This is a genomic window from Roseateles puraquae, from assembly GCF_002205845.1.
GTDB lineage: Bacteria > Pseudomonadota > Gammaproteobacteria > Burkholderiales > Burkholderiaceae_C > Pelomonas > Pelomonas puraquae.
The window spans coordinates 57,672-115,342 of the sequence record NZ_NISI01000013.1; the positions used below are offsets into that span (position 1 = coordinate 57,672).

At 70.5% G+C, this 57,671-nt stretch carries 45 protein-coding genes and 1 riboswitch (2 of these 46 cut by a window edge); of the genes, 28 read left to right on the top strand and 17 right to left on the bottom strand.

Going from position 1 to position 57,671, the window contains the following annotated elements; all coding sequences use genetic code 11:
• On the bottom strand, positions 1 to 3,054 hold the 5' portion of the coding sequence (gene uvrA / locus CDO81_RS23265; RefSeq protein ID WP_088485646.1) for an excinuclease ABC subunit UvrA. 2,574 nt of this gene lie to the left of the window's left edge; only the first 3,054 of its 5,628 coding nucleotides appear in the window; it begins with the start codon at positions 3,052 to 3,054; its stop codon lies off the left edge, out of view.
• A 223-nt stretch (positions 3,055 to 3,277) separates the two neighbouring features.
• On the opposite strand from uvrA, the gene CDO81_RS23270 reads away from it, so the two are divergent.
• From CDO81_RS23270 to CDO81_RS23310, 9 genes are all read left to right on the top strand, one after another.
• Entirely contained in the window at positions 3,278 to 3,790 is a 513-nt protein-coding gene (locus CDO81_RS23270; protein WP_158218399.1) for a response regulator, read from the top strand.
• Between the two features lie 85 nt (positions 3,791 to 3,875).
• On the top strand, positions 3,876 to 4,826 hold the full coding sequence (locus CDO81_RS23275) for a Bug family tripartite tricarboxylate transporter substrate binding protein (RefSeq protein ID WP_088485648.1): 951 nt from the start codon (positions 3,876 to 3,878) through the stop codon (positions 4,824 to 4,826).
• Between the two features lie 110 nt (positions 4,827 to 4,936).
• Positions 4,937 to 6,448 carry a malonate--CoA ligase gene (locus tag CDO81_RS23280; RefSeq protein ID WP_088485649.1) on the top strand — a complete coding sequence of 504 codons (1,512 nt, stop codon included), beginning with the start codon at positions 4,937 to 4,939 and terminating at the stop codon, positions 6,446 to 6,448.
• A gap of 140 nt (positions 6,449 to 6,588) precedes the next feature.
• On the top strand, positions 6,589 to 9,132 hold the full coding sequence (locus CDO81_RS23285) for a diguanylate cyclase domain-containing protein (protein WP_088485650.1): 2,544 nt from the start codon (positions 6,589 to 6,591) through the stop codon (positions 9,130 to 9,132).
• A 99-nt stretch (positions 9,133 to 9,231) separates the two neighbouring features.
• Entirely contained in the window at positions 9,232 to 11,427 is a 2,196-nt protein-coding gene (locus CDO81_RS23290; protein WP_088485651.1) for a TonB-dependent receptor, read from the top strand.
• Between the two features lie 27 nt (positions 11,428 to 11,454).
• Complete coding sequence (locus tag CDO81_RS23295) at positions 11,455 to 12,825, top strand: tetratricopeptide repeat protein (RefSeq protein WP_088485716.1); 1,371 nt, start codon at positions 11,455 to 11,457, stop codon at positions 12,823 to 12,825.
• A complete protein-coding gene (locus CDO81_RS23300) occupies positions 12,822 to 15,338 on the top strand; it encodes an ABC transporter substrate-binding protein (protein WP_088485652.1) in 2,517 nt (838 codons plus the stop codon). The genes CDO81_RS23295 and CDO81_RS23300 overlap by 4 nt, the downstream gene beginning before the upstream one ends.
• Positions 15,335 to 16,141 carry an ABC transporter permease gene (locus CDO81_RS23305; RefSeq protein ID WP_088485653.1) on the top strand — a complete coding sequence of 269 codons (807 nt, stop codon included), beginning with the start codon at positions 15,335 to 15,337 and terminating at the stop codon, positions 16,139 to 16,141. The genes CDO81_RS23300 and CDO81_RS23305 overlap by 4 nt, the downstream gene beginning before the upstream one ends.
• Positions 16,138 to 17,715 carry a dipeptide ABC transporter ATP-binding protein gene (locus CDO81_RS23310; RefSeq protein ID WP_088485654.1) on the top strand — a complete coding sequence of 526 codons (1,578 nt, stop codon included), beginning with the start codon at positions 16,138 to 16,140 and terminating at the stop codon, positions 17,713 to 17,715. Before CDO81_RS23305 ends, CDO81_RS23310 begins: the two co-directional genes overlap by 4 nt.
• Here CDO81_RS23310 and CDO81_RS23315 read toward each other — a convergent pair whose 3' ends face one another.
• From CDO81_RS23315 to CDO81_RS23330, 4 genes are all read right to left on the bottom strand, one after another.
• Complete coding sequence (locus CDO81_RS23315; protein ID WP_206602160.1) at positions 17,716 to 18,723, bottom strand: P1 family peptidase; 1,008 nt, start codon at positions 18,721 to 18,723, stop codon at positions 17,716 to 17,718.
• Positions 18,720 to 19,688, bottom strand: coding sequence for an alpha/beta fold hydrolase (locus CDO81_RS23320; protein WP_206602161.1), 969 nt, complete (start codon positions 19,686 to 19,688; stop codon positions 18,720 to 18,722). Before CDO81_RS23320 ends, CDO81_RS23315 begins: the two co-directional genes overlap by 4 nt.
• A 96-nt stretch (positions 19,689 to 19,784) precedes the next feature.
• The gene (locus CDO81_RS23325) at positions 19,785 to 20,279 is read right to left on the bottom strand and encodes a 3'-5' exonuclease (protein WP_088485655.1); all 495 of its coding nucleotides are present in this window, start codon (positions 20,277 to 20,279) and stop codon (positions 19,785 to 19,787) included.
• Between the two features lie 32 nt (positions 20,280 to 20,311).
• Complete coding sequence (locus tag CDO81_RS23330; protein ID WP_088485656.1) at positions 20,312 to 20,887, bottom strand: hypothetical protein; 576 nt, start codon at positions 20,885 to 20,887, stop codon at positions 20,312 to 20,314.
• A 125-nt stretch (positions 20,888 to 21,012) separates the two neighbouring features.
• Between CDO81_RS23330 and CDO81_RS23335 the strand changes: the two genes are divergently transcribed.
• The 3 genes from CDO81_RS23335 (at position 21,013) to cfa (ending at position 24,142) form a co-directional block, all read left to right on the top strand.
• Positions 21,013 to 21,927: a dihydrodipicolinate synthase family protein gene (locus CDO81_RS23335; protein ID WP_088485657.1), complete on the top strand. Its 915-nt coding sequence runs from the start codon at positions 21,013 to 21,015 to the stop codon at positions 21,925 to 21,927.
• A 7-nt stretch (positions 21,928 to 21,934) separates the two neighbouring features.
• Entirely contained in the window at positions 21,935 to 22,879 is a 945-nt protein-coding gene (locus CDO81_RS23340) for a 4-hydroxyproline epimerase (protein ID WP_088485658.1), read from the top strand.
• Between the two features lie 105 nt (positions 22,880 to 22,984).
• Positions 22,985 to 24,142, top strand: coding sequence for a cyclopropane fatty acyl phospholipid synthase (cfa, locus tag CDO81_RS23345; RefSeq protein ID WP_088485659.1), 1,158 nt, complete (start codon positions 22,985 to 22,987; stop codon positions 24,140 to 24,142).
• Here cfa and CDO81_RS23350 read toward each other — a convergent pair whose 3' ends face one another.
• The 3 genes from CDO81_RS23350 to CDO81_RS23360 are packed head-to-tail and all read right to left on the bottom strand — an operon-like array spanning position 24,143 to position 26,014.
• A complete protein-coding gene (locus tag CDO81_RS23350; protein ID WP_088485660.1) occupies positions 24,143 to 24,865 on the bottom strand; it encodes an anti-sigma factor in 723 nt (240 codons plus the stop codon).
• Complete coding sequence (locus CDO81_RS23355) at positions 24,862 to 25,416, bottom strand: sigma-70 family RNA polymerase sigma factor (protein ID WP_088485661.1); 555 nt, start codon at positions 25,414 to 25,416, stop codon at positions 24,862 to 24,864. Before CDO81_RS23355 ends, CDO81_RS23350 begins: the two co-directional genes overlap by 4 nt.
• 40 nt (positions 25,417 to 25,456) lie before the next feature.
• Positions 25,457 to 26,014, bottom strand: coding sequence for a DUF3455 domain-containing protein (locus CDO81_RS23360; protein WP_088485662.1), 558 nt, complete (start codon positions 26,012 to 26,014; stop codon positions 25,457 to 25,459).
• Between the two features lie 183 nt (positions 26,015 to 26,197).
• Here CDO81_RS23360 and CDO81_RS23365 point away from each other — a divergent pair, with 183 nt between their 5' ends.
• From CDO81_RS23365 to CDO81_RS23380, 4 genes are all read left to right on the top strand, one after another.
• Positions 26,198 to 27,649 carry a peptide MFS transporter gene (locus CDO81_RS23365; protein WP_088485663.1) on the top strand — a complete coding sequence of 484 codons (1,452 nt, stop codon included), beginning with the start codon at positions 26,198 to 26,200 and terminating at the stop codon, positions 27,647 to 27,649.
• 66 nt (positions 27,650 to 27,715) lie between these two features.
• Positions 27,716 to 30,358: a glycoside hydrolase family 3 C-terminal domain-containing protein gene (locus CDO81_RS23370; RefSeq protein WP_206602162.1), complete on the top strand. Its 2,643-nt coding sequence runs from the start codon at positions 27,716 to 27,718 to the stop codon at positions 30,356 to 30,358.
• A gap of 45 nt (positions 30,359 to 30,403) precedes the next feature.
• Entirely contained in the window at positions 30,404 to 31,351 is a 948-nt protein-coding gene (locus tag CDO81_RS23375; RefSeq protein ID WP_144397377.1) for an alpha/beta hydrolase, read from the top strand.
• Between the two features lie 112 nt (positions 31,352 to 31,463).
• Positions 31,464 to 32,054, top strand: a complete 591-nt coding sequence (locus CDO81_RS23380; RefSeq protein ID WP_144397378.1) for an exopolysaccharide biosynthesis protein — start codon at positions 31,464 to 31,466, stop codon at positions 32,052 to 32,054.
• A 688-nt stretch (positions 32,055 to 32,742) separates the two neighbouring features.
• On the opposite strand, the gene CDO81_RS29325 is transcribed toward CDO81_RS23380, so the two are convergent.
• The 6 genes from CDO81_RS29325 to CDO81_RS23415 form a co-directional block, all read right to left on the bottom strand.
• Positions 32,743 to 33,054: a DUF6980 family protein gene (locus CDO81_RS29325; protein ID WP_088485667.1), complete on the bottom strand. Its 312-nt coding sequence runs from the start codon at positions 33,052 to 33,054 to the stop codon at positions 32,743 to 32,745.
• 199 nt (positions 33,055 to 33,253) lie between these two features.
• Positions 33,254 to 33,871 carry a hypothetical protein gene (locus tag CDO81_RS23395; protein WP_088485668.1) on the bottom strand — a complete coding sequence of 206 codons (618 nt, stop codon included), beginning with the start codon at positions 33,869 to 33,871 and terminating at the stop codon, positions 33,254 to 33,256.
• Between the two features lie 117 nt (positions 33,872 to 33,988).
• Positions 33,989 to 34,432 carry a hypothetical protein gene (locus CDO81_RS23400; protein WP_088485669.1) on the bottom strand — a complete coding sequence of 148 codons (444 nt, stop codon included), beginning with the start codon at positions 34,430 to 34,432 and terminating at the stop codon, positions 33,989 to 33,991.
• 249 nt (positions 34,433 to 34,681) lie between these two features.
• Positions 34,682 to 35,167 carry a hypothetical protein gene (locus CDO81_RS23405; RefSeq protein WP_144397380.1) on the bottom strand — a complete coding sequence of 162 codons (486 nt, stop codon included), beginning with the start codon at positions 35,165 to 35,167 and terminating at the stop codon, positions 34,682 to 34,684.
• A gap of 237 nt (positions 35,168 to 35,404) precedes the next feature.
• Positions 35,405 to 39,445 (bottom strand): LAGLIDADG family homing endonuclease, encoded by a 4,041-nt coding sequence (locus CDO81_RS23410; protein ID WP_088485671.1) that lies wholly within the window; start codon positions 39,443 to 39,445, stop codon positions 35,405 to 35,407.
• A 185-nt stretch (positions 39,446 to 39,630) separates the two neighbouring features.
• A complete protein-coding gene (locus tag CDO81_RS23415; RefSeq protein WP_088485672.1) occupies positions 39,631 to 40,206 on the bottom strand; it encodes a DUF1134 domain-containing protein in 576 nt (191 codons plus the stop codon).
• A 108-nt stretch (positions 40,207 to 40,314) separates the two neighbouring features.
• Between CDO81_RS23415 and CDO81_RS23420 the strand changes: the two genes are divergently transcribed.
• The 9 genes from CDO81_RS23420 to CDO81_RS23460 all read left to right on the top strand — a co-directional run bounded on the left by CDO81_RS23420 (position 40,315) and on the right by CDO81_RS23460 (position 50,026).
• Positions 40,315 to 40,746: a hypothetical protein gene (locus CDO81_RS23420; RefSeq protein WP_088485673.1), complete on the top strand. Its 432-nt coding sequence runs from the start codon at positions 40,315 to 40,317 to the stop codon at positions 40,744 to 40,746.
• 31 nt (positions 40,747 to 40,777) lie between these two features.
• On the top strand, positions 40,778 to 41,152 hold the full coding sequence (locus CDO81_RS28450) for a PilZ domain-containing protein (RefSeq protein ID WP_193466534.1): 375 nt from the start codon (positions 40,778 to 40,780) through the stop codon (positions 41,150 to 41,152).
• Between the two features lie 57 nt (positions 41,153 to 41,209).
• Entirely contained in the window at positions 41,210 to 42,307 is a 1,098-nt protein-coding gene (locus tag CDO81_RS28455; RefSeq protein ID WP_088485674.1) for a sensor histidine kinase, read from the top strand.
• 47 nt (positions 42,308 to 42,354) lie between these two features.
• Positions 42,355 to 43,350 carry a histidine kinase gene (locus CDO81_RS23435; RefSeq protein WP_144397381.1) on the top strand — a complete coding sequence of 332 codons (996 nt, stop codon included), beginning with the start codon at positions 42,355 to 42,357 and terminating at the stop codon, positions 43,348 to 43,350.
• Positions 43,347 to 44,117 carry a LytR/AlgR family response regulator transcription factor gene (locus CDO81_RS23440; protein WP_241517113.1) on the top strand — a complete coding sequence of 257 codons (771 nt, stop codon included), beginning with the start codon at positions 43,347 to 43,349 and terminating at the stop codon, positions 44,115 to 44,117. The genes CDO81_RS23435 and CDO81_RS23440 overlap by 4 nt, the downstream gene beginning before the upstream one ends.
• A 677-nt stretch (positions 44,118 to 44,794) precedes the next feature.
• The gene (locus CDO81_RS23445) at positions 44,795 to 45,877 is read left to right on the top strand and encodes an alpha/beta hydrolase (RefSeq protein ID WP_241517114.1); all 1,083 of its coding nucleotides are present in this window, start codon (positions 44,795 to 44,797) and stop codon (positions 45,875 to 45,877) included.
• A 40-nt stretch (positions 45,878 to 45,917) separates the two neighbouring features.
• Positions 45,918 to 46,979 (top strand): cupin-like domain-containing protein, encoded by a 1,062-nt coding sequence (locus CDO81_RS23450; RefSeq protein WP_088485677.1) that lies wholly within the window; start codon positions 45,918 to 45,920, stop codon positions 46,977 to 46,979.
• An 82-nt stretch (positions 46,980 to 47,061) separates the two neighbouring features.
• Positions 47,062 to 47,649: an NAD(P)H-dependent oxidoreductase gene (locus tag CDO81_RS23455; RefSeq protein WP_088485721.1), complete on the top strand. Its 588-nt coding sequence runs from the start codon at positions 47,062 to 47,064 to the stop codon at positions 47,647 to 47,649.
• Positions 47,650 to 47,821: 172 nt separating this feature from the next.
• Positions 47,822 to 50,026, top strand: a complete 2,205-nt coding sequence (locus tag CDO81_RS23460; RefSeq protein WP_088485678.1) for a molybdopterin-dependent oxidoreductase — start codon at positions 47,822 to 47,824, stop codon at positions 50,024 to 50,026.
• On the opposite strand, the gene CDO81_RS23465 is transcribed toward CDO81_RS23460, so the two are convergent.
• The gene (locus CDO81_RS23465) at positions 50,027 to 50,794 is read right to left on the bottom strand and encodes a LytR/AlgR family response regulator transcription factor (RefSeq protein WP_088485679.1); all 768 of its coding nucleotides are present in this window, start codon (positions 50,792 to 50,794) and stop codon (positions 50,027 to 50,029) included.
• Positions 50,791 to 51,951, bottom strand: coding sequence for a sensor histidine kinase (locus tag CDO81_RS23470; RefSeq protein ID WP_088485680.1), 1,161 nt, complete (start codon positions 51,949 to 51,951; stop codon positions 50,791 to 50,793). The genes CDO81_RS23465 and CDO81_RS23470 overlap by 4 nt, the downstream gene beginning before the upstream one ends.
• A 277-nt stretch (positions 51,952 to 52,228) precedes the next feature.
• Positions 52,229 to 52,325, top strand: a riboswitch (cyclic di-GMP riboswitch).
• Between the two features lie 54 nt (positions 52,326 to 52,379).
• On the opposite strand from CDO81_RS23470, the gene CDO81_RS28255 reads away from it, so the two are divergent.
• Genes CDO81_RS28255 through CDO81_RS23480 form a run of 3 tightly spaced genes read left to right on the top strand, consistent with a single transcriptional unit; the run spans position 52,380 to position 57,570 of the window.
• Positions 52,380 to 54,191 (top strand): S53 family peptidase, encoded by a 1,812-nt coding sequence (locus tag CDO81_RS28255; RefSeq protein ID WP_158218400.1) that lies wholly within the window; start codon positions 52,380 to 52,382, stop codon positions 54,189 to 54,191.
• Between the two features lie 37 nt (positions 54,192 to 54,228).
• A complete protein-coding gene (locus CDO81_RS23475) occupies positions 54,229 to 56,169 on the top strand; it encodes a serine hydrolase domain-containing protein (protein WP_158218401.1) in 1,941 nt (646 codons plus the stop codon).
• A gap of 57 nt (positions 56,170 to 56,226) precedes the next feature.
• Positions 56,227 to 57,570, top strand: coding sequence for a hypothetical protein (locus tag CDO81_RS23480; protein ID WP_144397382.1), 1,344 nt, complete (start codon positions 56,227 to 56,229; stop codon positions 57,568 to 57,570).
• Between the two features lie 3 nt (positions 57,571 to 57,573).
• On the opposite strand, the gene CDO81_RS23485 is transcribed toward CDO81_RS23480, so the two are convergent.
• On the bottom strand, positions 57,574 to 57,671 hold the 3' end of the coding sequence (locus tag CDO81_RS23485; RefSeq protein WP_088485683.1) for an ATP-binding protein. 1,189 nt of this gene lie beyond the right edge of the window; 98 of the gene's 1,287 nt are visible here — the last part of the coding sequence; its start codon lies off the right edge, out of view; its stop codon occupies positions 57,574 to 57,576.

Consider the following 57,671-nt stretch of genomic DNA (forward strand, 5'->3'; position numbering starts at 1 on the left):
CACCACATTGAACTTGCCGCGCGGGATCTCGACGTTCAGGCCCTTGAGGTTGTGCTCGCGGGCGTTGACGATCTTGATGGCTTCGTCGGCCGCGCGCCGTGCCTGGATGAGCTGCTGCAGCGGGCGACCCTCCTCCACGGCCACGGCCGGGCGGTCCATGTGCAGCGCATAGTCACGCAGCGCGGCGGCGGTGTGCGAGCTGCGGTGCTTCGCGACCTCCTCCGGCGTGCCGACGCAAACGATCTCGCCGCCCGCGTCACCGCCCTCAGGGCCGAGGTCGATCAGCCAGTCGGCCGCGCGGATGACATCGAGGTTGTGCTCGATCAGGATGAGCGAGTGGCCGGCCGTCAGCAGTTTGCGCATCGCGCGCATCAGCTTGGCGATGTCGTCGAAGTGCAGGCCCGTGGTGGGCTCGTCGAACAGGAAGAGCGTGCCCTTCTTGGCCACGCCGAAACGCGGGCTGCTGGCGGCCTCGGCCAGGAAGCCGGCGAGCTTCAGGCGCTGGGCCTCGCCGCCGGAGAGCGTGGGCACCGGCTGGCCCAGGCGCACGTACTCCAGGCCCACGTCGACGATGGGCTGCAGCTTCAGCACCACGGCGCGGTGCTCGCTGAACAGGTGCACCGCCTCGGCCACGGTCAGCTCCAGCACGTCGGACACGCTCAGGTCACGCCCCTTGAGGCTGAGCTTCACGTCCAGCATCTCGGCACGGAAGCGCTTGCCGTCGCAGTCCGGGCAGCGCAGGTAGACGTCGCTGAGGAACTGCATCTCCACATGCTCGAAGCCCGAGCCGCCACAGGTCGGGCAGCGGCCGTCACCGGCATTGAAGCTGAACATGCCGGCGCTGTAGCTGCGCTCGACGGCCAGCGGCGCCTCGGCAAACAGCTTGCGGATCTCGTCGAAGGCGCCGACGTAGCTGGCCGGATTCGAGCGCGCTGTCTTGCCGATGGGGCTCTGGTCGACGAAGACCGCGTCGGCCAGGTGGTCAGCACCCAGCAGGCGCTCATGCGCGCCGGGCGACTCGGTCGCCTTGCCGAACTGGCGCGCCAGCGCGGGGTAAAGCACGTCCTGCATCAGCGTGCTCTTGCCGGAGCCCGACACGCCGGTCACCACCACCAGCCGTTGCAGCGGGAACTCGACCGACACGTCCTTCAGGTTGTGCTCGCGCACGCCTTCGAGGATGAGGCGGGGCGTGTTCTCCTCCACCAGGCGCTTCAGCCCCATGCCGACGTGCTTGCGGGCACCCAGGTACGCCCCGGTCAAGGTGTCGGCGGCGCGGATGGTCTCGGGCGTGCCGTCGAACACGATCTGGCCGCCGCGCTCACCCGGGCCGGGGCCCATGTCGATGAGGCGGTCTGCCGCGAGCATCACGGCCGGGTCGTGCTCCACCACCACCAGGGTGTTGCCGGCATCCCGCAGCCGCTGCATGGCCTGCACGATGCGGCCCATGTCGCGCGGATGCAGGCCGATGCTGGGCTCGTCGAGCACGAAGAGGGTGTTGACCAGCGAGGTGCCCAGGGCCGTGGTGAGGTTGATGCGCTGCACCTCGCCGCCGGAGAGCGTGCGGCTCTGGCGGTCCAGCGTCAGATAGCCCAGACCCACGTCGCAGAGGTAGCGGCTGCGGTGGCGGATCTCGTCGAGCAACAGCTTGAGCGCCTCGTCGAGCATCGTGCTGGGCAACTGCAGCCCGTCGACGAAATCGCGCAGGCGCTGGATGGGCAGCTGCATCAGGTCATGCAGCGACAGGCCCGGCAGCGCCTCCAGCTGCTCGCGCGTCCAGTCCACGCCCACCGGCAGGAAGCGCTGGGCCGGCGGCAGCGCAGCATCCGCCAGGGCCTTGCTGCCCACGCGCCACAGCAGCGCCTCGGTCTTGAGGCGCGCGCCGCGGCAGCTCGGGCATTCGGTATAGCTGCGGTACTTGGACAAGAGCACCCGGATGTGCATCTTGTAGGCCTTGCTCTCCAGGTAGTCGAAGAAGCGCTTGACCCCGTACCACTGCTTGTTCCAGTTGCCGTTCCAGTTCGGCGTGCCGTTGATGACCCAGTCGCGCTGCGCCGGGCTCAGCTCCTTCCAGGGCGTGTCGCGGGGGATGCCGGCCTCGCCGGCGTACTTGAGCAGGTCGTCCTGGCTGTCTTTCCAGGCCGGCGTCTGCATCGGCTTGATGGCGCCGTTGCGCAGCGTCTTGCGCTCGTCCGGGATGACCAGGCCCAGGTCCACGCCGATGACGCGACCAAAGCCGCGGCAAGCCTCGCAGGCCCCGAAGGCGGAGTTGAACGAGAACAGTGCCGGCTGCGGGTCGGCGTAGCGCAGATCGCTTTCCGGGCAATGAAGGCCGGTGGAGAAGCGCCAGAGTGTGGCGCCGTCGTCACCCACGTGAACATTCACGCGGCCACTGCCGCGCTTCAGGCAGAGCTCGATGGCTTCCATGGCGCGCTGCTTGTCGGCACCCTGGATGCGGAAGCGGTCGGCCACCACGTCGAGCACCTTCTTGCCGTCCACGTCGCGCTCGCCCTGCACCCGCGTGAAACCGCTGGCCGACAGCCACTGCTGCACCTGCTCCGGGCTGGTGTTGGCCGGCAGCTCGACCGGGAAGCTCAGCACCAGGCGAGGGTCGTCGGCCTGGGTGCGGGCCATCAGCTCCGCATAAATGCTCTGGGCGGTGTCATGCCTGACGGGCAAGGCCGTCTTGCGGTCGAAAAGTTCCGCGGCGCGGGCATAGAGGAGCTTCAGGTGGTCATTCAGCTCCGTCATCGTGCCCACCGTGGACCGGCTGGTGCGCACCGGGTTGGTCTGGTCGATGGCGATCGCGGGTGGGACGCCGTCGACCTTGTCGACCGCCGGGCGGTCCATGCGGTCCAGGAATTGCCGGGCATAGGCGGAGAACGTCTCCACGTAGCGACGCTGGCCCTCGGCGTACAGGGTGTCGAAGACGAGACTGGACTTGCCCGAGCCGCTGGGCCCGGTGACGACGGTGAGTTCCGCCGTGCGCAGATCGAGGTCGAGGTTCTTGAGGTTGTGCTGCCGAGCGCCTCGGATGCGGATCAGACCGTCAGTCATTGCAGGGGGGTGCCAAAACGACAAAGGCGGGCAGTGTAGGGACGCCCACTGACGGAAACTGTCAGCACTCGCGAACGGTGTAGGGGGATTGCACCCGACATCCGCCCGTCATGCCTCACCTCGAACGTGGGGCATCGGGTTGCACCGCGCCCGCGGCTGCGGCAACAATCGGGCGCGGCTTGACACAGGCCACAATAACAACAAACGCATCAAGGACATGGGGATGGAAGAGTCGAGGTTGCCCGAGCCAGTGCCTGCGCTGGTTCCCTACTGGCTGAATGCCGCCACCGAGGGTGACCGCGGCGGGCAGCCGCAGCCCGGCGATGAAGGCACGTCCCCCTGCGCCCGCCTGGCCCAGGTGCTGCTCGTGGAAGACAACCACATCAACCAGGTCGTAGCCCTGGAGTTCCTGTCCTTGATGGGCGTGCAGGCGCGACTGGCCCGCAACGGCCTGGAAGCCCTCACCGCCTGCGCTGAAGCCGCGCCCGACCTGGTGCTGATGGACATCCAGATGCCCGGCATGGATGGCCTGGAATGCGCCCGCCGCCTGCGCGCCCAGCAGCGCGACGGCAGCCTGCCCAACTTCCCCATCCTCGCCCTGACCGCCCATGCGCTGGACGCCGACGTGGCCGCCAGCCTGGAAGCCGGCATGGACGAGCACCTGACCAAGCCGCTGGACTTCATCGCGCTGCGCAGCCGCCTGCAGCGCTGGCTCAAGCTGCCGGACCCGAGCTGACGGCCAAGTCGCGCTGGTCAACCCCAGGTTGTGCCGGGCCGGGCCCTGCCCATAATCGCCCGCCACATCTGACGGAGACAAGCCGATGAAGCGACGCACGCTGCTGCCTGCCCTGCTCACGCCCTGGCTGGCCCAGGCCCAGGGCAGCAAACCCGCCACCTGGATCGTGCCCTTTCCCGCCGGCGGCGGCACCGACGCCTTCGCCCGGCCGCTGACGGCCCAGCTCACGAAGCAGATGGGCCGCCAAGTCATCATCGACAACAAAGGGGGCGCGGGCGGCACGGTGGGCGCCAGCATTGCGGCCAAGCTGCCGGCGGACGGCAGCAACTTCTTCATGGGCGCCGTGCACCACGCCATTGCGCCGGCCATGTACCCGAAGCTGGACTACCGGCTGGAAGACGACTTCACCCCGGTGGCCCTGTTGGCCAGCGTGCCGCAGGTCGTCGTCGTGAACCCCACGCAGGTGCCGGTCGCCGACCTGAAAGGGCTGCTCGCCGCGCTCCGGGCCAAGCCGGGCAAGCTCAACTACGGCTCGGCCGGCAATGGCACCTCCCACCACCTGGCGGGCGAGCTGTTCAAGCTGCAGACCAAGACCTTCATCACCCACATCCCCTACCGCGGCTCGGGCCCGGCCTTGCAGGACCTCATCGCCGGTCAGGTCGACCTGATGTTCGACGGCCTGGGCTCCTCGGCCACCCATATCAAGAGCGGCCGCATCAAGGCCCTGGCTGTGGCGGGCAGCAAGCGCGCCGTCGGTTTCCCCGACGTGCCGACCGCCGCGGAAGCCGGCGTGCCGGGCTACGAAGTGTCGACCTGGTACGGCCTCTGGGCGCCCAAGGGCACGGCCAAGGAGGCCATCGCGGCCATGCAGGCCGAACTGCGCAAGGCGTTCGCCACCGACGAGATCCGCAACATCTGGCACGGCCTGGGCGCCGAGACACCCAACCTCTACGGCGACGCCTTCGGCCAGTTCGTCAGCGGCGAGGTCAAGCGCTGGGCAGAGGTCGTCAAGCGCTCTGGAGCGAAATTGGACTAACCCCCTACCGGCTGCGCCGGCCCCCTTGGGAAGGGGGCACTGCCGATGGACCGGCAAAGCCGGATCCATGGCAGTCGCTGGATCAAGACCCAACTGAGTTCGACGCACCCATGAATCTCTATTCCGCCCTGCGGGCCGGCTTCCCTGCCGACCTGGACACGACCGCCATCGACGCCGATGGCGCCCTCTACACCTGGCGCGACCTCGAACGGGGCAGCGCCATGCTGGCCAACTGGCTGCAGCGCCTGGACCTGCCGGCCGGCAGCCGCGTGGCGGTGCACACCGACAAGAGCGTCGAGGGCTTGCTGCTCTACCTCGCGGTGCTGCGCGCCGGCCTCGTCTACCTGCCGCTGAACCCGGCCTACCAAGCCAGCGAACTCGAGCACTTCATCACCGATGCCGCGCCCGGCGTGGTGGTCTGCGCCAGCCGCAACTTCGGATGGATCAGCAAGCTGGCCTTCCAGCGGGGCGTGCGCTGGGTGTTCACGCTGGACGACGACCGCAGCGGCACCCTGCTGGAGCGCGCCGTGCAGATGAGCGACGTGCACGAGCACGTGGCGCGGGCGCCCGGCGACCTGGCCGCCATCCTCTACACCAGCGGCACCACCGGGCGCAGCAAGGGTGCCATGCTCAGCCACGCCAACCTGCTGAGCAACGCCCAGACGCTCAAGGCGTACTGGGACTGGCAACCTGACGACGTGCTGCTGCACGCGCTGCCCATCTTCCATGTGCACGGCCTGTTCGTCGCCTCGCATGGCGCGCTGCTCAACGGCAGCAAGATGCTGTGGTTCAACAAGTTCGATGCCGCAGCGGTCGCCCGTCGGCTGCCCGAGGCGACCGTCTTCATGGGCGTGCCCACGCTCTACGTGCGGCTGCTCCAGGAGACGACGCTCGACACCCGCGCCATGCGCCTCTTCATCAGTGGCTCGGCGCCGCTGCTCATCGAGACCTGGCGCGAATGGCAGGCCCGTACCGGCCACCTCATCCTGGAACGCTACGGCATGAGCGAGACGCTGATGCTGACCTCCAACCCCTGCCGGCCGCAAGACGGCGAGCGCATCGGCGGCACCGTGGGCCCGGCGCTGCCGGGTGTGGGCCTGCGCGTCGTGAGTGACGCCGGCCAGGCCTGCGCGGTCGACGAGATCGGCCATGTGCAGGTGCGCGGCCCCAATGTCTTCAGCGGCTACTGGCAGATGCCCGAGAAGACGGCCGAGGAATTCACCGCCGACGGCTGGTTCAAGACCGGCGACGTCGGGCGCCTGGGCGCCAACGGCTACCTCACCCTGATCGGCCGCAGCAAGGATCTCGTCATCAGCGGCGGCTTCAACGTCTACCCGGCGGAGATCGAGGGCTTCCTGAACGAACTGCCCGGCGTGGATGAATCCGCGGTGATCGGCGTACCCCACCCCGACTTCGGCGAGGCCGTGGTGGCGGTGGTCACGCCCGCCAAGGGCAGCGTGCCCGACCCCGACGGCCTGATCCAGGCGCTCAAGGGCCGCATCGCCGGCTTCAAGGTGCCCAAACGGGTGATCGTGGCGCCGGAGCTGCCGCGCAACGCGATGGGCAAGGTGCAGAAAAAGCTGCTGCGCGAACAACACGCCGGATTGTTCGGCAGCGCCTAAAAATCACGCGGTGCGCCGAGGCCGGCGGCGCACAATGAATTGCACCAGTTGCCACGGAGGGTGCCATTCCGACCGCCGAAGTCTCGTCCGATGCCGAGCGCCAGCGGCTCGCCCGGCGCCGCCGCTGGCGCGACCGCGCCTTGCTGCTGGCGCCGGCCGGCGCCTTCGGCCTGGTGCTCGTGGTGATGTGGGCGCTGCTCGCCTGGTACGTCGTCGAGACACCGCGCGAGTTGCTGGCCCGACAGCGCCAGGAGCAGGCCACCGCCGTGCGCGCCGTGGCGATGCAGACTGAACCCGTGCTGCGCCAGGCCGAAAGCGCACTGCGCGCCATCGACATCTGGTTGACCCACAGCCACGAAGGACATGTGCTGGACGAGCCAGCCCTGACGCAACTGGCAGACAGCCTGCGCAGCGGCACCCGGCAGTTCGTCGACATCGCGCTGGTCACCTCCACCGGCCGGGTGCGACGGCTGCAGGCGGGCGCCGCGGATGACTTCGCCAGCGTTGCTGGTACCGCGGCGTTTGATCAAGCCATGGCGACGTCGCCCGACGGCCTGCTTGTCGGCTTGCCGCTGCGCCTGTCGGGCCGGCTGGACGACAACCGCGTGCGCCTGCCGCTGTTCCTGCGCCTGTCCCGGCCGCTGGGCGACCACGTCCTGGCCCTGGCCCTGGTGGACCTGCAACGCCTGCAGGAAGCCCAGGCCCTGTTCCTGCCGAACAGCGAGACCGCCTTGGTGGTGATGCGCAGCGACGGCGTCGCGCTGTCGCGCCGGCCGGAGGTGGCCGGTTTCGTAGGCCGCAACCTGTTCGAGCAGTTTCCTGCCGCGCGGCGTGACTTCAGCGGCCAGGAAGGCTTCTACACCACCACCGGCGCCGCCACGGACGGGCGCCCCCGCGTGGGCGCCTTCGTCACGCTGGACGACTTCGGCCTGAAGCTGCTGCTCTCCGACACCGAGCACGCCGCCCTGACCCGGCACCTGCGCCAGCGCACCCTGCTGCTGGTCACGGCGGCGGCCGCCACGCTCGGCCTGTTGCTGCTGGCGCGCTGGCTGGGCCAGTTGCAGCGCGATGCCCGCTTGCGCGAGGCGATGCTGCAGGCCACCAGCAACGCCATGCCGCTGGGCCTGTTCCGCACCGATGCCAGCGGCCGCATCGTCTACGTGAACGACGCCTACCTGCGCGTGCACGGCCTCAAGCGCGAGGACGCGGCCTGGGGCTGGACGACGCTTGTGCAAGCCGAGCAGCGCGACATGCTCATCCAGCGCTGGAAGCACCTGATGAGCACCGGCGAGCCCATCGACATGGTGCGCAAGATGAAGCGTGGCGACGATGGCCGCATCCGCTGGATCGCGCTGCGCACCGCACCGCTGTTCATCAACGGCCAGGTCGCTGGCCAGGTCGGCACGGTGGAGGACGTGACCGAACGCGGCGAGCAGGCGAAGGCGCACCAGACCCTGGCGGCCATCTTCGACATGACACCCGACCTCGTCTGCCAGGCCAGCGAACATGGTCAGGTCACCTACCTGAACCCCGCCGCGCGCCAGCGGCTGGGCATGGACGCGGCGGCGGCGCTGACGGACGTGCACATCGTCGACTTCTTCACCCCGCAGCAGCTCGAAGCCTACGAACAGCAGGTGCTGCCCCAGGCCCTGCGCGACGGCCACTGGCGCGGGCGCGTCGAGCTGCAACTGGCTGACACCCAGGTGCCGATGGACTGCCTCGTCACCGCCCATGTGGATGTGCGCGGACGCATCGAGACCGTATCGGTCATCCTGCGCGACGTGTCGGAGCAGCAGCGCGCCCAGCGCCAGCTCGAACGCAGCGAGGCCATGCTGCTGGCCGTTGCCCACACCGCACGGGCCGAGTTCCTGGTGGCCGACACCGACGCGCGGGTGTTGTTCTTCAATGCCGCCTTTGCGGAGCACCGCCGCATCGAACTGCAGGACTGGGTGGGCCGGTCGCTGGCAGAACTCTTCGGCGAGCGCGCCTATGCCAGTCGCTCAGCACTGGTGACAGCCGCCCTGGCCGGCGAGACGATGCGTCTGGAGCTGCCCGACAGTGCCGAGCGCGATGGTCGGCGCTTCGAGGCGCACTACGCCCCGCTGCGCGTGCAGAGCGGCCAGATCGAAGGCCTCATCGCCATCGAGCTCGACGTGACCGAGGCCCGGCGCGAGGAAGAGCGCCTGCGCCGCGCCTCGCAAACCGACCCGCTGACCCAGCTGCTCAATCGCAGCGGCTTCGAGAACGGCGCGCGCGACCTGCTGAGCGGCACCACCGGCCAGCGCCTGGCGCTGCTCTACCTCGACCTGGACCGCTTCAAGCCCGTCAACGACGCGCACGGCCACCCGACCGGCGACGCGCTGCTCAAGGCCGTGGCCCTGCGCATGCGCCATGCACTGCGGCCCAGCGACCTCGTCGCGCGACTGGGTGGCGACGAGTTCGCCGTGCTGCTGCCACAGCTGCAGCATCCGAGCGATGCAGCCACCGTCTCGGCCAAGCTGCTGGCCGCGGTGAGCGCGCCGTATCACATCGGCGAGCTGGAGCTGAGCATCGGCCTGAGCATCGGCTATGCCGTGGCCACGACCGGCAGCATGACCCTCGAAGCCCTCGTGGCCGAAGCCGATGCCCGCCTGTACGACGCCAAGCGCGCCGGCCGGGGGCGGGCCAGCGGCAGCGTGATGTAGCAGAAGATTTGCGCATATCGATGCGTCCATCGCTTCGTGGCGCGGTGGCCGGTGGCTTCCTAGAGTGCGGCGCTTCCCTTCACGCCACCACGCTGCCCCATGCCGTACCGTTCCTTCGCGCCGTCCACCCTTGCTGCCGCTCTCGCCGCCGCACTCGCCAGCCAGGTGCAGGCGGCTGACGCGCCCGCCACGCTCGACCGGGTCGAAGTGACGGCCCAGCGCCGGGCCGAGTCCGCACAAGACGTCGGCATTGCGCTCAGCGTGCTGTCGGGTGACGAGCTCAAGGCGCGCGGCGTGCGCGGCGTCAACCAGCTGCAAGACCAGGTGCCCAGCCTGGAAGTGGAACCCGCCTTCGGCAGCGGCCAGGCGCAGTTCCGCATCCGCGGCATCGGCTTCCAGGATTACGGGGCCAACAACGCCTCGCCGGTGGGGGTCTATGTCGACGAGGTCGGCTTCGCCTTCCCGGTGCAGACGCAGGGTCTGCTGTTCGACCTGGCGCGGGTGGAGGTGCTGCGCGGGCCGCAGGGCACGCTGTACGGCAAGAACACCACCGCCGGTGCCATCAACCTGCTCACACGGCGGCCCACGCGCCAAGCCGAGGCGGGCTTCAGCGTCGGCGTCGGCTCGAACAGCGCGGTGCAGGCGCAAGGCTATCTGTCCGGCCCGCTGGCCGACGGCGTGCGCGGCCGGCTGTCGCTGGCCAGTGAACGGGGCGGCGCCTGGCAGCACAACCGCCTCACCGGCGAGAAGCTCGGCGACCAGCGCGTGGACGCGGTGCGCGGCCAGCTGGAGGTCGACCTCACGCCGACGTTGCAGGCACGCCTGAGCCTGAGCCACAACCAGGATCGCTCCGACGTGCCGGGCCTGTACGTGCCCACGCCCCGCGCCCGCACCCAGCAGCCCGCCGACACCGACACCACCGCCACCGGCTGGGGCCTGAAGCCCGACTTCGCCCAGGCCATCGGCGTCAGCCCCGACGCCAAGCCCTCGCGCGACAACCGCGCCACCAACATCTCGCTGCAGCTCGACTGGCAGCTCGGCGCCACCCGCCTGACCAGCATCACCGCGCGTCAACGCTTCACGCGGCACGAGCTGGCGGACTGGGACGGCACCGCCGTCAACCATTCCGATGTCGACTGGCGCGACAACGCCCGCGTCACCACCCAGGAGCTGCGCCTGGCCTCCGCGCCGCAGGCGGCCCTGCCCTGGGTCGTGGGCGCCTACTACGCCAAGGACCGGCTGAGTGAAGACTGGCAGACCGACTTCCGCAGCGACTACGGCCTCATCACCCGCACGCGCTACCAGCAGGACGGCCGCGCCACCGCCGTCTTCGGCCAGGCGGATGTGCCGCTGGCCGCCCAGTGGACGCTGGTGGCTGGCCTGCGCCAGGAACGCGAGACCCGCAGCCTGCACGACTTCAGCACCGGCACCACGCCCGTCGTGCCCGGCCTGGGGGTGAGCGGCACCGCGTCCTCGCTGACCACGAACCAGACCTCAGGCAAGCTCGCCCTTCAATTCAAGCCCGACGCCGGCACCCTGCTCTATGCCTCGCTCAGCCGCGGCCTCAAGTCGGGCGGCATCACGGCCCACAACACCTTCAACACGTTGGCACTGACCGCCTTCCAGCCCGAGAAGCTGGTGGCGCTGGAACTGGGTGCCAAGGCCGACCTCAGCCGCGCACTGCGGCTGAATGCCGCGGTCTTCCACTACGACTACCGCGACCAGCAGTTCCAGGACGTGACGACCTCGCCCACCGGCGCGCTGATCGGCAAGATCATCAACATCCCGCGCTCGCGCATCGACGGCGGCGAGGTGGAGCTGCAATGGCGGCCGCTGCAAGGCCTGACGGTCGCGCAGTCGCTCGGCTACAAGCACGGCACGTTCAAGGCCTTCAACTCGCCGCTGCTGGGCAACCTCTCGGGGCACAGCCAGTTCTTCCCCAAGCTCAGCTACGGCGGCTCGGTCGCCTATGCCTGGACGGCGCAGGGCTTCGATTGGAAGGCCGCCGCCGACTACAGCTACCGCAGCAACTCGCCCTCCTGGCTGAACCGCCTGAACGTGGACGGCGGCACGGTCTACGACATCCCGGCCTACTGGCTGGCCAATGCGCGCCTGGAAGTGGCGCCGTCCAACTCGCCCTGGCTCGCCACCCTGGGCGTGCGCAACCTCTTCGACCGCCACTACGACCTGACGCGCAACTTCTTCGGCAACCGCCCGAGCACGGCTGACGACCTCAACGTCGCCGCCGCCGGCCAGCCGCGCACCTGGACGCTGACGGTCAGCTACGCCTATTGAGGCGCCGTGGCTGGCTATGCTGCCGCCATGGCACACGACCCCCTGGGCAATCCCATCGTCGACGACGACCCCGCGCTGATCGCGGGGCTGGACGATTTCGTCAGCGGCTTCCTGGCCTACGAGACCCGCGCCGAGACCATCCTCGCCACGGCCGCCGCCCATCCGCAGGCGGTCATGGCCCAGGTCTACGCCGGCTGGCTGTGGATGTTCCTGGAGGCCCCCGAGGCCGCCGACCGCGCCCGCCCCTTCCTGGACGCGGCCCGCGCCGCGCTGCGGCCCGGCGCCACGCTGGCCCACGAGCGCGAGCGCGAGCAGGTCGCGCTGCTGGCCGACTGGGTGGCCGGGGACACCGCCGCGGTGGAGGCACGCGCCCTGCGCCTGGCCACACGCTGGCCGCACGACCTCGCCGTGGTCAAGCTGGCGCAGTACCTGGCCTTCAACCGCGGCGATGCACCGGCCATGCTGCGCGTCATCCTGGCCGTGCTGCCGGCCAACGCGCACAACGCCCATGCGCAGGGCATGGCCGCCTTCGCCTACGAACAGGCCCACCGGCTGGACGAGGCCGAGGCCACCGCGCGCCTGGCGCTCACCCTGCAGCGCCGTGAGCCCTGGGCCCAGCATGCGCTGGCCCATGTGCTGCTCACGCGCGGCCGGGTGGACGAAGGCCTGCGCTTCCTGGAGGCGGTCAGCGACACCTGGACCAACCTGAATTCCTTCATGGTGACCCACCTGTGGTGGCACCTGGCCCTCTTCTACCTGGCGCGCGGCCGCCACGACGACGCGCTGGCGCTGTACGACCACCGCGTCTGGGGCGTGTCACCCGGCTATTCGCAAGACCAGGTAGGTGCGGTGCAGTTGCTGGCGCGGCTGGAGTGGGTGGGCGTGGACGTCGGCAGTCGCTGGGCTGCGCTGGCCGAGCACCTCGCCACCCGCGCCGAAGACACCACCGAGCCCTTCCTGAGCCTGCTCTACCTCTACGGCCTGGCCCGCGCGGCCCGCCCCGAGGCCGACCGCCTGCTGGCGGCCATCACCACGCGGGCGCAGGCGGCCACGGGTGAGGCACGCATCGCCTGGCACGACGCCGCCCTGCCCACCGCCCACGGCCTGGTGGCCCTGGCCCGCGGCGATGCGGCCACGGCTGACCACGCCCTGGCTCAGGGCCTGCCGCGCCTCGTCCGCGTGGGCGGCAGCCATGCACAGCGCGACCTTTTCGCGCTGCTGCACATCGATGCCGCCACCCGCGCTGGCCAGTGGCGCGACGCGCAGCAGGCGCTCGAACTGCGCCGCCTGACCGACCCGCAGGACGTCCCGGTCAATGCCCGGCTGGCCGACCTGTACGGGCAACTCGGCCTGCCCGCGCTGGCCGCCGAGGCCCGCGCGGCGAGCCGCCGGTCATGACGCGCTGGCTCGTCCTGCTGCTGCTCGCCTGCTGGCTGCCCGGCCACGCGGCCACGCTGCGCATCGCGCTGCAGCTGGAGCCGCCGCTGCTGGACCCGACCGTGGGTGCGGCCGCACCCATCGGCGAGGTGGTCTACGGCAATGTGTTCGAAGGCCTGGTGAGCCTGGCCGAGGACGGCAGCGCCCAACCACGCCTGGCCGAACGCTGGGACATCGCGCCCGACGGCCTCAGCCTGCGCTTCACGCTGCGCGCGGGCGTGCGCTTTCACGACGGCACGCCCTTCGACGCGGCGGTCGCCCGTTTCGCGCTGGAGCGTGCCCGCGCCGAGGGTTCCAGCAACCCGCAGCGCAGCCTGCTCGCGGCCATCAGCAGCATCGACGCGCCGGATGCGCACACCCTCGTGCTGCGCCTGAAGCGCCGCGATGGGGGCCTGCTGCAGAGCCTGGGCAGCGCTGCCTTCGTCATGGTCGCGCCCGGCAGCGTGGGCACCAACCCCACCGCGCCCAACGGCACCGGCCCCTGGCGCTTCGTCGACTGGCAGCGTGGCAACCGCATCGAGCTCGCGCGCTTTGACGGCTACTGGGGCGACAAGGCCCGGCTGGACGGCCTGCGCTACCGCTTCATCGCCGACCCCTCGGCCGCCTATGCCGCCGTGATGGCCGGTGATGTGGACCTGTTCGCCAACTTCCCCGCACCCGAGCATCTGGCGCAGATCCGCGCCGACCGGCGCTTCACGCTACAGGTGGGCCTGAGCGAAGGCGAGACCCTGCTGTCCATCAACCACCGCCGCGCGCCGCTGGACCAGCTCGCGGTGCGCCGCGCCATCGCCGCCGCCATCGACCGCCAGGCCCTGATCGACGGCGCCATGTTCGGCTACGGCCAGCCCATCGGCAGCCACTTTTCGCCGCGGCATGCGGCCTATGTCGACCTGACCGGCCAGAGCCCGCACGACCCCGCCCGCGCCCGCGCGCTGCTGGCCGAGGCCCGCTGGCCGGCCGACCGCGTGCTCAGCCTCAAGCTGCCGCCCACGGCCTATGCGCGGCGCGGTGGCGAGATCCTCGCGGCGCAGCTCGCCGCGGTGGGCATCCGCACCCGCATCGAAAACCTGGAGTGGGCCCAGTGGCTGGACCAGGTCTTCGTGCGGCACGACTTCGACCTCACCGTCATCGTGCATGCCGAGCCGCTGGACTACGGCATCTACGGCCGCGACGACTACTACTTCGGCTACCGCAGCGAGCGCGTGAAAGCCCTGCTGCGCCAGCTCGACGACCAGACCGACGACACCGAGCGCCGCGCCACGCTGCAGGCCCTGCAGCGCCAGTTGAGCGACGACGCGGTCAACGGCTTCCTGTTCCAGTACCCACGGCTGCTCGTCACCCGCGCCGGGCTCAGCGGTGTGCGGGCCAACGCCGTGGGCAGCCTGGAACTCGCCGGGGCGACGCTGCCCGACGCGCAGGCGGGCGCGGCGGGCGACCAGGGGGCAGCGCCACGCGCGCTGGCCTGGGCCGCAGCGGGCCTGCTCGGCCTGGGGCTGGCCTGGCTGCTGCGCCGCGCCGACCCGCGCTGGCTGCTGGCGCGCGCCGCCTCACTCGCCTTGACGCTGGTGGCAGCCAGCGTGCTCGTCTTCGCCCTGGTGCAGGTCGCGCCCGGCGACCCCGCGCGTCACGTACTTGGCATCCAGGCCGACGAGCAGGCGGTCGCCGCCCTGCGCGCCCAGTTGGGGCTCGACGACCCGGCCCCCACCCGTTACGTCCGTTGGGTGGCCGCGCTGCTGCAGGGCGACCTGGGGCAAAGCCTGACCTACCGCCTGCCGGTGCGCGAGCTGCTGGCCGAGCGGCTGCCGGTCACGCTGCCGCTGGCCGCCCTCGCGCTGCTCACCGCGATCGCCCTGGCCGTGCCCGCCGCGCTGTGGGCCGCGCGCCGGCCCGGCGGTGCGGCGGACCGCGCCGTCAGCGCCGCCAGCCAGCTCGGCGTGTCGGTGCCGGACTTCTGGCTCGGCGTGATGGGCGCCTGGCTCTTTGCGGTGGTACTGCGCTGGGTGCCGGCGGGCGGATTCCCGGGCTGGGACGCAGGCCTGGCGGCGGGCCTGCAGTCGCTGGCCCTGCCGGCGCTGGCGCTGGCGCTGCCGCAGGCCGCCATCCTGACGCGGGTGCTGAGCAGCGCCTTGGCGGAGCTGGCGCCTGCCGAGTTCCTGCGCACCGCACGCGCCAAGGGCGCGAGCCGCTGGCGCACGTTGTGGCGCCACGCGCTGCCCAACGTCGCCACGCCGGTGCTCACGCTGCTGGGCCTGCAAACGGCCTACCTGCTCGCCGGCTCGGTCATCGTGGAGAACGTGTTCTTCCTGCCCGGTGTGGGGCGGCTGCTCTTCCAGGGCGTGACCGCGCACGACATCGTGCTGGTGCAAAGCCTGGTGCTGGTGCTGGTGGCGCTCGGCGTGGCGATTTCTGCTTCGGTCGAGCTGGCGGCGCGCGCAGCCGACCCGCGGCTGCGCCGGCGCGGAGGTGGCGCATGAATCGCCGCCTTCTCGCTGGAGCCCTGCTGGCCGGAGCCTTCGCCACGCTGGCCCTGCTGTCGCTGGTGTGGACGCCCGCGCCGCTGGAGCAGCTCGACATCGCCGCGCGGCTGCAGGCCCCGAGTGCGGCGCACTGGCTGGGCACCGACCACCTCGGCCGCGATGTGCTCTCGCTGCTGATGCGCGGCGCAGCCACCTCGCTCGGCGTGGCATCGCTGGCGGTGGCCCTCGGGGCGCTGGTTGGCGTGCCGCTGGGGCTGTGGGCCGCCGCGCGGGCCGGCTGGCTGGACGAACTGCTGATGCGCGGCAACGACATCGTGTTCGCCTTCCCGCCGCTGCTGCTGGCCGTGCTGCTGACCACCGCGCTGGGCCCCGGCGCCGTGAGCGCCATCCTGGCGGTGGGCGTGTTCAACATCCCGGTGTTCGCGCGGGTGGCGCGGGGCCTGGCCCTGCCGTTGTGGCAGCGCGAGTTCGTGCTCGCCGCGCGCATGGCGGGCAAGGGGCGCGGCCGCATCTCGCGCGAGCACGTGCTGCCCAACGTGGCGGGCGGGCTGGTCGTGCAGCTGAGCCTGCAGCTGTCGCTGGCGCTGCTGGCCGAGACCGGTTTGTCCTACATCGGCCTGGGCACGCAGCCACCGCAACCCAGCTGGGGGCGCATGCTGGCCGACGCCCAGACCCTCACGGCCCTGTCGCCCACGCTGGCCCTGTTCCCCGGCCTGGCGGTGGCGCTGGCCGTGCTGGCCTTTCACCTGCTGGCCGACGGCCTGCGCGAGCGGTTCGACCCGCACGGGGAGGTGCGATGAGCGCCCGGCTGCAACTGCAGGACCTGCGGGTCACGCTGGCCGGCGAGCCCCGGCTGCACGGGCTGGACATGAGCCTGGCGCCCGGCGAAGTGCTCGGCCTCGTCGGCGAATCGGGCTCGGGCAAGTCGCTCACGGCACTGGCCATCGCCGGCCTGCTGCCGGGCCAGGCCACCACGACGGGCCGGGTGCTGCTGGACGGCGAAGACCTGCTGGCCCTGCCCGAAGCGGCGATGGACGCCCGCCGGGGTGCCGCCATCGGGCTGGTCTTCCAGGAGCCGATGCAGGCGCTCAACCCCTTGATGACCCTGGGTGCGCAGGTGGCCGAGGCGCTGCGCCTGCATCGGCCGCTGTCACGCCATGAAGCGGCGCGGGAGGCCGAGGCCGCGCTGACGCGCGTGGGGCTGGCCGGGCTGGGCGGCCGCCACCCGCACGAACTCTCGGGCGGCCAGCGCCAGCGCGGGGTCATCGCCATCGCGATGGCCCTGCGGCCACGCCTGCTGATCGCCGACGAGCCCACCACCGCGCTCGACGCCGCCGCCCAGGCCCAGGTGCTGGCGCTGCTGCGCGAGTTGGTGCGCGAACAGGGCAGCGCCCTGCTGCTGATCAGCCACGACCTGCCCCTGGTGGCCAGCGTGGCCGACCGCATCGCGGTGCTGCGGCACGGCCGCCTGGTGGAACAGGGCCCGGCGCGCGCACTGCTGCAGTCGCCCCAGCAGCCCGAGACGGCCGCGCTGATCGCCGACTCGGCCCTGCCGGCCCGGCCGCCGGTGCCGGCCCCCGACCTCTCGGCGCCGCTGCTGGCCGCCACGGGGCTGGTGCGCGAGGTGCGCCATGGCGGCGGCCTGCTGGTGCGGCCGGTGGTGAAGCGGCTTCTGGATGGCGTGTCGCTGCAGGTGGCGCCCGGCGAGCGGGTCGGCCTGGTGGGCGCCTCGGGCAGCGGCAAGAGCACGCTGCTGCGCGCCTTGCTGGCGCTGGAGCCGCTGCAGGCGGGCGAGGTGCAGCTGCAGGGCCGGCGCTTCACCGGCGCCGAGCGTGAGTTGCGCCGCCAGATGCAGATCGTCTTCCAGGACCCGGCCGCGAGCCTGGACCCGCGCTGGCGTGCCTGGGAACTGGTGGCCGAGCCCCTCGCGCTGCGCGACCCCGTGCCCGACCGCGCGCTGCAGCGGCGCCTGGCCTGCGACTGGCTCGACCGGGTCGGCCTCGGCGCGGCCGTGGCCGACCGTTTCCCGCATCAGTTCAGCGGCGGCCAGCGCCAACGCCTGGCGATCGCACGGGCGCTGATCCTGGAGCCCGCGCTGCTGGTGCTGGACGAGGCCGTCTCTGCCCTGGACGTCAGCGTACGCGGCCAGGTGCTGGCCTTGATCGACACGCTGTGCCGCGAGCATGGCACGGCGCTGCTCTTCGTCACCCACGACCTGGGCGTGGTGCGCGCAGCGACCGACCGGCTCTACGTGCTGGACGCGGGCCGCATCATCGAGAGCGGCCCCACGGCCGAGGTGTTCGCCCAGCCACGGCAAGCGGCCACCCGGGCGCTGCTGGCCGCCACGCCCGACCTGGCCACGCTGCTGGGCTGATCAGCCGCCGCGCGCGGCCTCGTGCACTGCGCGGGCCAGTGCGCGAGCCAGGCAATCGGCAGCGGCTGAGCCGAGGCGGCCGAGCTGCACCGCCCGCGCCCGGCCGTCGCCCAGGCCCTGCGCGCCCGAGGCCAGCGCGAAGACGGTGTCGCCGTCGAATGGCGTGTGGGCGGGCCGCACTGCGCGGGCGATGCCGTCCTGGGCCATCATGGCCAGGCGTTTGCACTCGGCGGTGCTGAGGTCGGCATTGCAGGCGACCACCGCCAACGTCGTGTTCACACCCGGCTGCAGCCGGCCCAGGTCGGCCAGGCGCGAGGCCTCGGGCAGCGGGTCGACCACCGGCGCGTGCCCCTGCGGCCGGTGCCCTCCGAACTCGCCGTCGATCTCGAAGGGCCAGGCCCAGAAGGTGTGGCCGTCGGGCATGTAGACCGAGCCGATGGGGTTGGCGGCCACCAGGGCGCCCACCACCAGGCCGTCGCCCAGGTCCAGTGACGCCGAGCCCAGGCCCCCGGGCAGGTGGCCGGCCATCGCGCCGCGCCCGGCGCCCACGCGCCCGAGCGCGAACTCGCGGGCCGCCGCAGCCACCGCCTCAATGCCCCAGCGGCGGTAGGGCGGCTCCAGGCCCCAGGCCCTGTCGCCCCCATTGCCCAGGTCATGCAGCACCGCCGCCGGCACCACGGGGATCGCCGGCGAACCGGGCTTGAGCGCCAGGCCCTGGCCCTGCGCCGACAAAGCCGCCACCACGCCATCGGCGACCGCCAGGCCGAACACCGAGCCTCCCGCCAGCGCGATGGCATGCACGCGGCCGACCAGGTTCTCGGGCGCCAGGGCTTCGGTCTCGCGCGTGCCGGGGCCGCCGCCACGCACGTCCACCGCGGCGGCCCAGAAGCCATCGGTGCGCAGCACGGTGGCGCCGGAGCGCACGGTGTCGTCGGTCACGTGGCCGACCAAGAGGCCGGGCACGTCGGTGATCAGGTTCAGCAGGCCGGGTCGGGGCAAGGGCGTCATGGAACAGCAGTCAGGCGCGCCACGAAGGCCGCGACATCGGCCGCCGAGCGCGCCGGAATCTCGCGCTGCGGCAGGTGGCCAATGCCGGGGTAGACGATCAGCTCGGCCCCCGCGATCGCCGCGGCGAAGCGGCGCGAATGCTCCAGCGGCAGGATGGGGTCGAGTTCCCCGTGCAGCACCAGCGTGGGCAACTGCAGGCCGGCGAGGCGTTCAGCGGTGACCGGGGCTTGCGCGCCCGGGGCGACGGACATCAGGATGGGACGGTGGCCAGGATAGCGCTGGTACAGCGCCCAGCGGTCAACGACCTCGTCGGTGATGAGGGCCGGGTCGCCCACCTGCGCGCGCAAGGCCTGGCGGATGAGCGGCCGGTTGTCGATGCGCTCCAGCAGCACGCGGCCCCAGGGGTGGGCGAGGATGCGAAACGCCAGGGACGGCGTGGTGGCCGGCATCGGCCAGCCGGCGGCGTCCACCAGCACCAGGCCGCGCAGGGCCTGCGGCGCCAGCAGGGCCGCCTGCCAGGCCACGCCGCCGCCCATCGAGTTGCCGGCCAGCACGAAGCGCGGCAGCTTCAGGGCCTCGGCCAGGCGCAACACGAGCCGGGCCTGCGCCTCACGGTCAATCTGCGTGCCGGCCGGCGCGGCGGTCAGGCCATGGCCCGGCAGGTCCAGGCTGATGACGCGGTGGCCCGCACGCAAGGCGGCGGCCCAGCCTTCCCACGTCGAGTAGGCATCGCCATAGCCGTGCAGCAGCACCAGCACCGGCGCGTCGGCCGGGCCTTCGTCACGGTAGTGCACCCGCAGGCCATCGCCGAGGTCCAGCCAGTGGTCTTGCGGGCTCTGGAAGCGGGCCTCCAGTTCGGCGGCGGGCAGATCAGGCGCGCGCAGCCACAGGAAGGCCGCCAAGGCCGTGGCGGCGATGAGCAGCAGCAGGATGACGATGGGCATGACGACGAACTTCAACAGCACGGGGTTCTCCAGGCAAGGGCCGGGAGCCTAGGCGGCACCGACCGCCGTGCCAAGCGCGCAAAACGAGTTTGCTTGCTCGCGCCGGCCGCGGCCGGCTCAGGCCGACACGCCCTGCTTGATCTCCCCCAGTGCCAGCTGCAGCACGCGGGCATCGCTGCTGGCGCGGTGACGGGTCAGGCGCTGGCGCTGGCGCACGGTGTCGACCACGCCGCGCCAGCGGGGCGCCTCCGCCTCGGTCAGGAGCTTGCGCAGGTCATCGAGCTTGAAGCGCTGCGGCAGCCCGGCGGCGTCGAACAGGCGTGCCAGCCACGGATAGTCCTGGCCCCAACCGTCGCAATAGACCGTCTGGCCACCGAGGCGGGCGTTGAGTTGCTCGGCCATCCAGCGCGCCGGCCGGCCGTGGCGCCGCAGCAGCTCGCGGGTGATGCCGTGCAGCGCCTCCGCACTGGCGTCCCAGTGCTGCCAGTCAGGCTCGGGCAGCACGAGGCCGCAGAACAGCGCGCCATTGGCACCGCAGTAGCCCACTTCGATGGGATAGCTGCCCCGGCCGAAGCCCGAGGCCTCGATGTCCAGGATGGCGGGCAGTTGCATGCTGCGCAGTATGTCGCGCCCGGATGCGCCTGTTACACAGGGTTGTCGATCACCTGCTCACGCTCGAACAACAGCAGCGCCGCGCGGCCGACCTGCCGGGTGTCCCACCAGGCATAGGCGCCCACGCCGGCCGCGCCCACCACGGGCACCCAACGAGACAGCATGCGGCTGGCCGCCTGCTGGCCCAGGTGCAGGCCCACCGCCCCGGCCACGCGCTGCAGCAGGGCCTGCGCCGCCGGACGCACGATGACGCGCTCGCCCACCCGCACCGACAGATCGCGCAGCGCCTGCGCCGCGGTGTGGCGGAACAGGCACCACAGCATCTGCGCCGGGCCGAGATCGGCGCTGCGGCCGTAGAGCGCGGCGATGTCGGCCACCAACTGCCGCTGGATGTGCCACACCGCCAGCATCTCGGGCGCGATGGTGGCCCAGCCCAGGGGGCCCGGCGGCAAGGCCAGCGTGCCGGCCGCGAGCGCCGCCTTGGTGGCGGCGGCGTCGATGGCGCGCGCGGCTGCATCCGCCGGCCGTGCGCTGGGCACGCAGCCCGGCTCCGGCGGCTGGCTCACCAACGCCAGCACCCGCTCTCCCATGCCCGTCTCGGCCTTCATGAACTGCTCCAGGTCAACGAACCGGATTTGACTGTCGCACAGCCGGTGCGATGCCGCGCAAGCGCGGGTTTCAAGCCGCCACTGGCATGAGCGAACATCGGGCCCTTGCCCCAGGAGCCCTACCGATGCAGACCCTCCCCTGGCGCGGCGTCTTTCCCGCCGTCACCACCAAGTTCCATGCCGACGAAAGCCTCGACCTCGATGGCACGGCGCGCCACATTGATTTCCAGATCCGCAACGGCATCCACGGCGTGGTGTGCTGTGGCTCCCTGGGCGAAGCCAGCACGCTGACGCTGGAAGAAAAGCTCGCCGTCGCCCGCTGCGCGCTGGACGCCTCGGCCAGCCGGGTGCCGGTGCTGGCCACCGTGTCGGAGACGAGCACGCGCGAGGCGCTGCGCTTCATCGACGGCGCCAATGCGCTGGGCGTGGCGGGCTACATGGTCATGCCCTCGGTCATCTACGTGGCCGATGCCCGCGAGGCCATGGCCAATGTGCGAGCCTTCGCGGGCGCGGCACAGCGACCGCTGATGGTCTACAACAACCCGGTGGCCTACCGGGTGGACCTCAAGCCCGAACACTTCGCCGAACTGGCCGACTGCGAATTTGTTGCCGCCATCAAGGAAAGCAGCGGCGACGTGACCCGCATCACCGACCTGCGCAACCTGCTGGCCGACCGCTACCGACTCTTCATGGGCGTGGACGACCTGGCTTTCGAAGGCCTCGCCCTGGGCTGCGACGGGCTGCTGGCCGGCGTGGGCTGCGCCTTCCCGCGCGAGACGGTGACGATGTTCGATCTCATGCAGGCGGGCCGCTGGGAAGAGGCCCGGGCCTTGTACCGCTGGATGACCCCGCTGCTGCACCTGGATGTGTCGACCAAGCTGGTGCAGAACCTCAAGCTCATCGACCTCCTCGTGGGTGTGGGCAGCGAGCACATGCGCCGCCCGCGGCTGCCGCTGGTGGGCGCCGAGCGCGAGCGCGTGACCGCCCTGGTGCAGGCCGCGCTGGCCACGCGCCCCGCGTACTGCCAGTCGCAGCCCTGAGCCGGCCATGACGCACCGCATCGCCCTCATCGACTCCCATACCGGCGGCGAGCCCACGCGCGTCGTCATCGGCGGCTTCCCCGACCTGGGCGACGGCTCCATGGCCGAGCGCCGTGACCGGCTGGCCCGCGAGCATGACCGCTGGCGCCGCGCCACGCTGCTGGAGCCCCGCGGCAGCGAAGTGCTGGTGGGCGCGCTGCTGTGCGCGCCGCAGAACCCCGCGCACACGGCCGGCGTGATCTTCTTCAACAACACCGGCTACCTCGGCATGTGCGGCCACGGCACCATCGGCCTGATCGCCACCCTCGCCCACCTCGGCCGCATCGAGCCGGGCGCGCACATCATCGAGACGCCGGTGGGCGACGTGACGGCCACGCTGCACGAAGACGGCCGGGTCAGCGTGCGCAACGTGCCCGCCTACCGGCTGGCCCACGGCGTGCGGGTGACGATGCCGACGGGCCAGGTCGTCACGGGCGACATCGCCTGGGGTGGCAACTGGTTCTTCCTGTGCGCCGACCATGGCCAGGCCGTGACGCCTGACCGCGTCAATGAGCTGACCACCTATGCCGACCAGCTCGGCCAGGCCCTGCACGCCCAGGGGTTCCGCGGTGCGGAGGGCGCCGTCATCGACCACATCGAGCTGTTCGCCGACGCCGATGCGGCGCTGGCCGATTCGCGCAGCTTCGTGCTGTGCCCCGGCGGCCAGTACGACCGCTCCCCCTGCGGCACCGGCACCAGCGCCAAGCTGGCCTGCCTGGCCGCTGCGGGCAAGTTGGCGCCCGGCCAGGTGTGGCGCCAGGCCAGCGTCATCGGCAGCGTGTTCGAGGGCTGGTACGAGCCGGGCCAAGACGCCATCGTGCCGACCATCCGCGGCCAGGCCTTCATCAGCGCGGAGGCCACGCTGCTGATCACGCCAGATGACCCGTTCGGCTGGGGCCTGCCGACCCTGTGAGCCTGCGTCATGCATCGCGCCTATCGGTCTCATTGACAACTTGAGACGCCTGCCCGCGGCCAGCGGCGGCACACTCGGCGGCAGGCCCGCTCTCTTGCTGTGTGCATGCCGTCCGCGTCTGCCTTCACCTTCGAGCCGCCCGCGGTCTTGCGGGACCTGCTGGCGCGTGCCGACGTGGGTTTCGACGGCGAACGGCCCTGGGACATGCGGGTGCGCAACAGCCGCCTGTACCGGCGGCTGCTGACGCAATGGTCGCTCGGCGCCGGCGAGGCCTATGTGGAAGGTGACTGGGACTGCGAACGGCTGGACATGCTCTTCGAGCGCCTGCTGCGCGCCGAGCTCGACCGGACCGCCCCCGCCATCGCCCGGCTGCAGTTGCTGGCAGAGAGCCTGCGCCAGCGTCTGTTCAACCGGCAGAGCGTGGCGCGGGCCCACCAGGTGGGTGAGCGGCACTACGACGTGGGCAACGACGTGTTCGAGGCCATGCTGGACTCGCGCATGATCTATTCCTGTGCCTATTGGGCCCAGGCGCAAGACCTGGAGCAGGCCCAGGCCCACAAGCTCGACATGATCTGCCGCAAGCTCGAACTGCAGTCCGGCGAGACGCTGCTGGACATCGGCTGCGGCTGGGGCGGTCTCGCGCGCTTTGCGGCCGAACGGTTCGGCGTGACCGTGACCGGCGTGACCATCAGCCAAGAGCAGCTTGCGCTGGCGCGCGAGCGATGCGCCGGGCTGCCTGTCACGCTGCTGCTGCAGGACTACCGGTCCCTCACCGGGCGCTTCGACAAGATCGTGTCGGTGGGCATGTTCGAGCACGTCGGGCTGAAGAACTATGGCGTGTACTTCGACACGGCTCGCCGGCTGCTCGCGCCCGACGGGCTCTTCCTGCTGCACAGCATCGGCGTGGACCGCCGCGCGCCGCACACCGACCCGTGGATCGAGCGCTACATCTTCCCCAACGGCAAGCTGCCGTCGCCCGGCGAGCTCAGCGATGCGCTGGAGGGCCGCTTCATCATTGAAGACTGGCACAACTTCGGCCCTGACTACGACCGCACGCTGATGTGCTGGGCAGAGCGCTTCGAGGCTGCCTGGCCGCGACTGGCAGTGCGCTACGACGAAGCCTTCCGGCGCATGTTCCACTACTACCTGCTGAGCTGCGCGGGTTTCTTCCGCTCTCGCCAGGGACAGCTCTGGCAACTGGTGCTGAGCCTGCCGCAGCGCCGCAGCATCTATCGCTCGGTGCGGCCCGGCGCCCCGGCCTGATCAGAGCGCGACCGTGCGGCCCACGAAGAGGATGGGCCCGGTCGGGCGACCCAGCGGCGAGCCGGCCTCAGGCTCCAGCGTGATCTCGAACAGCTGCTGCGCACCGACGCCCGGCAGACGCGCCACCGGCATCTGCACCACCTCGCCCGGCTTGACCAGGCCCAGCGAGGTCGGGCCGGCGGCGCCTTGCGGCTTGGTCCAGAACTGCAGCGAGCGGCCCGGCGGCACGGGCGGCGTGTCGCCGACCGGCACGAGGCGCAACGCGCCGCCGGCCTGCAACTCCACCACCCAGCCGGCGGCGCGTTTCTCGTCGGGGCTCTCCAGCACGGCCACATAGCGTGCGCCTTCGGTCGGCGCCGGCGGTGCAGGCGCCACCAGGCGCAACGCGAGGACCAGCGACGCCGCCACGCCCACGGCGCTCAGCCCTTGCCAGAAGCGCAGGCCCTGCCACCACGGCGTGCGCGCGACAGGCGCACGGCCCGGCAAGGTCTGCCAGTCGAGCCCGGCGGCGATGCGCGACCACAGGGCCGGCGCGGGGTCGGCCGCCGGGGTGCGGGCGGTCAGCGCGAGCAGTCGGTCCTGCCAGGCGTAGATAGCTGCGCGCAACGCGGCGTCGCCCGGCAAAGCCGCGGCCACCGCCGCGTGGTCGTCCGGCGGCAAGGTGCCCAGGACGTATTCGCCCGCGGCGGCATCACGTTCGGCAGGGTCGCGCAGGTCGATCATGCGAGGCAGTCCTTCAGGCTGGCCAGGCTGCGCCGGATCCAGGACTTGACGGTGCCCAACGGCGTGGCCAGGCGCTCGGCGATCTGCTCGTGGGTGTAGCCGTCGACAAAGGCATGCACGACGCAGGCGCGCCGGGCTTCATCCAGGCGCTGCAGGCAGCGTTCCAGGCTGTCCGTGTCGAGGTCGCGGTCGGCGTCGGTCGCCTCGCTGGCCTGCTGGGCATCCGACAAGGCCGCCAGCTCGGGGGTGTCAACCAGCTGCAGCCGCCCGGGGTCGCGCACTGCCTTGAGCGCGGCATGGCGTACGACGGTGTAGATCCAGCCCCGCGCCGAGCCCAGCGAGGGCTCGAAGCTGTCGGCGCGCGACCAGATCTGCAAAAAGGCGTCATGCAGCACATCCTCGGCGACGGCCCGGTCTCGCACGATGCGCAGCGCCACGCCCAGCAACCAGCGCCCCTCGTGCTCGTAGAGCGCACGCAGGGCGAAGCGCTCGCCCCGCGCGCAAGCGAGCAGGGCGGCTTCATGGTCGAAGGGTGGGCGGGAGCTGGGCAAGGCGGGCGGCTGAAGTCCGCGCCGAGTCTAGGTGCAATGCTCAGGCCGGCTTCCAGAAGATGTAGTCGGCCTGGTACTTGACCACTTCCTTGCGGCCGGCACCGGCGGCGTCGCACGGCAGTGCGGGTGCCACGCCGCCCACAGTGGCCACGCGCTGCACGAAGCTCACGCCAGTCATCGCGCCGTTGCCGGTGGCGGGGTTGGCCCGCACCAGTTGCAGCGGGATGCTGCCCGGCTTGGCCGGGGCCACCGCCACCTGGGTGCCGGTGATGCGCGAGCCGTCGTTGGACGCCCAGGTGGCCGGCGGGCCGAAGTAGGTGCCGAGCTTCTTGCCGTCGCGGCCGTTCAGGTCGGCACGCGGGCCGACGAAGGCCCATTCGAAGGCCATGGCATCGCCGGCCTTGGCGCGGCACTCGTAGGTGATCTCACCCACGCCCACGGTCTCCAGCACCACGCGGTGGCCGGCGGGCACCTTGACGGTGTCGGGCAGGCTGTCCTGGCTGAACACCGGGGCGGGGGCCATGCCGGCGCAGGCGCCCAGCAGGGTCACGGCCGCAACGGCAGCCAGTCGGGTCGCTACGGAAAGGGTCTTGTGCATCAGATATCTCCGGTTGAAGTGGGGTTGGAGCCTCGGCGACGCCGCAGCTCTCCCTTGCACTAGCCACCAGGCCGGGGTTTGGATGCAGAGGGATGCAAAAAAAGTTGTCGGACGGCTCGGCGCAAGGCCTGGGGGATGTCACGCACAAGGCGGGCCCGAGGCTGCCGGGACAATCGCCGCCCCATGAACCGACCTCAACAACGACTCGCCGGCATCCCCGAAGGCTCTGCCGTGCTGTTCACCATCCAGGTGTTTGCGACCCTGGGTTTCGCGGTGCTTCAGTCCACGCTGGTGCTGTACGCCACGCGCCGGCTGGGGTTTGCCAGCGAGCAGGCCGCGCTGATGATGGGCCTCTTTGGCGCCTTCAACTACGGGCTGCACCTGTTCGGCGGCTACCTGGGCGGGCGCTTCCTGAGCAACCGCAATCTCTTCGTGGGCGGCATGGTGCTGCAGGTGCTGGGCTGCGGCGCGATTGCCGGCGGCTCGCTCGCCGGGCTGTATTGGGGGTTGGCCCTGTTCCTGACCGGCAGCGGCCTGAACGTGACGTGCGTCAACATGATGCTCACCCAGCGCTTCGCGCCCGAAGACGACCGGCGCGAGGCGGCCTTCCTGTGGAACTACGCGGGCATGAACGTCGGCTTCTTCGTGGGCTTTACGGTCGCCGGCCACTACCAGCTGGGTGAGGCCTACAGCACCATCTTCTGGTTCGCGACCCTGGGCAATGCCGGCGCCATCGTGGTGGCGCTGCTGTTCTGGCGGACGCTGGCCGACCGGGACACGCCACTGTCGCAGCGCCAGGGGCGCGACTTCTGGGCCCGCTTCGCCGTCGGCGTGGCGGTGCTGGTGGGCCTGGTGCCGCTGCTGGCCTGGCTGTTGCAGCACCCGGGTGACACCGCCATCGGCCTGAAGGCCCTGTGCTACGCGGTGGGTGTGGCGCTGCTGGTGCTGACGCTGCGCCACCCGGTGCTGGCGGAGAAGCGCCGCATGCAGGCCTATCTGGTGCTGGCGCTGGGCTCGCTGGTGTTCTGGTCGCTCTACCAGATGGCACCCAACGGGCTGCAGATGTACGCGGTGGGCAATGTCTGGATGAACGTCTGGGGCGTGCCGGTCGCGCCGCAGTGGGTGCAGAACATCAACACGGTGGTCATCGTCATCGGCGGGCCGCTGCTGGCGGCGCTGTTTGCACGCTGGCGCCGCCGTGGCTGGCCGGTGGACATCCCGATGCAGTTCTCGGGCGCGCTGCTGCTGATGGGCCTCGGGTTTCTCGCGCTGCCGCTGGGCATTCACCTGGCCGACCCGGCCACCGGCCGCGCCGACTTCGCCTGGCTCTTCCTGAGCTACGTGCTGCAGGGCGTGGGCGAGCTGCTGATCTCGCCGGTGGGCTACGCCATGATCGGCCGGCTCGCGCCGCGGCAGTACCAGGGCGTGATGATGGGCAGCTGGATGCTCGTCACCGGACTGGCGTCGCTTTACGCGGGCGACTTCTCCGGCATGGTCACCCAGCCGGTGGATGGCGCAGCCCTGTCCACCAACCCCCTGTACGCGACGCTCTTCACCCAGCTGGCAGTGGGCTGCCTGCTGACGGGCGCGGTGATGTGGGGCCTGCGCCCCTGGCTGCGCCGACTGATCGGCTGATGCCCCGGCTTCCCGAAATGTTTGCGCTACCACACAATGGTAGCCACAACAATTTCGGAGACGCCGTTGAACATCCTCTTCCTGCCCAGGCGCTGGGCTGCGCTCGCGGCCGCCCTGGCCTTGCTGCCGGGCGCCCACGCGGCGCCTCCGGCCCCCGCCGCTGACGCCGAGGTCCAGGCCCGCGCCCTGGTCTCGCAGCTGACACTCGACGAGAAGCTCGAACAGCTGCTCAACGGCGCTCCGGCCATCCCGCGCCTGGGCGTGCCGGCCTACAACTGGTGGACGGAGTCCCTGCACGGCGCCTTTGGGCCCGGGCCCACGACCAACTTCCCCCAACCCATCGGTCTGGCGGCCACCTTCCATCCCGGCCTGCTGCAGGAGGTGGCCGCCGCCATCAGCACCGAGGTGCGTGCGGTCCATGCGCTGGGCCGCGGCAAGCCCAACGCCAGCCGCATCGGCGGCGCGCTGAACACCTGGTCGCCCAACATCAACATCTTTCGCGACCCGCGCTGGGGCCGCGGCCAGGAGACCTACGGCGAAGACCCCTTCCTGACCGCCGCCCTGGCCAAGGCCTACGTCCGCGGCATGCAAGGCCCCGATGCCGCCCGCCCGGACGTGATCGCCACGCCCAAGCACTTCGCGGTGCACAGCGGGCCCGAGTCCACACGCCATTCGGTGAACGTCTGGGTCTCGGCGCAGGACCTGGAGGACACCTACCTGCCCGCCTTCCGCGCCGCCCTGGTGGACGCGCGAGCCGGCTCGGTGATGTGCGCCTACAACCGCCTCAATGGCGAACCGGCCTGCGCGAGCCACAGCCTGCTGGTGAAGACGCTGCGCCAGGACTGGGGCTTCTCGGGCTATGTCGTGTCGGACTGCGATGCCGTCGTCGACATCAGCCGCCATCACCGCTACGCCATCGACGACGCCGCCGGCGCCGCAGCTGCACTCAAGGCCGGCATGGACAACGAATGCAACGGCGCCACCCTCTCCCACACACCGGGCCTGGGTGAGCGCTACAGGCAGGCACTGGCGCGCGGCTTGATCCGCCAGGCCGACATCGACACCGCCCTGGTGCGCCTGTTCTCGGCCCGCCTGCGCAACGGCGACCTGCCCGGCCTGGGCGAGCGGCGCTTTCCGTCGCCCGACACGATCAACGCCGCCGGACAGCGTGCGCTGGCCCTGCGCGCGGCGGTGGAGAGCCTCGTGCTGCTGAAGAACGACGGCACGCTGCCGCTGCGCGCGGACCGCCGCATCGCGGTGGTCGGGCCACTGGCGGATGCCCGCCGCGTGATGCGCGGCAACTACTCGTCGGGGCAGACGGGGCCGACGCTCACCGTCGCTGAGGCCTTGCGTGCGCAGTTCTCGCCGGCGCAGGTGGTGCTGGTGCCTTTCGGCCCGTCCATCACGGATGGCGACCCGGTGCCCGCCAGCGCCTTCACGACGCCTGACGGCCGGCCCGGCCTGCGCGCCCGCTACTTCAATCTCGACACCGGTTCACCCCGGCAGGCCGGGCAGCGCCGCTACCAGGCCCGGCCCTTCGGCGAGCACGATGTGGCGCCCATGGCGTCGCAGCCGCAAGCCTTCGCGCAGGCTGGCGACCTGCCTCGCACGGTCTGGACCGGCTTCTTCACCGCGCCCGAGACCGGCCACTATCGCCTCGGCCTGGCGGGCCTGGCGGGCGAGCTGACGGTCGATGGCCGCAGGGTCACGCTCGCCAGCCGCGCCACCCGATGGGCCGAGCCGGTCACGCTGGTGACGGTCGATCTGAAGCGCGGCCAACGCCACGCGCTGCGCCTGGTGGCTGACGCCGGTGTGGGCGCACCGCCGGCCATGCTCTGGCATCGCGTGTCGCGCCAGCCCCTGGACGAATTGCGCCGGGCCGCGGCGGAGGTGGACGTCGTCGTGGCCGTGGTGGGGTTGACCTCCGACCTGGAGGGCGAAGAAATGCCCGTGAAGATCGACGGCTTTGAGGGCGGGGACCGCACGCGGCTGGACCTGCCGGCCGACCAGCGTCGCTATCTGCAGGCGGTGGCGGCGCTGGGCAAGCCGGTGGTCGTCGTCAACCTCAGCGGCAGCGCCGTCGACCTGCGCTGGGCGCGGGACCACGCTGCGGCCATCCTGCAAGCCTGGTACCCCGGCGAGGGGGGTGGCACGGCCATCGCCCAGGTGCTGGCCGGTGCGGCCAATCCCGCGGGCCGCCTGCCGGTGACCTTCTACCGCAGCACCGACGACCTGCCGCCGTTCGACGACTACCGCATGGCGGGCCGCACCTACCGCTTCTTCTCCGGCGAGGTGGTCTACCCCTTCGGCCACGGTCTGAGCTACTCGACCTTCCGCTATGAGCCCGTGACGGTCGACGTGCAGGAAGGCTCCCAGACCACCGGCGTGACGGTGCGCACGGCCATCACCAACACCAGCGCGCGCGATGGTGACGAGGTGGCGCAGCTCTACCTCACGCCCCCGGCCTTCGAGGGCGCCCCGCGCCTGGCGCTGCGCGGGGTGCAGCGCGTGCACCTGCGGGCCGGCGAGCGGCGTGAGATCAGCTACCACCTGGACGCGCGCGACCTGAGCTTTGTCGACCGTGACGGCATTCGCCAGGTCATGCCGGGAGCCTACCGGCTGCATGTCGGCGGCGGGCAACCCGCCACCGGCGCCGCGGGCGCGCAGGCCGACTTCTCGCTAGGCCGCCGCCTCGACCTGCCCCGTTGAAGCCGCGCGCCCCTTCTTTCATCCCGACCTCACCCGGATCTCACCATGTGGCCTCTGTCATCTCATCTCCGCGCCGCCAGCATCGTGCTGGCCCTGACCCTGCTGCAGCCGGCCTTCGCGCAGGACGGCAGCATCCATCCGATCCCCGCCCCACCCGAGCCGGGTGCGCTGCCCCTCGACACGGGCCCCGTGCCAGGCCAGACCGCGGCTGAGGGCTGGTTCCGCCAATGGGGCGAGCCCATGGTGCGCAACGTCAGCACGGCCACCCTGACGCCCGTCCTGCCACCGCCCGGCCGTGCGACCGGTGCCGCCGTCATCGTGGCGCCGGGCGGCGCGTTCCGCTGGCTGTCCATGAACAACGAAGGCTGGAAGGTCGCGCGAGCCCTGGCTGACCAAGGTGTCGCCGCCTTCGTCCTCAAGTACCGGCTTCAGCCCACGCCGGCAGACGTGGCCGGCTTTCGCGACGCCATGGCGCGCAGCTTCGCAGCCGCCGGCAGCACGCCCGGCGACGGCCAACCGCCGCCGCCGCTGCCCGCCATGGACCTGCCGTTGGCCGACGCCCAGGCGGCACATGCGCTCATCCTGGCCCGCGCCAAGGAATGGGGCATCGACCCCGACCGCCTCGGCATGATCGGCTTCTCTGCCGGCGCCGCCCTCACGCTGCAGTCCGTGCTTCGCCCCCAGCCGCTCAAGCTGGCCTTCATCGCCCCCATCTACGGCGGCATGGGCCCGGTGCAGGTGCCCGCCAACGCGCCGCCGATGTTCAACGTGATCGCGACCGACGACTTTCTCTTCCGCGGCCAGTTCGGCGTCGTCAAGTCGTGGTTCGAGGCGGGGCGGCCGGTCGAGTTCCACCTCTACCAGAACGGTGGGCATGGCTTCGGCCTCGGCTACCCCGGCAACACCGCCAACGGCTGGTTCCCGGTCTTCATGCGGTGGCTGGACGTGAACGGCTGGCTCAAGCCGCGTGCACCGGCACCGGCCATCCGGTGACCCCGCCGCGGATGTTCGAGAAAGCCTGATCGACGCTCACCTGCAGGCTGCTGGTTGCCGCCCGGCGGCGCCGCTACGGTCGGGCCTTTTGCCGGACCTCGCCGCCGTTGCCATGATCCGACCTGAACCCTTCCGTGATGCCGCCGAGCGAGGCGACGGCATCTGTGTCGCCGAACTGCTGGCCCTGCACGGCCGCGCCACCTTGCCAGCCCTGTTGCTGGTCGTGGCCGTGCTCAGCAGCCTGCCTCTGGTGGGCCTGGGCACGGTGCTCAGCTTTGCCATGTTGGCCATCGCCTGGCAATGGCCGGCAAGGTCGGGCGCCACCTCACCGCACCGCTCGATGGCCCGGGTGCATGAACTGCGCCTGAACGCCCAGGGCGCACGCCGCTGCCTGCTGCTGCTGGCACGCCTGTACGACCTGGCGGGCAACCTGCTGCGCCGCCGCTGGCTGGCCTGGCGCCACCCCCGCACCGCACCGGCCTGGCGGCTGTGGATCGCCGCCATGGCCTTCCTCATCCTGCTGCCCATGCCCCTGGGCAACCTGCTGCCCTGCCTGAGCCTGGTGCTGCTCGCGCTGGGCTGGATCTACCGCGACGGCCTGGCCCTGGCCATGTCCCTGGTGATGGGCACCGCGGCGGTGGCCTTCTTCGCCTTCTCGGCGCATCTGCTGGTGGACCTCGTCGGCCAGTGGTGGCCGGCTTGACGTGCGTCGCGCTGCATCGCGCGATGGCGTTCCGAACAGATCCAGCGCTTCGACGTACTCACCCTGCAAAGCCCGCAAGCTGACCTTTGGGCACTGCGGCTCGAAGGGTCACGATCGACCCTGAGCGGTCATCCGACTACCGTGATGGGCTTGCCGGAAAGCTATCCATCAACGTTCGAGTTGACCGGCAAGCACCGGGAGCGCGCCGGGAGGTGCACGATCACCCGCACGCTTTGCAGCGTGCGCCCGGTGCAGGTTTGTGTCAACGGACCTGTTAGGACTCACTCGCGTTCAGCTCCACGCGTGCGACCTGCCACTGGTTCCATGCGTCTCCGGGATCGATGTCGGGATATCCGCGCTTCTCTTCCAACGCGCGCTTCATATCTAGTGTCATCGTCATACAAACGGCATCGTCTCGGATACGCGAAACCTCGCTCTCTGTGAGCGGAGAGCCCTTCAGTTGCTCCGCACGCAGAAGAAGAGCGACAAGGGCAGGGATAGGAACGGGCACCACGGCCTCTTCATCCTTCGCCGGATCAGGTGGGTCGGATCGCTTTGCGCCGAACAGGTTCCTCAGGATGCCTATGTGGAGCTCCGTCTAGTTGTAAGCACTTCTTTAGCGATCACCTTATCACTGGTCCCCGGCGGCGGTCACTGGCAAGGGGTCGCTCCTCGCCGCAACCAGCCCTCAGCCTGCAGCGCGCCACCAAGCACCAGACAGAAACGCTTCAGGCACAGGCTGAGCCAGCGGGTCCTCGATGCCGAGAGCCGCCAGTTCGTCAAACCATCGCGTACGAAGTGAGGCTGGCAACTCGGAGCCGCACCACGGGCAATAGGCGATATCCACGGAGCCTGAACCGCCGTCGTGAACGCGTAGCCCGTACTCCCGAAACTTGTCCGAGTAGCAGATGATGGAATCCGGGCATGAATCCAGGTCGGGATGGTCAGAGCATATGAACTCGACCTGATCTTGCATCCTGGTGCAGCAGTGTTGGGCCATTCGGTTTACCGGCAGCGTGCAGCGGGCGCCTAGGCTACTCGAAAGCGGCCTTTTGGCGACCGCCGCTCCTGGCCGGTCCCGGCCATCCTGGTGCCGGCCGGCTCAGGATGACGGGCAAGGCTCCTGGACACTGCCACTGTGACGATCGGGCAGGGGCCGCGCTGTAGGTTCGCTGCCCTCAGGCCAACTGGGCGACTAGTCACCAGGGCCCGCGGTAGCAACGCTTTGCTACCGCGGGCCTGAGCGTGATTGGCGGAAAAGCTGTGGTCACCGAGTTCACTGCCATCTGCGGCAAGCGCAGCTCCACAGGCCCTGCCTCGTACGGTTCGTCGAACACCACGAAAGGCAGCCTGCTGCCAGGCAGCCTGTAAGGACGGTTGACGAGCCAGGAAGCCTGCCCCGGTTCAGAAGAGCCGACTTCGGTGACGCCTACCTTGAACGCCTTGGGCCGGAGGGCGATGGAACGGAGAGTTGCCCCCGCGCCGTCGCGGACCTGCACCAGCGCATCGAGGAATGCGAAGCGGGTTCCCGGTGACACGATGACCGTGCCGCACAAGGTGCCCGGAAGCAAGCGACGTGTGTCGCTGCCTAGGCAGGGTTCAAGCCAGAGCGCGATCGCCCCGCCTTCAAGGAACAGCGCGTCGTACTCCGATTGCCTATCCACGGAGAACACGGCCGTGGGCGACGCGCTGGGCTGCAGCAACTGCTGGTCGCTACAGGTACCCGATGCACACCCCGCCAAGCCGATCAACAGCGCAGACCAGACCAGCAGCCGTTCGCCAGAGGCAAGCGCAGGAGGGAGTTTTTGCTTGAGCATGTTCTAGCGGCGCGGAAGTCGGGCCTGCCTCGTGAAGTGATGCAGGAACAGCCTACCCGAGACCGGCCATTGGTCATCAGCCGCTCCTGGCCGACAGCAGTAGTGGCGGGCAAGACCTCATTGCGGGGAGGGCCGCTCCAGGACTACGAGTCCCTGCCGGGACAGATACACAAGCTTGCCGTCTTTCACAGTGACATCCGCAATGTCAGCCCCATCCGAGAGAACGAAATCATCAACGAGGTTGAATGAATCGCCGCTCTTCCTAAAAAGCAAGAAACGCGTACGTCCCGCCTGGGGTACCTCGACACCAAACAACGACAGCGCTGAGCCACCCGGCAGGATGCGTTCGCCGTAAGCCTGAAGGCCGTAACCCGGAAACTTCAGCCTGAGCAATGCTGCGACCATGAGGCGGCGGTCAGGAAACCCCGTCGGCAACGGCGTCGACTCAACCAGCTTCGCCACTCTGGCAGCTTCACCGGGAGCGAGATTGTTCAAGTCGTTGCTGAACTCGTCGTAGTCTTGGTAAGACTTGCGAAGCTTGACCGTATGCCCCTGGTACACGAGGGAGTCTCCGAACCCAACCGTGCCATCAGCGGCATAGCAAAGCGATACCGGAATCGCGATACAACAAGTTAGTGCAAAGCGACGACCCAATGCCTGCCTAGAGTCTCTCGTCATGATGTGATAGGCGGTAGTTCAACCGCAGGCCGATGCTATGCGAGCCGCCGGAAAACAGCCGTTCGCCGCCGACCACTCCTGGCCGCAAGCCGCCGCCAGGCGTCCGCCCCCCGTGCAAAGCGCTCCGCCCTGCTAACGCTGCGCGCGCACGCACGAGACCTTGCCCACCCAGCCCTTCTGAATCTGGGGCACCATCTCGCACAGCAGGTCACTCTCCTCCACCGTGACGCCCCAGTAGAGCATCCGTGTCTCGCGCTCTTCAGGTTTGCCGCGCCCCAGCACCATGTAGGTGACGAAGGTCGGCTGGTTGGCGAACAAGCGCGCCATGCGCGAGTCAAGCTCTGTCTTGCACTCAATGGATTTCACTGTGCCAGTGACTCCTTTGCGAGCGCTGGCGTCAATCACGGTCTGCACCATCTTGGCGGCGGCAGCGTCGCACTCCGTCTGGCTCGCGGTGGCCACCAACACCACCGAATTGATGACGCGGCCGCTGTCGCCCTTGAGGTCGACCTTGGTCTCGGCGTACACCGGCCGCTCGATGACGGCGGGGTTGGCCTGCTGCTGGCGTTGCTGCCGCGTCTTGTAGGCGAAAAAGGCCGCCGCGGCGACGATCAGCACGAGGATGATTTTCTTCATGGGCTTTGCGGGTGGAAGGCGGCGCGAAGTATCCCGGCTGCGCCGGACCTTCTCCGACGACTTTGAAGAATGCCGCCACGTGCAGGCAGAGCGAGTCCGGCCTGCGAGACCCACAGGGGCTGCAACGGCCGCTCAGCCACATGAAGCCGGCGCTTGATCAAGGCCCGGCACGAAAAGCTCTCAGGCCAGAGCACTCACAAGACCCGGCCTCCCCAGGCCTCAGCCGCACTGCCCCACATAGCCGCAGGCGGTGCAGAAGTCGCAACCGTCCTTGTGGATCATGGTGGCGTTGCCGCACTCCGGGCAGGGCTTGCCGGCCTGCACCTGCAAGCTGCCGGCGGGTGCGCCGAGCTTGGGCGCGGGGGTCTGCAGCAGGCCCATGTCGTTGAGCGGCTGGCCGGCTTCGTCGAGGATGCCCAGCATGGCGTAGCGGTGGATGATGAGCCGGGCCACATAGGCCACGGTGGACGGCCACACCTGCTGGCGGCGCTCGCCACTGAGCGAAGGCACCGGCGCCATGAAGTGGCCCAGCGGCTCGCCCACGTTGAGCAGCTTGCGCAGCTTCATCGCGATCCAGCCCGGGTCCATGACCCGCATGTCCAGGCTCAGCAGGCGTGCCAGCCCATCCAGCGCCTTGGGGTAGTTGCCCGAGAAGCCCATCGCGCAGGGCCGCGTGACCGAGCCGCCTTCCGGCGTGGGCAGCACGACTTCCTTCAAGGTCAGCGTGAACTGCTCGTTCGTGGCCGGGTTGTCCACGTCGACCGCCCAGGCCAGCGTGCCGCTCACGCTGGTGCGCGGCTCGTTGCGGCTGAACATGGCGTCGACCACCGGCGTCGGGCCGCCTTCCGCCAGCGCGCCGAGCTGCTCGCAGCGCCAGCGGATGACGGCCGCCGTGGCCGCTACGACACCCGGGAAGAGGCGCTTCTCGCCGCCCGGCGGCATGGGCATCTCGAAGGCCCGCTCCTCGGCCACGGTGGCCAGCGCGTCGAGCTTGAGGCGCAGCCAGGCAGCGTCGTTCGTGCGCAGGTCGGTGGACAGCGTCTTGGCCAGCGCCGACAGGCCCCGCGGCTGCTCGGCGCCGTTGACCCACACCTCGAACGGCAGGTTGCGGCCGAACAGGCCGCCATCCGGCCCGTCCAGCGGCAGCTCGCCAATGAAGAGGGCGAAGTCGCCGTGCGGATGCTGGATGAGGTAGCTCCAGGCCGGGTTGCCGCCAGGCATCTCGGGGCGGCTGGGCCAGCGCAGCGAGGCGACCACGGCCTGCGGCAGCCGCTCGACCTTCAAGCGCTGGTTGGTGCCATCAACGTCGGCCTTCAGCGGCTCCGGCTGCTTGACCTCCGGCGTGACCGACAGCACCGACCCCAGCACGCTGTTGGGCCGGTAAGTGGCCAGGCCCTTGAGCTTGGACTGCCAGGCCTGAACGTAGAGGTCCTGGAAGTCTTCGTACGGGTAGTCGGCCGGCACGTTGACCGTCTTGCTGATGGAGGTGTCAATGTAGGGCGCCACCGCCGCGACCATGGCGGCATGGTCCGCCGCGCTCAACTCCAGCGCCGTGACGAAGGCTTCGCTCAAGGGCGCGTCGGCGCCGAACAGGTGGCGGTACAGGCGCCAGGCGTGGTCTTCGACCTGGTACTCCTTGAATCCGCCGCCTTCGCTTTGCGGCAGGCGCTTCTTGCGGGTGTAGGCCCACGAGAAGGCAGGCTCGATGCCGTTGGAGGCGTTGTCCGCGAAGGCCAGGCTGATGGTGCCCGTGGGCGCGATGGACAGCAGATGGCTGTTGCGCAGACCCTGGCTGCGGATCTTGTCCTTCAGGGCCTGCGGCAGGCGCGAGGCAAAGCCGCCGCCCGAGAGATAGAGGTCGGCATTGAACAGCGGGAAGCTGCCGCGCTCCACGGCGAGGTCGCTGGACGCGGCATAGGCGGCGTCGCGCATCAGCTCGGAGATGCGGCTGGCCATGTCGCGCGCGGCGGGCGTGTCGTAGCGCAGGTTGAGCATGACGAGGGCATCGCCCAGCCCGGTGAACCCGAGGCCCACGCGGCGCTTGTTGGCGGCCTCCTGGGCCTGCGCGGGCAGCGGCCAGGGCGTCACGTCGAGCACGTTATCGAGCATGCGGGTGGCCACCGCCACCACCTCGACAAAACCGGCTTCGTCGAACACGGGCTTGGCGCTGAAGGGGTCACGCACGAAGCGCGTCAAGTCGATGGAGCCGAGGCAGCAGCAGCCGTAGGGCGGAAGGGGTTGCTCAGCACAGTTGTGCACATAAAGCCCGTTGGCGTCGAAGGCGTGCACATGCTCGACCGTCACGTCGTAGACGGGCTCGACGCCATCGGGCTCGACGGCCTGAACGGTCGCCGTGAAGCGCTCGCGGTTGAGCTGGCGCCGGTAGCTGCCGAGCAGCTCAGCCAGGCGCACCTGCTTGGCGGTGTCTTCAAAGCCGACGAGATCGGCGAAGCGCTGCAGGTTGTCGCCACTGATGACGAGCTCATGCACGGCGCGGCGCTCGTACTCGCGTTCACCACCTTGGCCATCGGGCAGAGACTGAGGGCCCGCCGGATGCCGTTCCCGATAGATGGACGAGGCGATGCCCAGTCGCCCGAGCATGCGCTGCACGGCCTGCAGTTGTGCGAGATCGGCCTGGGTCAGGCGCACGCTGACACCCTTGTCCTGCGTGCCCTGCACCGAGCCGTCGGCGTCGAACAGCCCGCGCAGCAAACCCCGATGGAAGTCTGACGAGGTCGCCTCCATGGCCGGGGTGATGCGCTTGTTGCCGACGTTCGCCCCCAGGCTGAAGGCCAGGTCACGCAGCCCGGTCGACGCCAGCCGCGCCTCACCGCGACCCGCGATCGGACGCTGCCAACCTGCGAAGTCGGCGCGACTCGCGATGGCTGCACGCATGGCGGTCTCGGCGGCTTGCATGATGCCTTCTGTGCTCGCCGGGCGGTGCCAGACGTCGCTGCCGACGGCCTTGAGCTCCGGGCCCCAGACTGAGAGCACCGCCTTGTCAGCCTTGAGCGTGCCGTCCCCGATCAACAACCCCAGCAAATAGCCTTCGGCCTCGGTACGCGGGCCTTCCCATCCGGCAAGCGGGCGGTGGTCGTGCAGCATCAGCTCGTCGCCCGCCACCACGTCGCCGGCCGCCACCCATTGCGTCTCGACGAGGTAGCGCGTCTTGCGCTTGACGCGACGCACCGGATGGTCAGCGGTGAGGCGGAGCTGATGGCCCTCGCGGGTCTGCAGGCGCAACACGGGCTTGGTGCCCGTGGCGAAGAAGCCGGCCGACTCCGTGGCGTAGGCCTTGCCGTCGACGACGGCATGGAAGGGTTGGCCGATCAGGTCACGAACCAGGCGCGGGCCGTCGCTGGTCATCGTCCAGGTGTCGGCCGTCACGCAGGGGTTGGTCGCCGCGATGGTTTCGCAGTAATGCAGGTTGTTGTCGGCGTTGATGCGGTCCAGGAAGAGCACGCCGGGCTCGGCGTGGTCGTAGGTGGAGCGCATGACCTGGTCCCACAGGTCGCGGGCGCGCACCTTGCGGTAGACCCACAGGCCGTCGCCGCGCTGGTAGGCGCCGGCCTCCACCTGCTCGGCACTCGGCTGGGCCTTGTGCACCAGTTCCACCTCGCCGTCGGCCTGCACGGCCTGCATGAAGGCGTCGGTCACGCCGACCGAGATGTTGAAGTTGCGCAGGTCGCCCTGGTCCTTGGCGTGGATGAAGGCTTCGATGTCGGGATGGTCGCAGCGCAGCACGCCCATCTGGGCGCCGCGGCGGCTGCCGGCGCTTTCGACCGTCTCGCAGCTGCGGTCGAAGACCCGCATGTAGCTGATCGGGCCCGAGGCATGGCTGCGCGTGGAGCCGACCCAGGCGCCGGCCGGGCGGATGCGGGAGAAGTCGTAGCCGACGCCGCCGCCGCGGCGCATGGTTTCGGCGGCTTCGGTCAGCGCGGTGTAGATGCCAGGCACGCCGTCTTCGGCGGTGGCAATGGAGTCGCCCACCGGCTGCACGAAGCAGTTGATCAGCGTGGCCGACAGCTCGGTCCCGGCGGCCGACATGATGCGGCCGGCTGGCACGAAGCCGCGCTGCTGCGCCTGCAGGAAGGCCGCGGCCCAGCGGGCGCGCTCGGCGGGTTTTTCGGCCTGGGCGAGCGCGCGGGCGACACGCTCGCGCAGTTCGTCAGGCGTCTGCTCGCCGCCCTTGGCGTATTTCTCGAGGAGGACTTCGCTGGAGATGTCCTGCACGGGCAGGTCGGTGGTGCTGCTGCTCATTGTTCTGGGCCCCGGATACTGGATGAAAAAACAGTCTAAGCCTCGCGAGCGGCGAGCGCCTTTGATTTTTCCGATGATGGCGGTCGGACAGGTGCGAAGCCTGCCCGCCAACCCACGGCCCGACCTTGACGGCCCTCAGACTCGCCTCATTCAGGCGCCCGTCAGACCGCCCGCCCGGCTGCCCGTCAGAACGGATTGATGGTCTTCTCGCGCCGGTAATGGATGTAGCCGACGCTGGCGCCCGCCCGCAGGCCCACACCCAGGCGGATGGGGGCAAGGGTGATGCCCTTCAAGCGCTGGTAATTGATGCCCGCGCCGCCGATGTAGTAGAGGCTGCCGTCCACGCCGGGGAAGCGCTGGTAGATGTCGGCGGCCTTGGGCAGGTGATAGACCAGCGTGAACACCTTGGACGCGTTGGCCCCGAGATCGAAGCCGATGGACGGGCCAGCCCAGAAGACCTTGCTGCCACCCCCGCCCTTCATCATCAGCTCGCCCTCGCCGTAGCGCAGGCCCACGGTGATGGCGGCGCCGGCTTCCTCGCCCTTGATGTAGGCATTGGGGCGCCCCTGCTCCTTGAAGGCCTTCTCGATGACCTTGGCCAGGCCTTCGGTGGTCTGGCCAAAGAAGTCGGTGGCGGCCTTGAGGATGGAGTCCTGGTCGTAGGTGGCGTCCTTGTCTTTGTCGTCGGTGGCCAGGGCCGGCAGGCTCGTGGCGGCAGCCAGGGCGGCAAGATGCTGGAGGTGGCGGCGGCGGTCGATCATCGGGAGCTCCTGCAGAAGGGTCGGAGGTGAAAACACCGCCCCAGCATAGCCAACGGACTGTGAACTTTGTCCGCCCGTTGCCCCTGCACACAACCTAGACTCGTTTGAATGTCCAACCCCGACCTGCAGCGGCTGTCGGCCGCCCTCGAATACGTGGACCTCGCCGCCGGGCTCTATCTGGCAGGCGGTGCCGACCACGCTGCGCGGCTGCTGGCCGCCGCCGCCGAGCAGCAGCTGGGCGACCTCGTGCAGCTGATCGACGCGCCCAGCGCCACCGTGGACACCCGCGAGCTGCTGGCCCGCATCGCCAAGGCGCACCGGCCTGCGGTGGTCGCGCCCCGTGAGAGCCCGGAGCGCCACTGGGACGCCGAGCCCGTGGAGACGGACGCCACCCGTGAGGAGATCGTCGCCCTGCTGCGCGCTTCCTGGTTCATGCTGGAAGCCATGGGGCTGGCCTCGCTGGCACCCGCCCGGCTGCAGGAGGCGGTCGAGCACAGCACGGTCTTCAGCGGCGGCACGACGCTGGAACCCTTCGTCTAGCATCCGCTCTCCAACCGCCCGGGAGACCATCATCAGCACCGAACGCCGCCAATTCGCCCGCGTCGCCTTCGCCGCCGGCGCCGAGCTGATCACGACCCAGGCACGCCTGGTCTGCCAGGTGATCGACATCTCGCTGAAGGGCGTGCTGCTGCAGCTGCCCGCCGGCACGGCACCTCGGGCGGGCATGCCCTGCCTGGTCAACCTGCCGCTGGCCTCGGGCGAGGAAGCCATCGCCATGGCCGGCGAGCTGGCGCATGTGGAGAACGGCCATGCCGGCGTGCTCTGCCGCAGCATCGACCTCGAATCCATCACCCACCTGCGCCGCCTCATCGAGGTCAACCTCGGCGACCCAGCCGCCTCCGAGCGGGAACTCAAGGCCCTGATTGCCGCGGCCAGGGCCGGCTGAGCCGAGTTCGTCGCACGCCGCTCGTCGGGCGCCCGGCGCCCGGCCGAGAATGCCCGCATGGAGGATCTCACCCCCTTGCAGGCGTTTCGCCGCGTGTGCAACCTGCGCATGCTGGCTGGCGTCTACTACTTCTGCCTGCTGCACGCGGTCGCGCGTTCGCTGTCCTGGTTCGGCGAAGACGGCAAGCCGTTTCTCGACGCGCTGTTCGAGCTGGTGCGCTTCAGTCGCCAGTCGCTGCTGACCGGCATCTCGCTGATGCTGCTGGTGGCGCTGGCCGAGGCCTTGCTGGCCAGCCGGCGCTGGCGCCCGGCGGCGGCGCTGGCGGTGCAGTCCCTGGCCGTTGGCCTGGGCGCGGCGCTGGGTACCTATCTCCGCTATGCCGTCGCGTCGCTCGAAAACCCCGACACCCAGCTGCGCGCGGGCTGGGCCTTGTCCACCATCGCCATCTGGACGGTCCTGGGCGGCATGGCCTACACCTTGCTGCGCGTGAGCCGCGCCCAGCGGGAAGGGCGTGACGAGCTGACCCGGCTCTTCCGTGAGCGGGAGGCCCTCAAGACGCAGCAGACCGAAGCGCAACTCTCGGCCCTGAACGCCCAGATCGAGCCGCACTTCCTGTTCAACACCCTGGCCAATGTGAAGCGCCTCTACGAAACCCACCCGGAGCGCGGCCGCCACATGCTGGTGGCGCTGATCGCCTACCTGCGAGCCGCCCTGCCCGGCATGCGGCGGCATGAATCCACGCTGGCTGAGGAGCTGGAACTGGTGCGCCACTACCTGGCCATCCTGCAGATGCGGATGGGCGAACGCCTGTCCTTCGCCATCCAGGCGGCCCCTGAGCTGCTGTCGGCGCGCCTGCCCACCCTCGTGCTGCCCACGCTGGTGGAGAACGCCATCAAGCACGGCCTGTCGCCCCTGCCGCAGGGCGGGCACATCGACATCCGCGCCGGGCACACCGCGGACGGCGGGCTGACGGTCGAGGTGGCCGACAACGGCCAGGGCTTTGGCGCGGCCAGCGGCGGCGCCGGCGTGGGCCTGGCCAACACCCGGGCCCGACTGGCCGGCCGCTTCGGCGACGCGGCCTCGCTGGAGCTGCAAGCCGCCGAGCCCCACGGCGTCGTCGCCCGGGTGCGCCTGCCGGCCGAGGCCTTGGCGTGATCCGGCACCTGCTGGGCTCGTGGCGCTCCCTGCGCGGGGAGGAAGCCTTGGCGTTCGTCGTTGCGGCCCTGCTGTTCGGCGCCATCGACCTGGCCGCGTTGCTGGAAATGAACGTAGGCGACGAACTGCCCCAGGTGCTGGCGCGGCATTTCATCGTGCCCATCGTCAGCGGCGTGGTGCTGGTGCTGTGCTGGCTGCCCGCGGCCCGCAGCAGCCCCATCCACCCCCAGCGGCGGCAGCGCCTGGTGCTGGCGACGCTGCTGGGGTCGGTGCTGAGCATCGCCATCGTCTACCCGCTGGCCGACGCCCTGCCCTGGCGCTCGCTGTGCGACATCTACGCCGCGAGCAAGGGCAAGCCGCGCTGCATGACGATGCGGCCCGTCGCGCTGATCGGGGATGCGCTGTGGGTGTTCATGCCGGCGCTGATGATCGTCGGCGTGCTGGAGTTCCGCACCGTGCGCCGCCGCCAGGCGCAGGCCGCGCAGGACCTGCTGCGCGAGCACAGCCAACTGCGCCGCCATGCCCTGGCCGCCCGGCTGGCCGCCTTGCAGGCCCAGGTCGACCCGGCCCTGCTGTTCGATGCGCTGGTGTCGGTGGAGCAGGCCTACGACCGCCACGACCCGGCCGCCAGCGCGCGGCTGGAGCGGCTGATCCGGCACCTGCGCGTGGCCCTGCCGCGCCTGCGTGAAGCCGGCGCGACGCTGGGCGGCGAGGCCGAGTTGATCGCCAGCTACCTCGACCTGCTGCGCGACCTCAACGGCACGCCGCCCGCCTTCGACGTCGACCTGGGCACGCGCAGCGCCACGCCGCTGCCCCCGATGCTGCTGCTGCCCCTCGTGCAACGCGCACTGCGATTGGGGCCGCCAGCGCAGTGCTGGCTGCGCGCCGGCACGGTCATCACGCTGGGCTTCGACCGCGAAGGCCTGTGCGCCGATGATGGCGAGCTGGCCGCCCTGCGCGAGCGGGTGGCCGCCCTGGACGCCCGGCTGGTGTGCCACAGCGGCAATGGCCGCACCGAATTCATCCTGGAGCTTGCGTCGTGACCCTGATCGCCCCCACCGCCGTCGTCGCCGAAGACGAAGCCGCGCTGCGCGGCGAGCTGGTCGAGCAGCTCGGCAAGCTGTGGCCCGAACTGAGCATCGTCGGCGAAGCGGCCGACGGGCTGGAGGCCCTGCGCCTGCTGGACCAGCATCAACCGGACATCCTCTTCCTGGACATCGAGATGCCCGGCGCCACAGGCATCGATGTGGCCCGTCAGGTCAACGGCCGCGCGCACGTCGTCTTCGTCACGGCCTACGACCAATACGCCGTCGCGGCCTTCGACCAGGGGGCGGTCGACTACCTGCTCAAGCCGCTGGCCGGGGCCCGCCTGTTCACGGCCATCTCTCGCCTCAAGTCACGCCTGGGCCAGGCCCCGGCGCAGCTCTCCGGCGTGCTGGACCAGATCAGCACGCGCCCCGCCGCCGCGCCGTCCGCCACCCGCGCGCCGCTGCGCTGGATCAACGCCTCGGTGGGCCAGACGCTGCGGCTCATCACGGTCGACGAGGTGATGTTCTTCCAGAGCGACAACAAGTACACGCGGCTCGGTCTGAAGGACGGCGAGGCGTTGATCCGCAAGCCGCTGAAGGAACTCATCGACGAACTCGACCCGCAGCAGTTCTGGCAGATCCACCGCTCCACGCTGGTCAACGTGAATGCCATTGCGAGCGTCAGCCGGGATTACCGGGGGCGGATGCAGATCAAGCTCAAGCATGGGACGGAGAGCTTGTTGGTGGCGGAGAGTTGTGCGCATCTGTTCAGGCAGATGTGACCTTCGTCCCGAGGGGCTGGTCTTTGCTGGGCTTTGTGGCTGGGGGCTTTTGCTGGGAGCCTTTGGTGTTCGGTGCACCGTGCCGGGAGTCCGCCCCGGCGGGCGGGTAACTTTCTTCTGCTGCGCCAGAAGAAAGTCACCAAAGAAGAGGCGCTGAACCGCAAGTCGCCTCTGGCCTGCGAAGGACATCGCGCGAAAACAAGCGCTCAGAGCCTCAGACGAGGCGAGCCGCTGCGCTCTCGCTGCTGACCCTATCCAGGCCTCGCGTCATCCACCGCTTGTGCGGTCAACGTCGGCTGCACGCCGAACTCACGAGTTGAATACCAAGCGCCGTCGACGGCGCGTCGTGGCGGTTGGTGCATTCACTGGTGAGCCCGGCGTACAGCCGGCGTTAACGGGCATGAAGGCCCGATGGATGGTGCCCGTGACAGGGACAGCAGCGAGAGCGCAGCGGGTCGCTTCGGCGCACAAGCTGAGCACGAGTTTTCGCGCGTGAGCTTCAGCACCAGCCCGATGACTTGCGGTTCAGCGCCTCTCTTTTGGTGACTTTTCTCTGGCGCGACAGAGAAAAGTTACTCGCCCGCCGGGGCGAACTCCCGGCACGGTGCACTGAGTCGAAAGGCTCTCTGCAAAGGCCTCCCCAACAACAACAACAACTCAAGCGCATCATGCGCCCCATGCCCTCCCCTTCCCACCTCCGCGGCACCACCCGCCTCACCCTCGACGCCACCACCGGCCTCACCCGCCTGGTGGAAGCCATGCACGCCGAGATCACGCGGCTGCCGGGTGCGAAACCCAGGCCCGACACCACGGGCATCACCGGCCTCGTGTACCGCAGCATCCGCGGTGTGACCCGGCTGGTGGGCAGCGGGGTCGACACCGCGCTGGCAGCCCTCGCGCCCCTTCTGGAAAGCACCGCGCCGGCGCAGGCCAGTGGCGTCATCGCTGCGCTTAACGGCGTGCTGGGCGACTACCTGGAAGACACGCACAACCCGCTCGCCATCCCGATGAGCCTGCATCCCCTCGTGCCTGGCGCCGAGGGCCCGCCGCTGGTGATGCTGCATGGGCTGTGCATGAACGAGGCGCAGTGGCAGCGAGACGGGGCTGACTTTCCGCGCGCGCTGGCCGAGCTGGGCTACCAGCCGCTCGGCCTGCGCTACAACACCGGCCGGCCCATCTGGCGCAACGGCGCCGAGCTGGCTGCTTTGCTGAGCCGCGTGCCCGGGCCGATCACGCTGCTGGGGCACAGCATGGGCGGGCTCGTGGCGCGCAGTGCGATTGCCCAGGCCGGGCGCCGGCGCTGGCGGCGCGAGCTGCGCGGCCTGGTCACGCTCGGCACGCCGCACCAGGGCGCCCCGCTGGAGCGAGGCGGCCAGCAGGTGCAGCGGCTGCTGTCGGTCAGCGCCTATTCGCGACCGCTGGCCCTGCTGGCCGGGCGGCGCAGCGCGGGCATCCGCGACCTGCGGCATGCCAGCCTGCTCGAAGCCGACGTCGGCCGCGCCAGCGTGCTGCCTCTGCCAGTCAACGTGGCCTGCCGTGCGATCGCGGCCACGATGTCGCGCACCGCCACCGGCGCCCCAGCGCGCTGGCTGGGCGACGGCCTGGTGCCGGTGGCCAGTGCGTTGGGCCAGCACCGCTCGCCCGCACGGCGGTTGGCCTTCACCGACACCGCGGTGTTCGCCGGCCTGGGCCACCTCGCGCTGCAGACTGACCCGGCCGTGCTCGCCCAGCTGAAGGCCTGGCTTCAACCCCCGCCCTGACGCCACAATCACTGCCACCCTTCGCATCGCTGCTCTTGCCATGCCGCTCACCCCGATCCAGCCTGCGCCGCGCCCCCGCCCGGCGGCCCTGTTCGAGCTGACGCCCGACTGGCTGCAATGGGTGGCCGAGAACCGGCTGTGGGACTGCGCACCCGCCACGATGGTCGACACCATGGTCAACGCCGGCCAGCCGCCCGAGCTGGCCGCGGCGGCCGTGGCGCAGATGGACACCGACCCGGTCTTCATCGCCGCACGGCGCCATCAGCAGATGCTGCGCAAGCTCGAATCGGTCTGCGCCAACCTGCAGAACGTCTGGCAGCAGGCGCCGGGCTATGCGGTCGTGGAGCGCCGCAGCGGGGTGTCGCGCGACGAGATGCTGACGCGCTACGTGCACGGCTGCCGACCGGTGGTGCTGACCGACGTGGCCCACGACTGGCCGGCCCTGCGCCGCTGGTCACCCGCCGACCTGCGCGCGCGCTTCGGCCATCTGGACGTCGACGTGCAGGTGGGGCGCAACCAGGATGCCCTCTTCGAACAGCACAAGGCCTCACTGCGCCAGCGCATGAAGTTGGCCGCCTTCGTGGACCTCGTGCTCGAAGGCGGCGCCACCAACGACCACTACCTGACGGCCAACGACGAAATGCTGCGCCGGCCCGAGTTCATGCCGCTGCTGCAGGACATCGGCCGCATGCCGCCGCTGTGCGACCCGGCCCTGCTGCACACCGCCGCCTCGTTCTGGTTCGGCCCGGCCGGCACGCGCACGCCGCTGCATCACGACACGCTGATGCTCTTTCACACCCAGGTCACCGGCCGCAAGCGTTGGCGCTTCGTGTCGCCGCTGCAGACGCCGCTGCTCTACAACCGCATGCATGTCTACAGCCCCATCGACCTGGATGCGCCCGACTTCAACCGCTACCCGCGCCTGCGCGACGTGACCGTGCTGGAAACCGTGCTGGAGCCCGGTGACACGCTCTTCCTGCCGCTGGGCTGGTGGCACCAGGTCACGGCGTTGGAGATGAGCATGTCGTTCTCGTACACGAACTTCGCGGCCGACGTGCCCAATCAGTTCGACTACGTGAATCCCACCATCGGCAACTGGTAGCCAACCGCGCGTCGACGCTTGATGCCGGTCAAGGCGCGCTGGGGCCGGCGGCGGGAACATGGCTTCGCTCAAGGAGGCTGCCATGACCCGCCGCATCGCGTTGATCCAGGCCCACCCGGACGCCGCGGGCGGTCACCTCTGCCATGCGCTCGCCCAGGCCTATGCCGACGGCGCCGCCAGGGCCGGCCACGAGGTGCGCGTCATTGACGTGGCACACCTGGACTTCCCGCTCCTGCGCTCCCCGAAAGACTGGCTCGAAGGCCAGGTGCCGGACGCGCTCCGGCCGGCCCAGGACACCATCCGCTGGGCCGAGCACCTGGTGATCGTGTTTCCGCTGTGGCTGGGCGACATGCCGGCGCTGCTGAAGGCCTTCCTGGAGCAGATCGCGCGCCGCGGTTTCGCGTTTGAACCGGTGGAGGGCAATCCGCTCGGCCGCAAGCTGCTGAACGGCCGCTCGGCCCGCGTGGTCGTCACCATGGGGATGCCGGCGCTTGTCTACCGCTGGATCTTCCGCGCGCATTCCCTGCGTTCGCTGGAGCGCAACATCCTGGGCTTCATCGGGATCGGCCCCGTGCATGAAACCCTGGTGGGCGCGGTGGACGGGCTGGGCGATGCCGGCGTCAAGCGCTGGCTGGGCAAGCTGGCGCGGCTGGGCCTGCGCGGCGACTGACCGGCCTGAGCGGCGCGCCCTGACCCGGCGGCTCCGCACGCCCACGCCACGGCGCCCGCAGGCACCCAGGACCGCACCCCAGACCTGGTGGCCGTCGCCTGCGCGACGGGCGGCCCCGGGCGCCCAGGGCTAAGCTGGCTGGTTCGAAAAGAACCGCGCCAGGAGACACCCCATGCCCGAAAGCCACTACCGCATCTGCCCCCTGTGCGAGGCCTGCTGCGGGCTGGAGATCCGCACCGATGGTGCCAAGGTGATCAGCATCCGCGGCGCCGAGAACGATGTCTTCAGCCACGGCTATCTCTGCCCCAAGGGCGTGAGCCTGAAGGACCTGCATGAAGACCCCGACCGGTTGCGCACGCCGCTGATCAAGCGGGACGGCGTCTTCGTGCAGGCGAGCTGGGACGAGGCCTTCGCCGAGATCGAGCGGCGCCTGCTGCCGGTCTGGCGCGAGCAGGGGGCCGATGCGGTCGCGCTGACCATCGGCAACCCGGCGGCGCACAAGGTCAACCTGCTGGCCTACACGCCGCGGCTGGTGAAGTCGCTCGCGTCGCGCAACGTGTTCAGCGCCTCCACGCTTGACCAGATGCCCAAGCAGCTCAGCAGCGCGCTGATGTTCGGCCACTGGCTGTCCATCCCGCTGCCCGACATCGAGCGGTGCGACTACCTGCTCATCCTCGGCGCCAACCCCATGGTGAGCAACGGCAGCCTGTGGACGGTGCCCGACTACCGCGGCAAGGCCAAGGCCATGCGGGCCCGCGGTGGGCGGATCGTCGTGGTGGACCCGCGGCGCAGCGAGACCGCCGCGGCAGCAGACGAGCACCTCGCCATCCGGCCCGGGGCGGATGCGCTGCTGCTGGCAGGCATCGCGTACACGCTGTTCGACGAAGGCCTGGTCAAGCCCGGTCGGCTGGCCGAGCACCTGAACGGCCTGGACGAGGCACGCGCCGCGCTCGCGGCCTTTGCCCCCGAAGCCACCGCCGCCGGCTGCGGCATCCCGGCCGACACGCAGCGCCGCCTGGCCCGCGAACTGGTCGCCGCCCCGCGCGCGGCCGTCTATGGCCGCATCGGCACCTGCACGCAGCGCTTCGGCACCGTCAACTCGTGGCTTGTGGACCTGATCAATGTGCTGACTGGCAACCTCGACCGCGAAGGCGGCGCGATGTTCGCCAAGGCAGCTGCCTTCGCCGCCAACACCCAGGGCCGCCCCGGCATCGGCAAGGGCGTGACCACCGGCCGGCGCAAGAGCCGCGTCTCCGGCGCGCCCGAGGTCTACGGCGAGCTGCCGATCACGCTGCTGGCCGAAGAAATCGAGACGCCCGGGCCGGGCCAGGTCAAGGCGCTGATCACCATCGCCAGCAATCCGGTGCTGTCAACGCCGGGCGGGCCGCGCATCGCCCGCGCGCTGGAGGGTCTGGACTTCATGCTGAGCCTGGACATCTACGTCAACGAGACGACCCGCCATGCCGACGTCATCCTGCCGGGTCTGTCGCCGCTGGAAGACCTGCACTTCGACGTCGCCTTCCCGCAGCTCAGCCACCGCAACCACGCGCGCTTCAGCGGCCCCGTGTTCGAGGCCCCGGCCGGCACGCCGCAGGAATGGCAGACCATCCTGCGCCTGTGCGCGCTGCTGGAAGGCCGCGGCCTGGGTGTGGATGTGCAGCAGCTGGATGACGAGGCCATCGAGGCCGACGTGCGCCGCTTCGCGGGTGATCAGACGGCTTCCGTGCTGGCGGCGCTGCAACCCTGGCGTGGGCCCGAGCGGCTGGTGGACCTGCAGCTGCGTGTCGGCCCCTATGGCGACCAGTTCGGCCGCAAGCCCGAGGGCCTGAACCTGGCCAAGGTCAAGGCGGCCAGCACGGTCGAGGGCGGCGGCGTGGACCTGGGCGCGCTGGTGCCTCGCATCCCCGAGCTGCTGCGCACGCCCAGCGGCAAGATCGAACTCGCTCCGCCAGCCATCCTGGCCGACCTGGCCCAGGTGCGCGCCGAGCCGGCCCCCGCCTTCAGCCTGATCGGCCGGCGGGACACACGCTCGGGCAACAGCTGGATGCACAACCTGCCGGTGCTGGCCAAGGGGCCTGACCGTTGCACCCTGCTCGTCAACCCCGGCGACGCCGAGCGCCTGGGCCTGGCCGAGTTCGCGCGCATCAAGAGCGCGGTGGGCGAGTTGATCGCCCGGGTCGAGCGCAGTGCCGACATGAGCCCCGGCGTGGTGAGCCTGCCGCACGGCTGGGGCCATGACCTGGCCGGCGTGCAGCTGGCGGTGGCGCGTGAGCGCCCCGGCGTCAACCTCAATGCCCTGCTCGACGACGCCGACCGCGACCCGCTCAGCGGCAACGCGGTGTTGTCCGGTGTGGCGGTGGAGATCAGCGCGGCTTGATCACTGGGGCTTGAACAGCCCCTGGAAGGGCCGCGACACGGCGAGCACGTCCGGCACGCCGCGCAGGCGCTGCTGCATGCCCCCTTCGTCGTCGCGCAACGCGCTGGCGATGCGGGCGCTGGCCACCACGGTGGCGCGGTGCACCTGCTGGAAGCGGGCCGGGTCGAGCTGGGCGAGCAGGTCCTTCAGCGGGGTGCGCAGCAGTGCGTCGCGCTGGCGGCCGTCTTCCAGGTAGACCACGCGGGTGTAGCGGCTGTCGGCCTCGAAGTAGACGACGTCCTCCACGCGGATCAAGCGCACCTCCTTGCCCACGCCGGCCTGCAGGGTGTCCGGCCAGGCCGGCCTCGGCTGCTGGTGGGCCAGTTGGGCCAGCAGTTGCTGCAGCGCCTGCCCGGCCGGCGCCGCGGGCCGCTGAAGCCGTTGCCGCAGGCGTGCCACCGTCTGGGCCAGGCGCGCAGCGTCCAGCGGCTTGACCAGGTAGTCCACCGCGCCGGCCTCGAAGGCCTGCAGCGCATGGTCGCCGTAGGCGGTCACGAACACCACTTCGCTACGGCCCGCGATGCGCTGTGCGACGTCGATCCCGGTCAGCCCGGGCATGCGGATGTCGAGGAAGCAGACCTCGGGCTCGTGCGCGAGCCACTGGTCCCAGGCATCGGCGCCGTGGCGAGCCTGGGCCACGATGCGCGCCTCGGGCCAGGTTGCGGCCAGCGCTTCGGCCAGTTGCGCCAAGGGCGCGGGTTCGTCGTCGGCGATCAGCAGTCGGGTCATGGTGCGTCTTGCAGGGTGATCTCGGCGCGGGTGCCACCTCCCGGGCGGCGCTGCAGGCTGAAGTTGGCCCGGTCGCCGAAATGATGCGCCAGCCGCTGGCGGAGATTGGCCAGGCCGACGCGGTCCTGCGCCTCGGGGGCCAGCCCCAGGCCGTCGTCGTCGACGCGCACGCACCAGCGCCCGCCAGGCTCGCGCTTGGCACTCAGCCACAGATGCCCATCGCCGATCTTGGGCTCCAGCCCGTGGGCCACGGCGTTCTCCACCAGGGTGAGCACGAGCCCGGGGGGCAGCGGCTGCTCCACGAGCGCGGGATCGATGTCGACCTCACCCTTGAGCCGCCCTTCCAGCCGCGCCGACAGGATGGCGACGTAATGCCGCACGGCCTGGGCCTCGTCTCCCAGCGGCACGGTCGGGCGGCCCAGCATCTCGGTGCTGCGGCGCAGGAAGCCGGTGAGCTCCCGCAGCAGCGGCCCGGCCCGGTCGTCACGGCGGTCCACCCAGTGCTGCAGCGTGGCCAGGGTGTTGAAGACGAAGTGGGGATGGATCTGGGCCTGCAGCAGTCGCAGGTCGGCCTGCGCCGCGGCGCGGGCCGACGCATCGCGCTCGGCCACGAGTTGCAGGCGGGCGAGCTGGTTGTCGCGAGCGGCCTGCCCGGCCCGGGCCACGAAGGCCAGCAGCAGAAGGATGCCGATGGCCAGCGGGCCAACCACCCGCAGCACGCGCAGCAGCCGGTCGAGGTCCAACGACTCGGGCATGCCCTTCAGCGCCATCAGCACCAGCGTCATAGCCACGGCGCCGGCAACGGCGCCGAGCAGGAACTTCAGCATCAGCTGCCGTGGATTCACCTTGGCCGGCGCCAGCCAGGCGACCAGCAACACGCTGGTCAAGCCGCCCCAGATCAGCAGCGTCGCACCCACAGCGGCCACCCACGACGCGCCCTGCCCCTGCAAGGCCAGCGCGCCGCCGATCAATACCAGCCACCAGCCGGCCCAGGCCCCCAGGCCGGAGCGGGTGTAGAGATAGATGTCGGCCAGTTCCACCCGCTCACGCAGGACCGGGTCGTCGCGGCCGATGTTTTCGTAATGCGGCAGGGCCCAACGGTAGTAGGCACGCTGGAAGCGGTTGCCGTCGGCAAGGGGATGACGCGGGGTGTCCATGGCCCGCACTGTAGGGACGGCATCGACCGCGCGACGCGGTGGCCTGCATGGACCGCAGCCTGGGCGGCATGGGAGGCCCTGCCCGGCGCATGAGCCGCGGCCCGGCGGCGCGACCGGCATGTCGGCCGTGACACACAACGGCTAAAGCACGTTCACGGAGGCCGCAGACACTTTCAGGCATGAATCGGTCTGGGCGGGGAACGAGTCGTAGTTCACGAGGAACGAAAGACGCCTCGTGCACAACTGAGTCGCCCCGCCTAGACTGCAAACGTTTGATCCACCCTGAGGGCAAACCCGTCGAAAGGCGGGGACGCAAAGCTTCCGGCCTACCGCGCGCTGCAACCGCAGCCCGCCATGGCAGCGGGGCCGCCAAGACCGCTGGTCTTGATTCGCGTGGCCCTCGCCTGCACGAGACCCTGGCCATGCGCATGACCGCCTTCTCCTGGACCCTGAGCCTGCTGACTGCCGCCGCACTGACGGCCTGCGGAGGCGGCACGACCGACAGCCCGACGGTCCAGGCGACGGCTTCGGCTTCCGTCGTGAGCCTGGAGGTCGACCTCGTCGGCACCGCCGGGGCCGACGTGACGGCCCAGCCGACCTTCCACACGGCCGCCGTTGACCTGCCCGAGCCCGACAACGGTGCCACGCCCCACCGTGCCCAGGCGCTGGCCGGCGTCGCCACCCGCGGCCTCACCCGCGAGCGGCTGGACGAATCCCTGCGCGCCCGCGCCGCGGCCGCCGGCAGTGGCGAGGCCAGCCCGATGGCGACGTCCACCGCCGTCACCGTCTACACGCCCGCCCAGATCCGTGCCGCCTACGGCCTGCCGGCCCTGCCGGCCAGCACCACAGGCCTGACCACCACCCAGGCGGCCCAGTTGGGCGCGGGCCAGACGATCTACATCGTCAACGCCAAGCACGACCCCAACATCGTGGCCGAGCTCGCCGCCTTCAACAGCAAGTTCGGGCTGCCCACCTGCACCTCGCGCACCCTGGCCGCCGGCGCCAGCCTGCCGCTGGCCGCCGCCTCCAAGACCGCCTGCGAGCTGGTGGTGGCCTACAGCACCAGCGCCGGCGCGCTGACCTCGACCGCCCCGGCCTACGACAGCGGCTGGGCCACCGAGATCGCGCTGGACGTGCAGTGGGCCCATGCCATCGCGCCGCTGGCGCGCCTTGTGCTGATCGAGGCGCCGGATGCCGGCGTCACCAGCCTGTCCAACGCCGTGGCCCTGGCCAACAAGATGGGCTCGGGCGTCGTCTCCATGAGCTTCGGCGCCACGGAAGGCAGCTGGACGACCAGCTACGACAACGTCTTCTCCGGCACCGGCATGACCTACCTGGCCGCCACCGGCGACAACGGCGCGGCCGTGTCCTGGCCGTCCGTGTCGAGCAAGGTGGTCGCCGTCGGCGGCACCACCCTGAGCTACAGCGGCAGCGGCACCCGCAGCGAAACCACCTGGAGTGGCACTGGCGGTGGCACCAGCGCCTACGTGGCCCTGCCCAGCTACCAGAGCGGCACTCTCGGCGGCTACGCCCGCCGCGCCGTGGCCGACGTCGCCTTCAACGCCGACCCCAACAGCGGCCAGTACGTCGCCACCATCGCCCAAGGCTCGACCACGGTGCGCTGGGTCAGCGCGGGCGGCACCAGCCTGTCCACCCCGCAATGGGCTGGCCTGATCACGGTGGCGAATGCCCTGCGCGTGGCCTCGTCCAAGGCTGTGCTGGGCCAGCCGCATGCGGTGCTTTACCAGCAGATCGGCGCCGTCCCCACGCAATACGCCGCCGCCTTTGCCGACGTGGCCAGCGGCAACAACGGCACCTGCACCACCTGCAGCGCCAAGACCGGCTACGACACCCCCACGGGCTGGGGCACGCCCAACGCCAGCGCGCTGTTGAGCACCCTCAGCGGCGCGACCGTGACCTCGGGCTCGACCACCACTGGCTCCACCGGCACCACGACCACCACCACGACGAGCGGCCCGCAGATCACCACGACCAGCCTGACCGGCACCGCCGGCAAGGCGCTGTCGGCCACCATCGGCTACAGTGCGCCGGGCGCCACCTCGCTGTCCATCAGCATCAGCGGCGCCCCCAGCGGCATGAGCTTCTCGGCCACCAGTGGTGCCATCGGCGTCAGCTGGGCCAAGCCGGTGGCCGGCACCACCAACCTCGTCATCACCCTGAAGGACAACCTGGGGCAAACGACGACGGCGACGGTGAAGGTGACGATCGCGGCGGCCTGAACCCCGCCCTAGCATGGGGCCTCTTCCAGGAGCCCCCATGCGTCGACTGTTGATCGCGGCCCTGCTGGCCGCCGCCTTCTCCGCCCAGGCGGACACCACGTCCGCCGGCCACACCTACACCCCGCCTGACGCCTTCGCCGCGCGGTTGGACGGGCCGGTCGCCCGCTTCACCGCGCCCGAGGGCGACGCGACCGTCACCGTCGTCGACCTGGCCTCGGCCAAGGACGCGGCCGACGCCGTGGCCCAGGCCTGGGCGCTGGCTCAACCCGACTTCAAGCGCACACTGCGCCTGGCCACGCCACGGCCGAGCCGCAACGGCTGGGTCGACCAGCAGGTGTTCGACTACGAGACCTCGCCCAACGAGAAGCTCGCCGTCCAGGCCATCGCCCGGCGCAGCAGCACCGGCGACGGCAAGGCCTGGGTCGTGCTGCTGCTGCAGGCCTCCGAGGCCACGCTGGAGAAGCGCGGCGCCCCGATCGGCAAGTTCTTCAGCAGCCTGCGGCCGCAGGGCTACTCGCGCGAGAGCTTCGCCGGCAAGACGGCCAAGCCGCTGACACCCGAGCGCATCGAGCAGCTCAAGGCCTTCGTGGCACAGGGCATGAAGCAGCTGGGCGTGCCCGGCGTGGGCCTGAGCTTCATCGACGGCGGGCGTGTGGTCTGGGCCGGTGGCCTGGGCGTGCGCGAACTGGGCAAGCCCGAACCGGTGGATGGCGACACCCTCTTCATGGCCGCCAGCAACACCAAGGCCATGACCACCGCCCTGCTCGCCCGCGCGGTGGACGCCGGCAAGCTGCGCTGGGACCAGCCCGCCGCCGAGGCCTACCCGGCCTTCAGGCTGGCCGACCCCGAGGTGACGAAGAGCGTGCAGATCAAGCACCTGGTGTGCGCCTGCACCGGCATGCCGCGGCAAGACCTCGAATGGCTGTTCGGCAACAGCGCCGCACCGGCCAGCACGACCTTTGACCAGCTCGCCACCATGAAGCCGACCAGCAAGTTCGGCGAGGTGTTCCAGTACAGCAACCTGATGGTGGGCGCCGGCGGCTACATCGCCGCGGCCGCCCTCAAGCCCGGCGTGGAGGTGGGCGCGGCCTACGACCAATCGATGCAGGCCCTGCTCTTCGGGCCGCTCGGCATGAAGAACACCACCTTCGACTACGGCAAGGCCCTGCGCGGCAACCGCGCCTGGCCGCATGGCGACGCCTTCGACGGCAGCACCCGGCGCGCCGGCATGGAGGTCAACCGCACCATCATCCCGGCGCGGCCCGCCGGCGCGGTCTGGACCTCGCCCAACGACTTCAGCCGCTGGGTGCTGATGGAGCTGAACAAGGGCAAGACTCCCGAAGGCCAGCCGCTGATCAGCGAGGCCAACTGGGCCGAGCGCTACAAGCCGCAGGTGATGGTGGGTGAAGACGTCACCTACGGCATGGGCCTGTTCGTGGACCGGCAGTACGGCATCACCGTGGCCTCGCACGGCGGCGACCTGCTGGGCTTTCACTCCAACATGATCTGGCTGCCCGAGTACAACGCGGGCGTCACCATCCTGACCAACGCCGATGCGGGCGTGCTGCTGCGCGGCCCGCTGCAGCGCAAGCTGCTGGAGGTGCTGTTCGACGGTCGCCCCGAAGCCGACGAGCGCTTGAAGGTGGCCATCGCCAACCGCAAGGCGGAGGCCGACAAGATGCGCCAGCTGCTCACCCTGCCCGTGCCGGCCGAGGCGATGAAGACGCTCGCTGCCCGCTACGCCAGCCCCGACCTGGGCCCGCTGCGCATCGAACGCAAGGCCGGCAAGCTGCACTTCGTCTTCGCGTACTGGCGCAGCGAGGTCGCGCTGCGCAAGAACGAAGACGGCACGCAAAGCTACATGACCATCGACCCGGGCCTCGGCGGCATCGAGCTGGTGCGCGACGACAAGGCCGCCCGACCGACCCTGGTCCTGCGGGACGCGCAGCACGAGTACCGCTTCGTGGCGGCACGCTGAAACCTCTTCACCACGGGATCGCTAGGCCCTCGCGAGGGGCCTCCACAGAATCTGTGGATGACCCTTGAAGAGAAGTCATCATCCCGCGGGCGCTACGGGCGCGTTTGGGCCTGGGCTGTAGCCTTGCTGATGGTGGGCGCCGCCTTGTGGGGCTGGCGCTGCGTCGAGCGCCCCGCTGCCGATGAGGCCGGCATGGGAGCCCCCCGTGCGGCCGGGCCGGCATCCTCGCCGCAGGCTGACCAGCCTCTGCGCTCCGATGTGAATGCCGCGTCGCCAGAGCCTCGCCCTGTAGCGCCCGACAACGGCAACTCGGAGGTAGACGATCCGGGTGACACCGGCCCAGCCAAGCTCCGGCATGATGCCCTGCTGGCCACCATCGAGAAGCAATGGTGTACCCACTACGCCCAGGCCGACGCCCAGTATCTGCAGGCGCTGGAGCAAAGCTACCCATTCGACCCGCAGGACCGGAACTCCAAGGCCGTGAGTCAACGGGTGAAGGCCACCATGGCGCTGCCAACCCAGCAGGCACGCCGGGCCGTTCGCGAGCGCATTGCTGCGCGATGGACGGCGCAACTGGATCGGGCGGGCGACCCTCGCAGCCTGACCGTCGCAGCCGTGCTCGCGCAGGGCAGCTTTCATGAGACGTGGGATGTGCGCGAGGCAAGGCTGGCAGCTGCCCAGCGGCAGGCGATGACCACCACGGACCCGGTGGTGGCCTCGATCTGGGCCGGGCGCTCGATGAGCTGCTCAGCCAACGTCGACTGCTGGGCTGCGGCGCACCGACGCTGGCAGGAGACGGAACCTGCCAACGTGGCAGCCTGGCTGGTCCGTTCACCCAGCAGGGACGCTATCGCGGAACAAAACTGGCAGGCGCTGGCGCGCACTCAATACGCCAGAGTGCACAGCGCTGCCGTGATAGGACAACTACTCACCCTCCTGCCGCTGACGGAACCGGGGCTGGAACGCGAGGAGGCGCTGGGCATCATCGAATCCGTTCGCCAGCACCAATCAGACATGGTCTCCCGCTTCGACTTGATCCAGAGCTGCCAGGCAGCAAAGGATTCAGCCCTGGCGCGCGGCGCCTGCCTGCATGCAGTGAACCTGCTGTGGGACGACCCCCAGTCGTCAATGCTGGACCGCTTGCAGTTCCTGGGCCTGGCAGAAGCACTGGGTGCACAGGACGAGCCGGTCTGGTCAGAGCGCAGCCATGCCATGCGAAACGACCTCACTCCCCCGGTGGCGCAATCGATGTTCGAGGTGCATTTTGGGCAGGATGTCCGGCGCCACGAAGGCTGCGGCGGTCATGCGGCGCGCGAGGCGCGGCTCCATGCGCTGGTGGAGGGCGGGCCGCTGAAGGTGCTGCGGCAGCTCGCGTCAGGCCAGGATTTCAGCAAACGCTGACGATCAAGGCAGCCACGCCACCCGCGCCACCAACCCACCGCCCTCGCGCGGCAGCAGGCTCAGCCGTGCCCCTTCGGCCGTGGCGATGCGCTCGACGATGG

Bases quoted from the DNA above. Each gene is read 5' to 3' on its own strand.
- CDO81_RS23270 (WP_158218399.1), top strand. From the start codon at position 3,278: ATGGAAGAGTCGAGGTTGCCCGAGCCAGTGCCTGCGCTGGTTCCCTAC.
- CDO81_RS23275 (WP_088485648.1), top strand. From the start codon at position 3,876: ATGAAGCGACGCACGCTGCTGCCTGCCCTGCTCACGCCCTGGCTGGCC.
- CDO81_RS23280 (WP_088485649.1), top strand. From the start codon at position 4,937: ATGAATCTCTATTCCGCCCTGCGGGCCGGCTTCCCTGCCGACCTGGAC.
- CDO81_RS23290 (WP_088485651.1), top strand. From the start codon at position 9,232: ATGCCGTACCGTTCCTTCGCGCCGTCCACCCTTGCTGCCGCTCTCGCC.
- CDO81_RS23295 (WP_088485716.1), top strand. From the start codon at position 11,455: ATGGCACACGACCCCCTGGGCAATCCCATCGTCGACGACGACCCCGCG.
- CDO81_RS23300 (WP_088485652.1), top strand. From the start codon at position 12,822: ATGACGCGCTGGCTCGTCCTGCTGCTGCTCGCCTGCTGGCTGCCCGGC.
- CDO81_RS23305 (WP_088485653.1), top strand. From the start codon at position 15,335: ATGAATCGCCGCCTTCTCGCTGGAGCCCTGCTGGCCGGAGCCTTCGCC.
- CDO81_RS23310 (WP_088485654.1), top strand. From the start codon at position 16,138: ATGAGCGCCCGGCTGCAACTGCAGGACCTGCGGGTCACGCTGGCCGGC.
- CDO81_RS23315 (WP_206602160.1), bottom strand. From the start codon at position 18,723: ATGACGCCCTTGCCCCGACCCGGCCTGCTGAACCTGATCACCGACGTG.
- CDO81_RS23325 (WP_088485655.1), bottom strand. From the start codon at position 20,279: ATGCAACTGCCCGCCATCCTGGACATCGAGGCCTCGGGCTTCGGCCGG.
- CDO81_RS23330 (WP_088485656.1), bottom strand. From the start codon at position 20,887: ATGAAGGCCGAGACGGGCATGGGAGAGCGGGTGCTGGCGTTGGTGAGC.
- CDO81_RS23335 (WP_088485657.1), top strand. From the start codon at position 21,013: ATGCAGACCCTCCCCTGGCGCGGCGTCTTTCCCGCCGTCACCACCAAG.
- CDO81_RS23340 (WP_088485658.1), top strand. From the start codon at position 21,935: ATGACGCACCGCATCGCCCTCATCGACTCCCATACCGGCGGCGAGCCC.
- cfa (WP_088485659.1), top strand. From the start codon at position 22,985: ATGCCGTCCGCGTCTGCCTTCACCTTCGAGCCGCCCGCGGTCTTGCGG.
- CDO81_RS23350 (WP_088485660.1), bottom strand. From the start codon at position 24,865: ATGATCGACCTGCGCGACCCTGCCGAACGTGATGCCGCCGCGGGCGAA.
- CDO81_RS23360 (WP_088485662.1), bottom strand. From the start codon at position 26,014: ATGCACAAGACCCTTTCCGTAGCGACCCGACTGGCTGCCGTTGCGGCC.
- CDO81_RS23365 (WP_088485663.1), top strand. From the start codon at position 26,198: ATGAACCGACCTCAACAACGACTCGCCGGCATCCCCGAAGGCTCTGCC.
- CDO81_RS23375 (WP_144397377.1), top strand. From the start codon at position 30,404: ATGTGGCCTCTGTCATCTCATCTCCGCGCCGCCAGCATCGTGCTGGCC.
- CDO81_RS23380 (WP_144397378.1), top strand. From the start codon at position 31,464: ATGATCCGACCTGAACCCTTCCGTGATGCCGCCGAGCGAGGCGACGGC.
- CDO81_RS29325 (WP_088485667.1), bottom strand. From the start codon at position 33,054: ATGGCCCAACACTGCTGCACCAGGATGCAAGATCAGGTCGAGTTCATA.
- CDO81_RS23395 (WP_088485668.1), bottom strand. From the start codon at position 33,871: ATGCTCAAGCAAAAACTCCCTCCTGCGCTTGCCTCTGGCGAACGGCTG.
- CDO81_RS23410 (WP_088485671.1), bottom strand. From the start codon at position 39,445: ATGAGCAGCAGCACCACCGACCTGCCCGTGCAGGACATCTCCAGCGAA.
- CDO81_RS23415 (WP_088485672.1), bottom strand. From the start codon at position 40,206: ATGATCGACCGCCGCCGCCACCTCCAGCATCTTGCCGCCCTGGCTGCC.
- CDO81_RS23420 (WP_088485673.1), top strand. From the start codon at position 40,315: ATGTCCAACCCCGACCTGCAGCGGCTGTCGGCCGCCCTCGAATACGTG.
- CDO81_RS28455 (WP_088485674.1), top strand. From the start codon at position 41,210: ATGGAGGATCTCACCCCCTTGCAGGCGTTTCGCCGCGTGTGCAACCTG.
- CDO81_RS23445 (WP_241517114.1), top strand. From the start codon at position 44,795: ATGCCCTCCCCTTCCCACCTCCGCGGCACCACCCGCCTCACCCTCGAC.
- CDO81_RS23450 (WP_088485677.1), top strand. From the start codon at position 45,918: ATGCCGCTCACCCCGATCCAGCCTGCGCCGCGCCCCCGCCCGGCGGCC.
- CDO81_RS23455 (WP_088485721.1), top strand. From the start codon at position 47,062: ATGACCCGCCGCATCGCGTTGATCCAGGCCCACCCGGACGCCGCGGGC.
- CDO81_RS23460 (WP_088485678.1), top strand. From the start codon at position 47,822: ATGCCCGAAAGCCACTACCGCATCTGCCCCCTGTGCGAGGCCTGCTGC.
- CDO81_RS23465 (WP_088485679.1), bottom strand. From the start codon at position 50,794: ATGACCCGACTGCTGATCGCCGACGACGAACCCGCGCCCTTGGCGCAA.
- CDO81_RS23470 (WP_088485680.1), bottom strand. From the start codon at position 51,951: ATGGACACCCCGCGTCATCCCCTTGCCGACGGCAACCGCTTCCAGCGT.
- CDO81_RS28255 (WP_158218400.1), top strand. From the start codon at position 52,380: ATGACCGCCTTCTCCTGGACCCTGAGCCTGCTGACTGCCGCCGCACTG.
- CDO81_RS23475 (WP_158218401.1), top strand. From the start codon at position 54,229: ATGCGTCGACTGTTGATCGCGGCCCTGCTGGCCGCCGCCTTCTCCGCC.
- CDO81_RS23480 (WP_144397382.1), top strand. From the start codon at position 56,227: ATGACCCTTGAAGAGAAGTCATCATCCCGCGGGCGCTACGGGCGCGTT.